General features: G+C 55.4%; 51 protein-coding genes, 2 tRNA genes and 2 pseudogenes. 36 read left to right on the forward strand and 19 right to left on the reverse strand.

The annotated features are described in order from the left end of the window. The 3 genes and pseudogenes from GA0061070_RS25315 to GA0061070_RS05930 form a co-directional block, all read left to right on the forward strand. The coding region (locus GA0061070_RS25315; protein ID WP_208598154.1) for a hypothetical protein at positions 1 to 185 on the forward strand (185 nt) is incomplete at its 5' end. 200 nt (positions 186 to 385) lie between these two features. Then, positions 386 to 580, forward strand: a pseudogene (locus GA0061070_RS25105) (hypothetical protein); the annotation flags it as partial. Continuing rightward, positions 498 to 944, forward strand: coding sequence for a hypothetical protein (locus tag GA0061070_RS05930; protein WP_090134681.1), 447 nt, complete (start codon positions 498 to 500; stop codon positions 942 to 944). The pseudogene GA0061070_RS25105 and the gene GA0061070_RS05930, both read left to right, overlap by 83 nt. Positions 945 to 1,773: 829 nt before the next feature. Here GA0061070_RS05930 and flhA read toward each other — a convergent pair. Genes flhA through hypA form a run of 6 tightly spaced genes read right to left on the reverse strand, consistent with a single transcriptional unit; the run spans position 1,774 to position 7,515 of the window. Then, entirely contained in the window at positions 1,774 to 3,849 is a 2,076-nt protein-coding gene (flhA, locus tag GA0061070_RS05935) for a formate hydrogenlyase transcriptional activator FlhA (protein WP_090134496.1), read from the reverse strand. A 51-nt stretch (positions 3,850 to 3,900) separates the two neighbouring features. Then, positions 3,901 to 4,911 carry a hydrogenase expression/formation protein HypE gene (gene hypE, locus GA0061070_RS05940; protein WP_090134498.1) on the reverse strand — a complete coding sequence of 337 codons (1,011 nt, stop codon included), beginning with the start codon at positions 4,909 to 4,911 and terminating at the stop codon, positions 3,901 to 3,903. Beyond that, positions 4,908 to 6,029, reverse strand: coding sequence for a hydrogenase formation protein HypD (gene hypD, locus GA0061070_RS05945; protein ID WP_090134500.1), 1,122 nt, complete (start codon positions 6,027 to 6,029; stop codon positions 4,908 to 4,910). The genes hypE and hypD overlap by 4 nt, the downstream gene beginning before the upstream one ends. Continuing rightward, a complete protein-coding gene (locus GA0061070_RS05950; RefSeq protein WP_090134502.1) occupies positions 6,029 to 6,301 on the reverse strand; it encodes a HypC/HybG/HupF family hydrogenase formation chaperone in 273 nt (90 codons plus the stop codon). The genes hypD and GA0061070_RS05950 overlap by 1 nt, the downstream gene beginning before the upstream one ends. Further along, positions 6,292 to 7,164: a hydrogenase nickel incorporation protein HypB gene (hypB, locus tag GA0061070_RS05955; RefSeq protein WP_090134504.1), complete on the reverse strand. Its 873-nt coding sequence runs from the start codon at positions 7,162 to 7,164 to the stop codon at positions 6,292 to 6,294. The genes GA0061070_RS05950 and hypB overlap by 10 nt, the downstream gene beginning before the upstream one ends. A gap of 3 nt (positions 7,165 to 7,167) precedes the next feature. Further along, positions 7,168 to 7,515, reverse strand: a complete 348-nt coding sequence (hypA, locus tag GA0061070_RS05960) for a hydrogenase maturation nickel metallochaperone HypA (protein ID WP_090134506.1) — start codon at positions 7,513 to 7,515, stop codon at positions 7,168 to 7,170. Between the two features lie 345 nt (positions 7,516 to 7,860). Here hypA and hycA point away from each other — a divergent pair, with 345 nt between their 5' ends. The 9 genes from hycA to hycI all read left to right on the forward strand — a co-directional run bounded on the left by hycA (position 7,861) and on the right by hycI (position 15,675). After that, on the forward strand, positions 7,861 to 8,328 hold the full coding sequence (gene hycA / locus GA0061070_RS05965) for a formate hydrogenlyase regulator HycA (protein ID WP_090134508.1): 468 nt from the start codon (positions 7,861 to 7,863) through the stop codon (positions 8,326 to 8,328). Between the two features lie 95 nt (positions 8,329 to 8,423). After that, positions 8,424 to 9,032: a 4Fe-4S dicluster domain-containing protein gene (locus tag GA0061070_RS05970; protein WP_090134510.1), complete on the forward strand. Its 609-nt coding sequence runs from the start codon at positions 8,424 to 8,426 to the stop codon at positions 9,030 to 9,032. Next, positions 9,029 to 10,843, forward strand: a complete 1,815-nt coding sequence (gene hycC / locus GA0061070_RS05975) for a formate hydrogenlyase subunit 3 (protein ID WP_090134511.1) — start codon at positions 9,029 to 9,031, stop codon at positions 10,841 to 10,843. The genes GA0061070_RS05970 and hycC overlap by 4 nt, the downstream gene beginning before the upstream one ends. A 2-nt stretch (positions 10,844 to 10,845) precedes the next feature. After that, positions 10,846 to 11,772 carry a respiratory chain complex I subunit 1 family protein gene (locus tag GA0061070_RS05980; protein ID WP_090134513.1) on the forward strand — a complete coding sequence of 309 codons (927 nt, stop codon included), beginning with the start codon at positions 10,846 to 10,848 and terminating at the stop codon, positions 11,770 to 11,772. A 12-nt stretch (positions 11,773 to 11,784) separates the two neighbouring features. Beyond that, positions 11,785 to 13,494, forward strand: coding sequence for a hydrogenase large subunit (locus GA0061070_RS05985; RefSeq protein ID WP_090134515.1), 1,710 nt, complete (start codon positions 11,785 to 11,787; stop codon positions 13,492 to 13,494). A gap of 16 nt (positions 13,495 to 13,510) precedes the next feature. Further along, positions 13,511 to 14,053 (forward strand): formate hydrogenlyase complex iron-sulfur subunit, encoded by a 543-nt coding sequence (locus GA0061070_RS05990; protein WP_090134517.1) that lies wholly within the window; start codon positions 13,511 to 13,513, stop codon positions 14,051 to 14,053. Then, a complete protein-coding gene (locus tag GA0061070_RS05995; protein ID WP_090134519.1) occupies positions 14,053 to 14,817 on the forward strand; it encodes an NADH-quinone oxidoreductase subunit B family protein in 765 nt (254 codons plus the stop codon). Before GA0061070_RS05990 ends, GA0061070_RS05995 begins: the two co-directional genes overlap by 1 nt. Beyond that, on the forward strand, positions 14,817 to 15,227 hold the full coding sequence (locus GA0061070_RS06000; RefSeq protein WP_007370516.1) for a formate hydrogenlyase maturation HycH family protein: 411 nt from the start codon (positions 14,817 to 14,819) through the stop codon (positions 15,225 to 15,227). Before GA0061070_RS05995 ends, GA0061070_RS06000 begins: the two co-directional genes overlap by 1 nt. Then, a complete protein-coding gene (gene hycI / locus GA0061070_RS06005; RefSeq protein WP_090134521.1) occupies positions 15,220 to 15,675 on the forward strand; it encodes a hydrogenase maturation peptidase HycI in 456 nt (151 codons plus the stop codon). Before GA0061070_RS06000 ends, hycI begins: the two co-directional genes overlap by 8 nt. Before the next feature lie 25 nt (positions 15,676 to 15,700). On the opposite strand, the gene GA0061070_RS06010 is transcribed toward hycI, so the two are convergent. Together GA0061070_RS06010 and GA0061070_RS06015 are read right to left on the reverse strand one after the other, a co-directional pair. After that, on the reverse strand, positions 15,701 to 16,657 hold the full coding sequence (locus GA0061070_RS06010; RefSeq protein WP_090134523.1) for a GGDEF domain-containing protein: 957 nt from the start codon (positions 16,655 to 16,657) through the stop codon (positions 15,701 to 15,703). A 58-nt stretch (positions 16,658 to 16,715) separates the two neighbouring features. Then, the gene (locus GA0061070_RS06015; protein ID WP_090134524.1) at positions 16,716 to 17,630 is read right to left on the reverse strand and encodes a LysR substrate-binding domain-containing protein; all 915 of its coding nucleotides are present in this window, start codon (positions 17,628 to 17,630) and stop codon (positions 16,716 to 16,718) included. Between the two features lie 97 nt (positions 17,631 to 17,727). Between GA0061070_RS06015 and GA0061070_RS06020 the strand changes: the two genes are divergently transcribed. Then, positions 17,728 to 18,588, forward strand: a complete 861-nt coding sequence (locus GA0061070_RS06020; protein WP_090134526.1) for an aldo/keto reductase family oxidoreductase — start codon at positions 17,728 to 17,730, stop codon at positions 18,586 to 18,588. A 78-nt stretch (positions 18,589 to 18,666) separates the two neighbouring features. Here GA0061070_RS06020 and GA0061070_RS06025 read toward each other — a convergent pair whose 3' ends face one another. Both GA0061070_RS06025 and ascF read right to left on the reverse strand, forming a co-directional pair. Further along, positions 18,667 to 20,091: a 6-phospho-beta-glucosidase gene (locus tag GA0061070_RS06025; RefSeq protein WP_090134528.1), complete on the reverse strand. Its 1,425-nt coding sequence runs from the start codon at positions 20,089 to 20,091 to the stop codon at positions 18,667 to 18,669. 21 nt (positions 20,092 to 20,112) lie between these two features. Continuing rightward, positions 20,113 to 21,555 (reverse strand): PTS cellobiose/arbutin/salicin transporter subunit IIBC, encoded by a 1,443-nt coding sequence (ascF, locus tag GA0061070_RS06030; RefSeq protein WP_090134529.1) that lies wholly within the window; start codon positions 21,553 to 21,555, stop codon positions 20,113 to 20,115. Positions 21,556 to 21,816: 261 nt separating this feature from the next. On the opposite strand from ascF, the gene GA0061070_RS06035 reads away from it, so the two are divergent. From GA0061070_RS06035 to hypF, 4 genes are all read left to right on the forward strand, one after another. Further along, entirely contained in the window at positions 21,817 to 22,830 is a 1,014-nt protein-coding gene (locus GA0061070_RS06035) for a LacI family DNA-binding transcriptional regulator (protein ID WP_090134530.1), read from the forward strand. A gap of 144 nt (positions 22,831 to 22,974) precedes the next feature. Further along, complete coding sequence (hydN, locus tag GA0061070_RS06040; RefSeq protein ID WP_090134532.1) at positions 22,975 to 23,520, forward strand: electron transport protein HydN; 546 nt, start codon at positions 22,975 to 22,977, stop codon at positions 23,518 to 23,520. Between the two features lie 36 nt (positions 23,521 to 23,556). Next, positions 23,557 to 25,707, forward strand: a complete 2,151-nt coding sequence (gene fdhF, locus GA0061070_RS06045) for a formate dehydrogenase subunit alpha (RefSeq protein WP_090134534.1) — start codon at positions 23,557 to 23,559, stop codon at positions 25,705 to 25,707. A 4-nt stretch (positions 25,708 to 25,711) separates the two neighbouring features. Then, a complete protein-coding gene (gene hypF / locus GA0061070_RS06050; RefSeq protein WP_090134536.1) occupies positions 25,712 to 27,949 on the forward strand; it encodes a carbamoyltransferase HypF in 2,238 nt (745 codons plus the stop codon). Here hypF and norW read toward each other — a convergent pair. Both norW and norV read right to left on the reverse strand, forming a co-directional pair. Beyond that, positions 27,930 to 29,063, reverse strand: a complete 1,134-nt coding sequence (gene norW / locus GA0061070_RS06055) for an NADH:flavorubredoxin reductase NorW (protein ID WP_090134538.1) — start codon at positions 29,061 to 29,063, stop codon at positions 27,930 to 27,932. The genes hypF and norW overlap by 20 nt on opposite strands. Further along, positions 29,060 to 30,511, reverse strand: a complete 1,452-nt coding sequence (gene norV, locus GA0061070_RS06060) for an anaerobic nitric oxide reductase flavorubredoxin (RefSeq protein ID WP_090134540.1) — start codon at positions 30,509 to 30,511, stop codon at positions 29,060 to 29,062. The genes norW and norV overlap by 4 nt, the downstream gene beginning before the upstream one ends. A gap of 180 nt (positions 30,512 to 30,691) precedes the next feature. Here norV and norR point away from each other — a divergent pair, with 180 nt between their 5' ends. Further along, a complete protein-coding gene (gene norR, locus GA0061070_RS06065; protein WP_090134541.1) occupies positions 30,692 to 32,206 on the forward strand; it encodes a nitric oxide reductase transcriptional regulator NorR in 1,515 nt (504 codons plus the stop codon). On the opposite strand, the gene gutQ is transcribed toward norR, so the two are convergent. The 7 genes from gutQ to srlA form a co-directional block, all read right to left on the reverse strand. Beyond that, entirely contained in the window at positions 32,203 to 33,168 is a 966-nt protein-coding gene (gene gutQ, locus GA0061070_RS06070) for an arabinose-5-phosphate isomerase GutQ (RefSeq protein ID WP_090134543.1), read from the reverse strand. The genes norR and gutQ overlap by 4 nt on opposite strands. After that, positions 33,161 to 33,934, reverse strand: a complete 774-nt coding sequence (gene srlR, locus GA0061070_RS06075; RefSeq protein WP_043952494.1) for a glucitol operon DNA-binding transcriptional repressor SrlR — start codon at positions 33,932 to 33,934, stop codon at positions 33,161 to 33,163. Before srlR ends, gutQ begins: the two co-directional genes overlap by 8 nt. A 70-nt stretch (positions 33,935 to 34,004) precedes the next feature. Then, positions 34,005 to 34,361, reverse strand: a complete 357-nt coding sequence (gene gutM / locus GA0061070_RS06080; RefSeq protein ID WP_090134545.1) for a transcriptional regulator GutM — start codon at positions 34,359 to 34,361, stop codon at positions 34,005 to 34,007. 91 nt (positions 34,362 to 34,452) lie between these two features. Continuing rightward, the gene (gene srlD, locus GA0061070_RS06085; protein ID WP_090134547.1) at positions 34,453 to 35,232 is read right to left on the reverse strand and encodes a sorbitol-6-phosphate dehydrogenase; all 780 of its coding nucleotides are present in this window, start codon (positions 35,230 to 35,232) and stop codon (positions 34,453 to 34,455) included. Positions 35,233 to 35,249: 17 nt separating this feature from the next. Then, the gene (srlB, locus tag GA0061070_RS06090; RefSeq protein WP_090134549.1) at positions 35,250 to 35,612 is read right to left on the reverse strand and encodes a PTS glucitol/sorbitol transporter subunit IIA; all 363 of its coding nucleotides are present in this window, start codon (positions 35,610 to 35,612) and stop codon (positions 35,250 to 35,252) included. Positions 35,613 to 35,621: 9 nt separating this feature from the next. Beyond that, complete coding sequence (gene srlE, locus GA0061070_RS06095) at positions 35,622 to 36,581, reverse strand: PTS glucitol/sorbitol transporter subunit IIB (protein ID WP_090134550.1); 960 nt, start codon at positions 36,579 to 36,581, stop codon at positions 35,622 to 35,624. After that, positions 36,578 to 37,138 (reverse strand): PTS glucitol/sorbitol transporter subunit IIC, encoded by a 561-nt coding sequence (gene srlA, locus GA0061070_RS06100; RefSeq protein ID WP_090134552.1) that lies wholly within the window; start codon positions 37,136 to 37,138, stop codon positions 36,578 to 36,580. Before srlA ends, srlE begins: the two co-directional genes overlap by 4 nt. Before the next feature lie 273 nt (positions 37,139 to 37,411). On the opposite strand from srlA, the gene mltB reads away from it, so the two are divergent. The 18 genes and pseudogenes from mltB (at position 37,412) to GA0061070_RS06195 (ending at position 53,437) form a co-directional block, all read left to right on the forward strand. Further along, positions 37,412 to 38,494, forward strand: a complete 1,083-nt coding sequence (gene mltB / locus GA0061070_RS06105; protein WP_090134553.1) for a lytic murein transglycosylase B — start codon at positions 37,412 to 37,414, stop codon at positions 38,492 to 38,494. A gap of 314 nt (positions 38,495 to 38,808) precedes the next feature. Beyond that, positions 38,809 to 40,362 carry a BglG family transcription antiterminator gene (locus tag GA0061070_RS06110; protein ID WP_090134555.1) on the forward strand — a complete coding sequence of 518 codons (1,554 nt, stop codon included), beginning with the start codon at positions 38,809 to 38,811 and terminating at the stop codon, positions 40,360 to 40,362. A 25-nt stretch (positions 40,363 to 40,387) separates the two neighbouring features. Next, on the forward strand, positions 40,388 to 40,858 hold the full coding sequence (locus GA0061070_RS06115) for a PTS sugar transporter subunit IIA (RefSeq protein ID WP_090134557.1): 471 nt from the start codon (positions 40,388 to 40,390) through the stop codon (positions 40,856 to 40,858). A gap of 19 nt (positions 40,859 to 40,877) precedes the next feature. Further along, positions 40,878 to 41,192: a PTS fructose transporter subunit IIB gene (locus GA0061070_RS06120; RefSeq protein WP_090134559.1), complete on the forward strand. Its 315-nt coding sequence runs from the start codon at positions 40,878 to 40,880 to the stop codon at positions 41,190 to 41,192. An 18-nt stretch (positions 41,193 to 41,210) separates the two neighbouring features. Beyond that, positions 41,211 to 42,302: a PTS fructose transporter subunit IIC gene (locus GA0061070_RS06125; RefSeq protein ID WP_090134560.1), complete on the forward strand. Its 1,092-nt coding sequence runs from the start codon at positions 41,211 to 41,213 to the stop codon at positions 42,300 to 42,302. Between the two features lie 11 nt (positions 42,303 to 42,313). Then, positions 42,314 to 43,165 (forward strand): class II fructose-bisphosphate aldolase, encoded by an 852-nt coding sequence (locus tag GA0061070_RS06130; RefSeq protein WP_090134562.1) that lies wholly within the window; start codon positions 42,314 to 42,316, stop codon positions 43,163 to 43,165. A gap of 81 nt (positions 43,166 to 43,246) precedes the next feature. After that, on the forward strand, positions 43,247 to 44,107 hold the full coding sequence (locus GA0061070_RS06135) for a ketose-bisphosphate aldolase (protein ID WP_090134563.1): 861 nt from the start codon (positions 43,247 to 43,249) through the stop codon (positions 44,105 to 44,107). Positions 44,108 to 44,168: 61 nt separating this feature from the next. Continuing rightward, positions 44,169 to 44,696: pseudogene (locus GA0061070_RS06140) on the forward strand (ROK family protein); the annotation flags it as partial. 210 nt (positions 44,697 to 44,906) lie between these two features. Then, complete coding sequence (locus GA0061070_RS06150; RefSeq protein ID WP_090134567.1) at positions 44,907 to 45,581, forward strand: metal ABC transporter ATP-binding protein; 675 nt, start codon at positions 44,907 to 44,909, stop codon at positions 45,579 to 45,581. Continuing rightward, entirely contained in the window at positions 45,578 to 46,441 is an 864-nt protein-coding gene (locus GA0061070_RS06155) for a metal ABC transporter permease (protein WP_090134569.1), read from the forward strand. The genes GA0061070_RS06150 and GA0061070_RS06155 overlap by 4 nt, the downstream gene beginning before the upstream one ends. A gap of 12 nt (positions 46,442 to 46,453) precedes the next feature. Further along, positions 46,454 to 47,332, forward strand: a complete 879-nt coding sequence (locus tag GA0061070_RS06160; RefSeq protein ID WP_090134571.1) for a metal ABC transporter substrate-binding protein — start codon at positions 46,454 to 46,456, stop codon at positions 47,330 to 47,332. A gap of 187 nt (positions 47,333 to 47,519) precedes the next feature. Beyond that, entirely contained in the window at positions 47,520 to 48,017 is a 498-nt protein-coding gene (gene pncC / locus GA0061070_RS06165; RefSeq protein WP_090134573.1) for a nicotinamide-nucleotide amidase, read from the forward strand. Between the two features lie 90 nt (positions 48,018 to 48,107). After that, positions 48,108 to 49,172 carry a recombinase RecA gene (recA, locus tag GA0061070_RS06170; protein ID WP_090134575.1) on the forward strand — a complete coding sequence of 355 codons (1,065 nt, stop codon included), beginning with the start codon at positions 48,108 to 48,110 and terminating at the stop codon, positions 49,170 to 49,172. A 68-nt stretch (positions 49,173 to 49,240) separates the two neighbouring features. Then, entirely contained in the window at positions 49,241 to 49,741 is a 501-nt protein-coding gene (recX, locus tag GA0061070_RS06175; protein ID WP_090134577.1) for a recombination regulator RecX, read from the forward strand. A 130-nt stretch (positions 49,742 to 49,871) separates the two neighbouring features. Next, positions 49,872 to 52,502 carry an alanine--tRNA ligase gene (gene alaS / locus GA0061070_RS06180; RefSeq protein ID WP_090134579.1) on the forward strand — a complete coding sequence of 877 codons (2,631 nt, stop codon included), beginning with the start codon at positions 49,872 to 49,874 and terminating at the stop codon, positions 52,500 to 52,502. 240 nt (positions 52,503 to 52,742) lie between these two features. Beyond that, positions 52,743 to 52,928 carry a carbon storage regulator CsrA gene (gene csrA, locus GA0061070_RS06185; protein WP_007370562.1) on the forward strand — a complete coding sequence of 62 codons (186 nt, stop codon included), beginning with the start codon at positions 52,743 to 52,745 and terminating at the stop codon, positions 52,926 to 52,928. Positions 52,929 to 53,263: 335 nt separating this feature from the next. Continuing rightward, a tRNA-Ser gene (locus tag GA0061070_RS06190) sits at positions 53,264 to 53,356 on the forward strand. 4 nt (positions 53,357 to 53,360) lie between these two features. Then, a tRNA-Arg gene (locus tag GA0061070_RS06195) sits at positions 53,361 to 53,437 on the forward strand. The last annotated feature ends 17 nt before the right edge of the window (positions 53,438 to 53,454 follow it).

Here is a 53,454-nt window from a genome sequence, read left to right on the forward strand (position 1 = left end):
TGGCGTCCAGCCCTTGTCATCTGCCCTCCGGTTCGCCGATTTCAGCGGGGACTCAACCCCGTCGCTTCAGCCTTTTTGTTCGTCGAAGGAAAGGCGTCGCTGTAGGAAAATGCCTGGTGGCGTTAATGCTTACTGGGCTTGCCTGGCTCGCAGGCACCCTGAATTTGGATGCCTTTATGCACTAATTTTGCGAAGCTGCTTCCGGGAATGGTAATTCCTTCATCAAGTTAGCTATAATCTCTTGCCGCCTGTACGTGTTAGTTCTATGTTCTTTCCGCGCCTGCAAAATCAGGCGTCGGGTTTAGCATCCTGATTAACCTTATCGGCGACATTTTACTGTCGAGCGTTCTGTCTCATCTCAATGGTGGGCTGAGCGGGGGCACCGCAAGGTGCGCCGGTTTCCGATAAGGCCGGTAATGCTAACTCCGTTCAGCCTGCCACCAGTGAAATTAGCATTTCCGGTGGTGGTGTTTTTATCACTTATCGGAGGCTGCCTTATGGCTACAATCTCAACCCTGACTCACGGCTTATTTACCTCGCCGTTCAGCCACTGCACGGATTTCACCGAGCTTGCGGATAACTGCGAGCGTTTTGCCGAAGCGCTGGCGGAATGCGACGATCCACAACAGAAAATGGCGCTCTGCGGCAGGCTTTCTGCCTGTCTTAACCTACTGCAACCTACGCTTCTCGATCCTGTTCCGGAATATTTAAAAGCCAGTCTGACTGTTGAGCATTTTCCTGGTCGTTTCCCGCTATTTGAGCCAGAAGCCGACCAACTATGTGGCTACTGTCAGACGCTGACACAACTGCTGATGAGCGGCACGCTCGCGCCTGAACCTGAAAGCGTCGTGCGGGATTTGCTCTACAGGCTGGTCGATTTTTTTGCCGATACAATGAAAGCACCGCGCTGGTTAAAACAGGGTGACACGATTATCGAACTCTGAAATGGTTCCCTCTGTTTTGTTCTGTTCTTACAGCGATACCGGCTTATGTATGGATAAAGGTGCTAAAGCGAGAAGTTGAGTCCCCGCTGAAATCGGCGAATCGAAGAGTGAACGACAAGGTCTGGACGCCAAGGATGGCGGCCAGAGGCGAACCGAGACACGACGTCGAGTTGAGCCGACCGCGGTCGGGCACTTGGGAGATGAGCGTAGTGCGCAGCACCGATTTCCCGCGGGGCCGCGGGGATTGATAAGGGGAGCGCGGTAGCTCCCCTTATCCCGTTCACGGGAGATAAAGCGTAAGTATCTGCCAGCCTTCTGGTGAACGGAATAATTCCACAATATTCCCAATATTCCCAACATGCCCGGCAGCGACACCGTTTCCCACAACGAACAAAAAGGCTGAAGCGAGAAGTTGAGTCCCCGCTGAAATCGGCGAACCGGAGGGCAGATGACAAGGGCTGGACGCCAGGGATGGCGGCCAGAGGCGAACCGAGACACGACGTCGAGTTGAGCCGACCGCGGTCGGGCACTTGGGAGATGAGCGTAGTGCGCAGCACCGATTTCCCGCGGGGCCGCGGGGATTGATAAGGGGAGCGCGGTAGCTCCCCTTATCCCGTTCACTGCATAATGGTTTACAGGAACTCCTGCACGCCTGGTGAACGGAACCTTTCCACGATATTCCAAAAACCCCGTTGTTCTGGTGAACGGAACCATTCCACGATCCTTCCAAAAATGCCGTTCTTCAGGTGAACGAAACCATTCCACAATATTCCCAAAACGCCGGAAACATTCCACAAATACGCATGGATATGTTGAGTGTTTTTTCAGCTTAACATAGTGCATCTTTATTAATACCTAAACGTTTCATGCGCGAAAGCAGAGTGGTGCGTTTAAGCCCCAGCCGCTGCGCTGCGCCTTTTGGCCCGGCGACCACACCATTGGTTTCGCGCAGCACGCGAACAATCAACTGATACTCATCTTCGCCTTCGCGTGCCACTTCAGCAGGCTCCGCTACCGGCTGAGACGGAACGGTGATTTCCGGCAGCGAAAGTTGCAACACATTGCCGTGCGTCAGCAGCACCGCCCGTTCGATGACATTCTCCAGCTCGCGCACATTGCCCGGCCACTCCATGGCACTCAGCACGCGTAACGTTTCCGCCGGAATACTGTCGATACAACGGCCCATTTTGCGAGCAATTTTAAAGGTGAAGGCTTTCACCAGCAGCGGAATGTCTTCCGGCCGTTCGCGCAGCGGCGGCAGATGAATCGGGAAGACATTGAGCCGGTAGTAAAGATCGCTGCGGAACTCGCGATCGGCGACCATCTGTTTCAGATCGCGGTTGGTGGCGGCGATCAGCCGCACGTCGGTCTGGATAAGCTTATTACTGCCGAGCCGCTCGAACTCCTGCTCCTGCAACACACGCAGCAGCTTCGGTTGCAGCTCCAGCGGCATATCGCCCACTTCATCGAGAAACAGCGAGCTTTTATCCGCCAGCTCGAAGCGGCCAATCCGCTGGGTGCTGGCACCGGTAAACGCGCCGCGCTCGTGACCAAAGAGATCGCTTTCCAGCAGCCCGGCGGGCATGGCGGCGCAGTTCATCTTCACCATTCGTCGGCTATTGCGAGCGCTGAGATTATGGATCGCGCGGGCAATCAGCTCCTTGCCGGTGCCGGTTTCGCCGAGGATCAGCACCGTGCTGTTGCTTTGCGCCACCATCTCAACCTGTTTCAGCACGCTGAACATCGCCTGACTGCGGCCAATGATTTCGCCAAACTCGCTATCGACATTATTTAGCTGCTCAGTCAGCGCCAGGTTTTCATCCACCAGCCGCTCTTTCAGGCGGTGAATTTCCTGGTAAGCCAGCGCGTTATCCACGGCGATGGCAATGCGTTCGGCAATCTGGCGCAGCAGCTTGAGATTTGCCTGGGTAAACACCTCTTTCTGGCACTGCGCCAGTTTCAGTACGCCAAGCAGATTTTTGCCGGACATCAGCGGCAGCAGGCACAACGTCTGGATCTGATTACCCCAGGTTTCAAACAGCATCCGCTCGTAGGGCGCGAGTTTGTCGCGCTCATGCAGATTCAACAGCAGCATCTCTTTACTGCGGAACACCCGTTCGGTCAGCGTTCCCTCTTCGTCGGCTTCCTGAATCTCATGCTTCGGATTCAGTTCATCTTTGTAGTGCGTCGAATAGATAGTCAGCTTGCCTTTGCGGCTACCGCGTAGCACCAGACTGATGGCATCGATGCCGAAATAGTAGTGGATCTCTTTTGCCACCTCGCTGACCAGCTCGTCCATGTGCAGCCGCGAGAGCACCGCATTGGTGATGGCCACCAGAACGCGGAAATCGTCCCGCTCCTGACATAATAACTGGTAATCCGGCGTCTGGTTGTCACGGCTCTGGAGTTGCTCGACGACCACGGCGACGATTTGCGCCAGCGTGTGCAAGCGTTCGCTCTCTTTATCGCTCCACGGTTGCCCATCGTGGCGAAAAAATTCGCAGCCGCCGAAAATTTGCCCCTCCGCCGCCAGCGGCAGCAAGCAGTAGTGCGCAAACGGTGGATAGAGCTGGTTCTGCTTCAGCGCAGGCCAGGTTTCCGCAAAAGTGGTCTCGCTGCAATAGAGTGCCTGCGGGTGGGAAAGAATGTGCCTGACCGGCCCACTGGCCAGCAGTAAATGATCCTCATAAATTGCATTGTTTGCAGGGGCGTTGACGGCGTAGCGGCTGGCGCTGTGGCTGTCTGCATGCCACAGTACGATCGCCGCGCTATCTGCGAGTGCCGCCTGGCGGGTCAGCCGGGCCAGCGTTTCGCTGAGTGACGCCATATCCGGCTGTTGTAACAAAACACGGGTGATATCGAACAACCCCTGTTGTCCGAGATCGCTCATCGGTGTATACGACATATTGCTCATCCAGGAACACACTCGCAGGTGTGAAAAAATAAAAACAAAAAATTAGCAAATACGCGGCAACGGTTCCGCGTGGGGTAAATCCAACAGGCGTTTAACGCCGTACAGCCCCGCCAGGCGTACGCCCTGACGTTCAACCACTTCACCAATCATTGCCGCCTCTGCACCAAGTGGGTGAGCGTGTAAACGTGACAGCGCCTGCTCTGCGGCCTCGCGCTGTACGGCAATCACCAGTTTGCCTTCGTTGGCAAAGTTCAGCGCTTCCAGCCCCAGTAACTCGCAGACGCCGCGCACCGCTGGTTTCACCGGTAACATGGATTCGTTGAGTTCGATACCGAAGCCACAGGCAGCGGCAAACTCATGCACCACCGCATTAACGCCACCGCGCGTAGCATCGCGCAGTGCTTTCACGCCGGGAAGATTGTGCAAGGTGGCGATTAACGGCGTCAGCACTGCGCAATCGCTGGACAACTCCCCGTCCAGCCCCAGCCCTTCGCGCAAATTAAGGATCGTTGCGCCATGATCGCCCAGCGTGCCGCTTGCCAGCAGTACGTCGCCCGGTTGCAGCGACTGCGCCGCCCAGTGAATCGAACGCGGAATCGCGCCAATCCCGGCGGTATTAATAAAAAGCTTATCTGCCGCGCCGCGCTGCACCACTTTGGTATCACCGGTCACAATCGCGATATCGGCTGCGCGGGCGGTGGCGGCCATGCTGTCGACAACGGTTTTCAGCGTCGCCATCGGCAGGCCTTCTTCAAGGATAAATCCGCAGGAGAGATAGCGCGGAGTCGCGCCGCTGACGGCGATGTCGTTGGCGGTGCCGCACACCGCAAGCTTGCCAATATTGCCGCCAGGAAAGAACAGCGGATCGATAACATAACTGTCGGTGGAGAACGCCAGCCTGTCGCCGCTGGCGGCCAGCGCAGTCAGATCCAGCCGCGCCTGATCTTCCTGTTCCGCCAGCCACGGGTTGGCAAACGCCTCCATAAAGAGCTGGCTGATAAGTTGCTGCATCGCCTGGCCGCCGCTGCCGTGGGCGAGTTGGACTTCATTCATACTTCACACTCCTGAGCGCGATACTGATACCAGGCCGCGCAGGCTCCTTCTGAGGAGACCATCAGCGCACCAAAGGCGCTTTGCGGATTGCAGGTGTTGCCAAACAGCGGGCACTGGTGTGGTTTGCAGCGGCCGGTCAGCACATCGCCGCAGCGGGCGCGCGGATCGTCATACACTTGCTGCACTGCCGGGCGAAAGTGTGCTTCAGCATCGAACTGCTGATAAGCCTGCGTCAGATGTACGCCGGATTCGCCGATCACCCCCAGCCCGCGCCACTCGCTGTCACCGCAGACGGCAAACACATCGGCAATCGCCGCCTGTGCCAGTCGGTTGCCTTCATCCGGTACGACGCGGCGGTACTGATTTTCCACCCGGCTTTGTGCGGCGATTTTCTGTTCCACCAGCATCACCACGCCCTGCAACAGATCCAGCGGTTCAAACCCGGCAACCACCAGCGGGCGACGAAATTCTTCGGCAATAAAAGTATACGCGTCGGTACCGATCACCATGCTGACATGGCCGGGCGCAAGAAAGGCATCAATGCCGTTGTCCGGCTGTTCCAGCAGACTGCGCAGCGTTGGGATCAGCGTAATGTGCTGGCAGAAAAACCAGAAATTGTTGATGTTGCGGGTTTTGGCCTGCTGAAGCGTAATAGCCGTCGCGGGCATGGTGGTTTCGAAACCGAGGCCGAAGAACACCACTTTGCGCTGCGGATTTTTTTCCGCCAGCGCCAGCGCATCCATCGGTGAATAGACGATACGTACATCGGCACCACGCGCTTTCGCCTGTAACAGTGACCCCTTTTTCCCCGGCACACGAATGGCGTCGCCGAAAGTGCAGAAGATCACTTCCGGATGGCTGGCTATCTCCACGCAGGTATCGATGCGCCCCATCGGTAATACACACACCGGGCAGCCCGGCCCGTGGATAAACTCGATGTTTTCCGGCAGCAGTTGATCGAGGCCGAATTTAAAGATGGCGTGTGTATGGCCGCCGCACACTTCCATAATGCGCAACGGACGCGCGGCGGTATAGCTAAGATGAGACGCCCGTTCGCGCAGATGGGCAATGAGCTGCATCACCTGTTCCGGGGCGCGATATTCGTCGACAAAACGCATTATTTCTCCTCGCCGTAGAGCAGCGCACCGACATCCGGCTCGACATCAAACATATTTTGCAGCGCCGCCAGAGTATCGAGCGCTTCGGCTTCGTTGATCACGCTCATGGCAAAACCGACATGCACCAGCACCCACTGGCCGAGACGCGGTTGGCCATGTTCATCGTGGCTACCGACCAGCGTTAAATCGACGTCGCGCTGAATGCCGCAAACGTCCACTTTGGCGTGCTGGCCATCAATGGCGCAAATTTGCCCCGGTACGCCTATGCACATCGTTGCGTCTCCAGCCAGTCGAGCCAGGCGTCCATTCCGTCGCCTTTGGTGGCGGAAACCAGCAGGATCTCAATCTGCGGGTTCACTTCACGGGCATAAGCGATGCAGCGCTCGACATCGAAATTGAGATATGGCAGCAGATCCACTTTATTCAGCAGCATCAGCGAGGCGGCGGCGAACATGTGCGGATATTTCAGCGGTTTGTCTTCCCCTTCGGTTACTGACAATACCGCTACTTTATGGCGTTCGCCCAGATCGAAGCTCGCCGGGCACACCAGGTTACCGACGTTTTCAATAAACAGAATGCCGCGATCGTCGAGCGGCAGACGCGGCGCAGCATCGGCAATCATCTGCGCATCCAGGTGGCACCCTTTGCCGGTGTTCACCTGAATCGCCGGTGTGCCGGTAGCGCGAATACGCGCGGCGTCATTGACGGTTTGCTGATCCCCTTCAATAACCGCGCAGGGTACGCGCGCATTCAGGCGCAGCAAGGTTTCTGTGAGCAGGGTGGTTTTGCCGGAGCCTGGACTGGAGACCAGGTTCAGCACCAGTTGCTGGCGGGCGGCAAAGCGGGCGCGGTTACGGGCGGCGATCTGGTTATTTTTATCCAGTACGTCAATTTCTACTTCCAGCATCCGGCGCTGGCTCATGCCCGGCGCGTGGGTGCCAGCTTCCCCATGACCGTAATGCAAATCGCCGCTACCCGATTGGGTTGGGGTGAACTCACGGGTATTGACACGGGTGATAGTTAGCGCAGGGCGCGCAGCAGGGGCGAACGGTGCGCTGCGAAACGCAGAGTGCGGGTTATGTTCGTCACCCTCGATATAAAGATTACCGTCCTGACAACCACATGTTGTACACATTGTTTACTCCTCAATTTCCAGGCGCTGAATTTGCATTCCATCGTCGGCAACGATCTGCAACTGGTCGCTGTGGCATTGTGGGCAGCGGCGAACTCGCTGGGTGAGCAGCGTGACGTACTGCCGACAAGACTCGCACCAGCACTCCGCGTGCTGTTGTTCGACGTGCAGTGTACAACCTTCCGCCAGGCTACCACGGCAAACCAGATCAAAACAAAACGTTAAAGCTTCGGTTTCGACACAGGAAAATGCGCCCACTTTTAACCAAACGCCGGTTACCCGACGCGCGCCGTTCGCTGTGGCCTGTTGTTCAATAATTTCCAGCGCCCGCTGGCACAAAGTGATCTCATGCATAATCCCTCCTTATGAGTTGCCGCGTTAGAACCTATCTCATTAGGCTATTTTATTTGCTGGTTTGGCCCTGGGCAGTGCTCAAAATCCTCACGTACTACCTGTACGCTCCGGTTTTTCCGCGCTGTCCGTGTCCAAACCACCGGCAACAATTACGCCTACTGGGATAGGTTCTTAATGCAATAAGAGTGCCATGAATGATTTTGACACTGTGACGATGTCGAACCTGTCGAGATGACACGTCGAAATTAGCAAATATCTTTATTTATTCCTTTAACAATCAATGCATTAAATTTTGGCATGGATGATGCTTTACCGCCGTTGTTTCAATTAATCAGGTAAGCAGACATGACGATTTGGGAAATTAGCGAAAAGGCAGATTACATTGCCGGGCGACACCATCTATTGCAGGAGGAGTGGCGCAGTTACTGTAACGCGCTGGTTCAGGGGATCACGCTGTCAAAAGCGCGCCTGCACCATGCCATAGGTTGCGCGCCGGATCAGCAGCTCTGTTTCGAGTTGTTCGGCCACTTTACGGTCACCGTCTCTCTGACCGGCGGCTTTAACGGTCACACCATCGAATACGCGATTGCCAATAAAGATGGCAGCGACAAGCGCTTGATTGCGCAGGCGCAGCTCACCAGCGATGGCAAAGTGGACCGTGTTATCAGCACCCATAATCGCGAAAAAGTGCTGGAGCACTATCTGGAAAAAATCGCCACGGTTTACGACAGCCTGTACGCGGCGCTGGAAAACGATACCCCCATCAATCCCTCTCTTCTTGCCAGCAGCACGCACGCGTCTGTGTTGGCCTGAGTTTGGGTGTCGAGATGTGTCGAAGTGACACGTCGTACGACTGATTTCGTCAAAAATGACCGCCCGGACTGGGTGAATCACCTGAGGATTAGCTGGTGAACCGTTTTGTAATTGCCGACCCGGCGCTTTGTATCGGCTGCCATACCTGCGAGGCGGCCTGCGCGGAGACGCACCGCACACATGGCTTGCAGTCGATGCCTCGGCTGCACGTGATGCGTAATGAACATGAATCCGCGCCGCAGCAGTGCCACCACTGTGAAGATGCGCCCTGTGCGGGCGTGTGTCCGGTAAACGCTATTAATCGCGTTGATGGCGCGGTGCAGTTAAATGAAAGCCTGTGCGTAAGCTGCAAATTGTGCGCAATTGCCTGCCCATTTGGCGCTATCGAATTTGCCGGTAGCCGTCCGCTGGATATTCCGGCCAACGTTAACTCGCCGCTCGCACCTGCCGCGCCGCCCGCGCCTGCACGCGTCAGTACGCTGCTGGACTGGGTGCCTGGCGTACGGGCTATCGCCGTGAAGTGCGATCTCTGCCATTTCGATGAACAAGGCCCGGCCTGTGTGCGGATGTGCCCGACCAGGGCGCTGCATCTGGTCAATAACCTCGACATCGCCCGCGCCAGCCGTCGCAAACGCGAGCAGACCCTGAATACGGACTACGGCGATTTGTCGCTGTTTACCCAGCTTAACCGGAGTGCAAAATGACGATCCTCTCGTTGCTCAACGGCGCGGTGGCGGTGTTTACCTGCGCTGCTGCGCTGGCGTGCCTCTTTACGCGGGCGAAAATTCTCAGTGGCTGGCTGGCCGGTCTTGGCGGCGCCATCGGCAGTATCATGGCGACCGCAGCCGGGTTGTTATCGTTGCTGGGCGCAGATGCCGTTTCCGGCAGCCTGACGCTGTTGCAGTACCCATTGCTGGTTACGCCGCTACGTGCCGTATGGGTGATTACTTTCGGTCTCTGCGGCTTGCTTATCAGCCTCTATAACATCCACTGGCACCGCCATGACGCGGTGAAAGCCAACGGGTTATTGATCAATTTACTGCTGGCCGCCGCGCTGTGCGCCGTCTGCGCCGCGAACCTGGGCGAGCTGGTAGTAATGAGTGAAATCATGGCGCTGAGCGCAGTGTTTCTTACCGGTTGCAGCGCCTCCGGCAAACTGTGGTTCGCCATGGGGCGTCTTGGCACTGTGCTGCTGGTACTGGCCTGCTGGTTTATCTGGCAGCGTTATCACACACTCGATTTTGTTCAGCTTAGCGGACAACCGCTGAGCAACGGCATCTGGCTGCTGGGGGTGATTGGCTTTGGTCTGCTGGCGGGGATAATTCCGTTGCACGCCTGGGCGCCACAGGCACACGCCAGCGCACAAGCACCAGCCGCCGCGCTCTTTTCTACCGTGGTGATGAAAGTGGGGCTGTTCGGCATTCTCAGTTTCTCCTTGCTGGGTGGCCAGCCGCCGCTGTGGTGGGGTGTTGTGCTGCTGGTATTCGGCATGATCACTGCCTTTGTCGGCGGTTTGTATGCGCTGATGGAGCACAATATTCAGCGCCTGCTGGCTTATCACACGCTGGAAAACATCGGCATCATTTTGCTCGGCCTTGGCGCGGGCGTAACCGGGCTGGCGTTGCAGCAACCGGCGCTAATGGCGCTGGGGCTGGTTGGCGGTCTGTATCACCTTTTCAATCACAGTTTGTTTAAGAGCACGCTGTTCCTTGGCGCGGGCGCACTGTGGTTTGGTACCGGCTATCGCGATATCGAAAAACTGGGCGGCATCGGCAAAAAAATGCCACTTATCTCGCTGGCGATGTTGGTCGGGCTGATGGCAATGGCAGCGCTGCCGCCGCTCAATGGTTTTGCTGGTGAATGGGTGATTTATCAATCCTTCTTCAGTCTGAGCAGTAGCGGCCACTTTATCCTGCAATTGATAGGGCCGCTGCTGGCGGTGGGCCTGGCAATAACTGGCGCGCTGGCGGTGATGTGTATGGCGAAAGTTTATGGCGTCACCTTCCTTGGCGCGCCGCGAACCCCGCAGGCGGAAAACCCGCAATCCATCCCCTGGCTGATGACCGCGAGCGTGGCCATACTGGCGCTCTGCTGCGTGGTCGGTGGTGTTGCTGCGCCGTGGCTGTTGCCGCGTCTGTATGCCGCCGTACCGCTGCCGCTGCACACCGCGAACACGGTGGTGTCGCAACCGATGATCACGCTGCTGCTGATTGCCATGCCTCTGCTACCGTTGCTGCTGATGGTGCTGTTTAAAGGCGATCGTCTGCCATCCCGCCGCCGTGGAAGTGCCTGGGTTTGTGGCTATGACCATGAAGATGTAATGGTGATCACCGCCCACGGCTTTGCCATGCCGGTAAAAGTCGCATTTGCCCCGGTGTTAAAGCTGCGCAAATGGCTGGAACCTACGCTGATTCTGCCCGGTTGGCGTACCGACGCGGCCCCATTGTTGTTTCGTCGGCTAGCGCTAATTGAGTTGGCGGTGCTGGTGGTGGTGGTGATTTCCAAAGGAGCCTGATGATGAGTTTTCTGTATGCGTTATTGCAGGCGCTGGTGCTGTTTGCTTTTGCGCCGCTGCTATCCGGTATCAGCCGTGTGGCGCGCGCCCGGCTGCACAATCGCCGTGGCCCCGGCGTGCTGCAAGAGTACCGCGACCTGTTCAAATTGCTGGGTCGCCAGAGTATTGCCCCTGCGGCGTCCGGTTGGGTGTTTCGCCTGATGCCGTTTGTGATGGCAGGTGTGATGCTGACCATTGCGACGGCTTTGCCAGTGGTCACCATTAACTCGCCGCTGCCTTTGCTGGGCGATGTGATCACCCTGATCTATCTGTTCGCCATTGCCCGTTTCTTCTTTGCCATTGCCGGGCTGGATACCGGTAGCCCGTTTACCGGCATCGGCGCCAGCCGCGAAGCGATGCTGGGTGTGCTGGTCGAACCGATTTTGCTGCTCGGTTTGTGGGTGGCAGCGCTGGTAGCGGGTTCCACCCATATCAGTCATATCACCGACACCGTTTACCACTGGCCAGGTAAGGACTCACTCCCGCTGTTTCTGGCGCTATGCGCCTGCGCGTTCGCCACCTTTATTGAGATGGGCAAACTGCCGTTTGATCTTGCGGAAGCAGAGCAGGAGTTGCAGGAAGGGCCGCTGTCGGAGTACAGCGGCAGCGGCTTTGCGTTGCTGAAGTGGGGTATCAGCTTAAAACAACTGGTGGTGCTGCAAATGTTCGTCGGCGTTTTTCTGCCGTGGGGGCAGATGAGCAGCTTTAGCGCGGCAGGTCTGCTGCTGGCGTTGGTGGTGGCGTTGGTGAAATTAATTGTCGGCGTACTGGTGATTGCCCTGTTTGAAAACAGCATGGCGCGCCTGCGCTTTGCTGCCACGTCACGCGTCACCTGGGCCGGGTTCGGCGTTGCCTTTTTAGCGTTCGTCTCCTTACTGGCGACGTATTAAGAGAGTGTATGCATGTCTGAAGAAAAAATCGGTCAACACTATCTGGCTGCCCTGCACGAGAAATTTCCCGGCGTGGTGCTGGATGAAGCGTGGCAGACCAAAGACCAAATCACCATTACCGTGAAAGTGAACTACCTGCCGGAAGTGGTGGCATTTCTCTACTATCAGCACGGAGGCTGGTTATCGGTGCTGTTTGGTAACGACGAACGCAAGCTGAATGGCCACTTTGCCGTTTACTACGTACTGTCGATGGAGCAAGGCGTCAAGTGCTGGATAACTGTGCGCGTTGAAGTCGATGCGCTGAAACCGGAGTATCCGTCCGTGACGCCGAGCGTGCCTGCGGCCGTGTGGGGCGAGCGCGAAGTGCGCGATATGTATGGCCTGGTGCCGGTCGGTTTACCGGATGAGCGCCGCCTGGTACTGCCAGATGACTGGCCGGATGAACTCTATCCGCTGCGTAAAGACAGCATGGATTATCGCCAGCGCCCCGCACCGACTACCGATGCGGAAACTTATCAATTCATCAACGAGCTCGGCGATAAGAAAAACAACGTGGTGCCGATTGGCCCGCTGCACGTTACGTCGGATGAACCGGGCCATTTCCGCCTGTTTGTCGATGGCGAGAACATTGTCGATGCTGATTACCGCATGTTTTATGTGCATCGTGGGATGGAGAAACTGGCAGAAACCCGCATGGGTTACAACGAAGTCACCTTTCTCTCGGATCGCGTGTGCGGCATCTGTGGGTTTGCCCACAGTACCGCCTACACCAGCTCGGTAGAAAACGCGATGGGCATTGTGGTGCCGGAACGCGCGCAGATGATCCGCGCCATTCTGCTGGAAGTGGAACGCCTGCACTCTCACCTGTTAAACCTCGGTCTGGCTTGCCACTTTGTCGGTTTTGATTCCGGGTTTATGCAGTTTTTCCGCGTGCGTGAAGCGTCGATGAAAATGGCGGAAATTCTCACTGGTGCGCGTAAAACCTACGGTATGAACCTGATTGGCGGCATTCGCCGCGACATGCTGAAAGACGATATGGTGCAGACGCGCGCATTGGCGCAGCAGATGCGCCGTGATGTGATGGAGCTGGTCGATGTGTTGATGAGCACGCCGAATATCGAGCAGCGCACCGTCGGCATTGGTCGTCTTGATCCGCAAATTGCCCGCGATTTCAGCAACGTCGGCCCAATGGTGCGTGCCAGCGGCCACGCCCGTGATACCCGCGCCGATCATCCGTTTGCCGGTTACGGTCTGTTGCCGATGACGGTGCACAGCGAGCAGGGCTGCGATGTAATTTCCCGCCTGAAAGTGCGCATCAACGAAGTGCTGACGGCACTGAACATGATCGATTTTGGTCTGGACAACCTACCCGGCGGCCCGCTGATGGTTGAAGGCTTTACCTATATCCCGCACCGCTTTGCTCTTGGTTTTGCCGAAGCGCCGCGCGGAGATGATATTCACTGGAGTATGACCGGCGACAACCAGAAGCTCTATCGCTGGCGCTGCCGTGCGGCTACCTACGCCAACTGGCCAACGCTGCGTCATATGCTGCGTGGCAACACCGTTTCCGATGCGCCGCTGATTATTGGCAGCCTTGATCCTTGCTACTCCTGCACCGACCGCATGACGGTCGTGGATGTGCGCAAGAAGAAAAGTAAGGTCGTGCCGTACAAAGAGCTGGAGCGTTACGGGATCGAGCGTAAAAACTCGCCGTTGAAATAGTGGGAGAACGCGAGCGATGTTTACCTTTATTAAAAAAGTGATCAAAACCGGGACGGCAACCAGTGCGTATCCGCTTGCGCCGATGCCGGTGGATAAAAACTTCCGTGGCAAACCGCAGCACAATCCGCAGCAGTGCATTGGCTGTGCGGCGTGCGTCAATGCTTGCCCGTCGAATGCGCTAACGGTAGAAACCGATCTCGCGACTGGCGAACTGGCCTGGCAGTTTAATCTCGGGCGCTGCATTTTCTGCGCCCGCTGCGAAGAAGTGTGCCCGACAGCGGCGATTACGCTCTCTCAAGAGTATGAACTGGCGGTGTGGAGCAAAGCCGATTTTCTGCAACAGTCGCGCTACGGGCTGTGCCAGTGTCGCGAGTGTGCTCGGCCTTTCGCGGTGCAGAAAGAGATCGATTACGCCATTGCGTTGCTGGCACATAACGGTGATACCCGCGCTGAGCAGCACCGCGCCAGCTTTGAGACCTGCCCGGATTGCAAACGCCAGAAATGCCTGGTGTCGTCCGAACGCGTCGAATTGACCCGCCATATGAGAGAGGCCAGCTAATGAGCCAGCTAGTAGGTCCGCGTGATGCGGACGGTATTCCGGTGCCGATGACGGTGGAGGAGTCCATCGCCAGCATGAAAGCCTCGTTGCTGAATAAAATCAAACGCTCCGCTTACGTTTATCGTGTGGATTGTGGCGGCTGCAATGGCTGTGAAATTGAGATTTTTGCTACGCTTTCGCCGCTGTTCGATGCTGAACGCTTCGGTATCAAAGTTGTGCCTTCGCCGCGCCACGCCGACATTCTGCTGTTTACTGGTGCCGTTACCCGTGCGATGCGTTCACCGGCGCTGCGCGCCTGGCAATCTGCGCCGGATCCCAAAATCTGTATCTCCTACGGCGCATGCGGTAACAGCGGTGGTATCTTCCACGACCTGTACTGTGTCTGGGGCGGCACGGATAAAATCGTTCCGGTGGATGTGTATATTCCCGGCTGCCCGCCGACGCCTGCCGCTACGCTGTACGGTTTTGCCATGGCGCTGGGGTTGCTGGAGCAGAAAATTCACGCCCGTCTGCCTGGCGAACAGGACGATCAACCAGCAGAGATCCTGCATCCGACTATGGTACAACCGCTGCGGGTAAAAGTGGATCGTACCGCGCGCCGCCTTGCAGGTTACCGCTATGGTCGCCAGATTGCCGATGATTACCTGCGTTTACGCAGCATCGGCGAGCATGAAGTGGCGCGTTGGTTAGCGCAGGAGAACGATCCGCGTCTGGCTGAAATTGTCAGCCACCTTAATCAGGTGGTGCAGGAGGCGAAAATCTGATGAGCGAGACGGTGGCCTTTAGCCAGTTGCGGCGGAAATTTGTCGATGAGAACGATGCCACGCCGCCGCAGGCGCAGCAGGTGGTCTATTACTCTCTGGCGATTGGTCACCATCTTGGTGTGATCGACTGCCTGGAAACGGCGCTTTCTTGCCCGTGGGAGGCTTATCTGGCGTGGATCGGCACGCTGGAGAGCGGCAGTGAAGCGCGGCGGAAAATGGAAGGCGTGCCGCGTTACGGCGAAATTGTTATCGACAGCACGCACGTAATGATGCTGGCTAACGCGTTTGACCGGGCGCTGGCCGGGCAGAATGAACAGCAGCAGGCCTGGAGCAGGGCGCTGCTGTCGATGTTGCACGACATCCACCAGGAAAGCGCTATCTATTTGATGGTAAGGAGATTACGTGACTGATGTACTGCTGTGCGTGGGCAACAGCATGATGGGCGACGATGGCGCAGGCCCGTTGCTGGCGCAGATGTGCGCGGAAAATCCGCAGGGAAACTGGCGCGTGATCGACGGCGGCAGCGCACCGGAAAATGACGTTGTGGCGATCCGCGAGCTGCGCCCGACGCGGTTGCTGATTGTGGATGCTACCGATATGGGGCTGAACCCCGGCGAGATCCGCATTGTCGATCCCGATGACATTGCGGAAATGTTCCTGATGACCACCCACAATATGCCGCTCAACTACCTGATCGATCAGTTGAAAGAAGATATTGGCGAGGTGATTTTTCTCGGCATTCAGCCAGATATTGTCGGTTTTTATTACCCGATGACGCCACCGGTTAACGCGGCGGTGGAGACCATTTACCAGCGGTTGGCAGGCTGGGAAGGCAACGGCGGATTCGATCCGCTGTAAGCAGCATCGGGGCTCCGGCGCTGCATTAACGACGGCGTTTTTCCGAGTACATCACCTTATCGCAATCTTCCAGCATACCGCGCAGCGTGGTGTACTTATCGCCGCCGTTTTCAATAATGCCGTGCGAGTAGTTGATGTGATAATTCTTGCCGGAAAGACGCTCGACGGCATCGATGCGTGATTGCAGATCGAAGAGAAATGCATCCGCACTGTGAGTCGGCGTGTTCGCCAGTAACACCGCAAACTCACCGCCGCCAAGCCGGGCGGCGATATCCTGATCTTTCAGGCATTTTGTCAGAGCGCTGGCGAAGGTTTTTACCACTTCGTCACCCTCTTTATTCCCCAGTAATTCATTAATCGATTTCAGGTTATCGATGGTGAAATAGAGCAGGCTGAGATCTTTTTTATGCTCTTTGAGCCAGGCAAAACGTTTCTCGCCGGAGCGGTAAAAGCCACGGCTGTTAGGCATGCCTGTCAGCAAATCGGACATTGCCATGCTGAGGATCAGAAACTCATCTTCCACAATGGCGGCGAAATCGAGCAGGGTGTTGATCTCCGCACTGGAAAACGGGCGCGGATAGGTATCGATTATGCAGATGGTTCCGGCAATTGCACCGTCTGGCAGCCGCACCGGGCAACCCGCGTAAAAGCGCACCCACGGCTCGCCAGTAACAAACGGGTTTTCGGCAAAGCGTGGATCGGCAAGGGTATCTTTGACAATAAACACGCCCTCTTCGAGGATTGCATGCGCACAGAATGACAGATTGCGCGGCGTTTCGTGGGTATCGATGCCGCTACGCGACAGCAGCCACTGACGATCGCGATCGAGCAGGCTTATCACCGCGATGGGGACATCAAAGGTGGTCTTCGCCATCCTGGTGAGTCGGTCAAAACGTTCATCATCCTTTTTATCCAAAAGGTCCATCATGTACAGTGACTTAAGCCGCTCATTTTCGTTGACTGGCATGGCCGGGAAGATCATGGGACACCCTCGATTTTTTCTGTTTTCTCAAGTGTAGACAGATCTTCCCATCATTGCGTTATATATCCGTGGCTTGCCCCTGGGCGCGGATAAAATCGATAAACGCCTGTAACGGCGCAGGAATTAAACGTCGGGAATTGTAATAGAGCCACGGGCCGCTAAATGATTGCCACCAGGGTTCCAGCAACGGCGTCAGTGCGCCATTTTCTAACGACGGGCGCAGCCACTCTTCAAACAAATAAATGATGCCGCTACCGGCAATCGCCGCCTGCACCGCCAGATCTATCGCGCTGCCGACGCTGACCACCAGTGAACCATTCACCTGAATGCGCAGGGTTTCGCCTTCGCGGGTAAATTCCCACTCCGGCATTACGCCACTGGCGTAGCGCCCGCGAATGCAGTTGTGGCTAATCAGATCGCGCGGATGCTGCGGCAGGCCGTAACGCTGCAAATAAGTCGGTGCCGCTGCGGCGGCAAACCGCTGACGGCGCGGGCCGATGGGCAACGCGATCATATCCTGTTCCAGGCTTTCATCGTAACGGATCCCCGCATCACAATTGTCGCGAAACACATCCTGCACGTTGCTTTCGGCGACGATCTCCAGCCGAATGTCCGGATATTGCGCCAGAAAAGAGGGGACGATGGCGGGCAGAACCAGCCGTGCCGCGCTGACCGGGACATTCAAACGCAGCGTGCCACTCGGCGTGGTGCGATAGCGGTTGATAGCGTCCAGCGCGGCATCCACTTCGCTCATTGCCGGTTGCAGGCGCTCCATTAGCGCTCTGCCTGCCTCGGTCAGTACCACGGTGCGGGTGGTGCGGTTAAACAGCCGTACGCCGAGTTGCTGTTCGGCGCGGCGCACCGCGTCGCTCAGGCGCGAGGGATTTGAGCCAGTCACGCGGGCGGCCTCACGGAAGCCTCCGGCATTGGCGACCGCGACAATGTCATTTAACAGAGAGAAATCCAGCTTCATTGTTCGGTTAATCGTACACGGTGTATTAATTTTGCTGGATTGTTGCACAGTCGTACAGCTCCTACAATCAGCTTACTTAATGCACAGGAGGTTTTTCATGTCTCAATCCACGCTTACATATCGTCTTGGCGATCGTCTGGTTGGTCGTCTGGGTTACGGTGCGATGCAACTGGCTGGTCCTGGCGTGTTTGGCCCACCTGCGGACGAAGCAAAGGCGCTGGCGGTATTACGCGATGCCATCGCTGCCGGGGTGAATCATATCGACACCAGTGATTTTTATGGTCCGTATGTCACTAATAAATTGATTAAACAGGCGCTGCATCCTTATCCGGACGATTTATGTATCGTCACCAAAGTCGGCGCGCGTCGTGATGATAAAGCCAACTGGCTGCCTGCATTCAGCGCCGAAGAACTGACCCGCGCGGTGGAAGATAACCTGCGTCATCTCGGGCTGGAGACGATGGAAGTAGTCAACCTGCGTTCGATGTTTGGTGTGCACGGGCCGGAAGAGGGGCCGTTGGAAGCGCCGCTTGAGACGTTGATCAAACTGAAAGAGCGTGGGCTAATCCGCCATATCGGGTTGAGCAATGTCACGGCGAAACAGGTTGCCGACGCGCAGAAAATGACACCCATTATCTGCGTACAGAATCTGTATAACGTGGCGAACCGTCACGATGATGCGCTGGTGGATAGCCTGAACGCCCAGGGTATTGCGTTCGTGCCATTCTTCCCGCTAGGTGGTTTTACGCCGTTGCAATCTGGTGAGCTGAACGAAGTAGCTCAGACGCTTAATGCAACGCCGATGCAGGTAGCGCTGGCGTGGCTGTTGCAGCGTTCGCCGAATATCCTGCTGATCCCCGGCACGTCATCGCCGCAGCATTTACAGGAAAACATGGCGAGCGCGAACCTCGTGCTGCCGCCGGAAACGTTGGCAAAACTCAACGGCATTGGCGCGTAACGTCTACGCCGGATGGGCAGCCCGATGGCGATGTGCTTATCGGGCTTGTATAATCCGCAGGCCGGTTATGTGACAGATTTAGTCAAGATTCTCACCATTGCTGGCGATCACTTTTTTATACCACCAGAACGATTTTTTCCGGCTGCGCGCCAGCGTGCCATTGCCTGTATCGTCACGATCGACATAGACAAAACCGTAGCGTTTGCTCATCTCGCCGGTGGACGCAGCCACCAGATCGATACAACCCCAGGTGGTGTAACCGATAACCGGAATGCCGTCTTCGATGGCGTCGCCCATTGCGCGAATATGCTCGCGCAAATAGCTGATGCGGTAATCGTCGGTAATTTCGCCATCGGCATTGAACTCATCTTTCGCGCCGAGGCCGTTTTCTACCAGGAACAGCGGTTTCTGGTAACGGTCGTACATCATGTTCATGGTGATGCGCAGACCCAGCGGATCGATGCCCCAACCCCATTCGCTCACTTCAATATGTGGGTTACGCAGAGATTTCACGATATTGGCAGCGCTGGTGTTGTTGGCGTTCATATCCGCCGAGGCGCAGCGTGAGGCGTAGTAGCTGAAGGAGACAAAATCGACTGTATTCTTGAGAATTTCGTCATCGCCCGCTTCTTTGGCAATGCTGACGCCTTTTTCGCGGAACACGCGCGCAGAGTAGGCCGGGTAGCTGCCTCGCGCCTGTACATCAATAAAAAACAGGTTTTCGCGATCTTTTTCCAGCGCGGTCCACACATCGGCCGGTTTGCAGGAGTAAGGGTAGAAATTACCGCCTGCCAGCATGCAGCCCACCTGGTTTTGTGGGTTCACGTCATGAGCGATTTTGGTCGCCAGCGCGCTGGCAATCAGCTCATGATGCGCGGCCTGGTACTTCACCTGATCCTGATTTTCACCCTCTTCGAACACCAGACCCGCGCCGGAGAACGGGCTGTGTAGCATGATGTTGATCTCGTTGAAGGTCAGCCAGTATTTCACCAGCCCATCGAACGCCTCAAAGCAGGTGCGCGCGTAGCGGGTGAAAAACTCCACCATCTTACGGTTGCGCCAGGAGCCGTACTCAATCACCAGATGCATCGGCACATCAAAGTGGCAAAGCGTCACCAGCGGCTCGATATTGTACTTCTTACACTCTTCAAATACCGCACGATAGAAGGCGATACCATCCGGGTTCGGCGTTAGCTCATCGCCTTTCGGGTATAAACGGCTCCACGCGATAGAGGTACGGAATACCGTAAAGCCCATCTCTGCCATCAGTGCAATATCTTCTTTATAACGATGGTAAAAATCGATCGCCTGATGGCTCGGGTAATACTCATCATCACGCAGTTGAAAGCGCTTTTCCTGGCCCAGCTTCACTGGCAGGCGGTTGACGCCGTGCGGGATCATATCGACGGTGGTCAGCCCCTTACCGCCCTCCAGATAACCCCCTTCCGACTGGTTAGCGGCAAGTGCGCCGCCCCATAAAAATCCTTGCGGAAATACTGACATGCGTAACCTCTTTTTCGTTAATCAGGCGCGTGCTTCTTCAACATTAACCGGTTGTGCTGCCTGCGGTTTGCTCGCGGTTTCCACCGGAATATCTTCAAATCCCAACAGTAAAGTCAGCACAAACGACAGCACCACGGCTAGTGCCATCACACCAAACACCCAGACGATGGACATCGGATTGGCCGGGTCGAAGAACTGCACGCTGGTAAATAAGCCCGGCGCGGCCATCGAGTGGCTGGCCAGCCCGGCAATACCGGCGACTGCGCCGCAGATAAAGCCGCTAATCAGGCTGGCGATCAGCGGACGTTTCAGGCGAAGGGCCACACCGTAAAGCGCCGGTTCGGAAATCCCCGCCAGAATGGCGGAAGCTGCTGCCGCCATTGCCGTCTGGCGCAGTTCCGGGTTTTTCGTTTTCCACGCTACGGCGAGCGAAGAGCCACCAAGCGACAGGTTCGCGCCAATTTCAGACGGCATTACCATGCCCTCTTTGCCGGTTTCGGCAATGGTCTGAATGATGGTCGGCGTAAAGACGCGATGCATCCCGGTCATGACCAGCAACGGCCACAGTGCGCCCATGATGGCGACGGAAAGCCAGCCCAGGTAACCGTGAATGGTATACACCAGCGTAGAGATAGCACTACCGATCCAGATGCCCAGCGGGCCAATCAGCACAATTGCCAGCGGCGCGGCAATCAGCACAATCAGCATCGGTTTAAGGAAGTTTTTCGTTACCGCCGGGGTGATGCGATCGACCCAGCGCTCGATATAAGACAGGCACCAGGTCATCACCAGCGCCGGGATCACCGTGTAGGTGTATTTCACTGCCGTTACTGGTACCAGCGCGAACTCAACGTGCTCGCCCTGCGCGGCTTTCGCCATCAGTTCAATAAAGCTCGGATGCACCAGCACGCCCGCAATGGCAATCGCCAGCGACATATTGGTTTTGAATTTCACTGCCGCCGAGGCCGCAACCATCAGCGGCAGGAAGAAGAAGGCACCATCGCCGATCACCGTCAAAATGGTCAGCGTGGAGGAGCCTTTCGGCAGCGCGCCGGACATCTCCAGCACCATCGCCAGCAATTTCACCATTGAGCCGCCGATGATCGCCGGGATCAGCGGCGACATGGTACCGATCAGCGCATCGAGAATGCCCGCGCCAATGCGCTTCAGCGTCAGTTTTTGCTTGCTGGGTTCTTCAACTGGTTGCATGTTTTGTGGCAGCAGATTGACCACTTCGCGGAAGGCCTGGGAGACGGTATTGCCGATAATCACCTGGCACTGTTTGTCGTTACGCACCACGCCCATTACGCCGCTGATGTTTTTCAGCGTTGGGCTGTCGATGCGCGTCTCATCTTTCACCACAAAGCGCAGGCGCGTCATGCAGTGCGTGACGGCCGTGATATTTTCCGCGCCGCCCAGCGCATCGACCACTGAGTGGGCCAGCGCCGCATAATTCTTAGCCATGGAGTTATTATCCTGTTTTATCAATAAGGTACTGGCTCACCGTCATAACTGGCGGCTGTGAAATATGACATAGGTAACCGGTTCCACAAAATCATGAATGGTATATTTGCGGTTAACAAGGACTTAAAAGCGCCATTTTTTTAAATCGTGACAACGATCACTTAGAGCAGCGAGTGGTGAAAGCGTTGTGTGGCGTAAAGAGTTCCATTAAACGCAACGCCTGAAGTACACTTCGGCTCATCATATTTTCAGGGGGAAAAGATGGCGACAATGCTGGAAGTGGCGAAGCGGGCAGGTGTGTCGAAAGCGACGGTTTCCCGCGTCCTGACGGGCAAAGGATATGTCAGTGAAGAGACGAAAGACCGCGTTTTTCAGGCCATTGCCGAGAGTGGCTATCGCCCGAATTTACTGGCCCGTAGCCTGGCGAGCAGTAAAACCCAGACGCTGGGGCTGGTGGTAACCAACACCCTTTACCACGGCGTCTATTTTAGCGAATTGCTGTTCCACGCCGCCCGAATGACCGAAGACAAAGGCCGCCAGTTATTGCTGGCCGACGGAAAACACAGTGCGGAAGAGGAGCGTCAGGCGATTCAATATCTGCTCGATTTACGCTGTGATGCGATCATTATTTATCCGCGTTTTTTGAGTGTCGATGAAATGGATGAAATTATCGACAGTCATTCGCAGCCAATAATGGTGCTCAACCGTCGTTTACGTAAAAACAGTAGCCACTGCGTTTATTCCGATCAAAAAGCCTCAAGTTTTAACGCGGTGTCACAATTAATTTCCCGTGGTCACCGTGATATTGCTTTTATTACAGGTTCGCTCGACTCTCCTACTGGTATTGAACGTTTATCTGGTTATAAAGATGCGCTAACACAGCAGGGCATTGCACTACGTAATGAATTGATTGTTGAAGGGAAGTGGACGCCAGTTAGCGGCGCGCAGAGCGTACAGACACTCTTATCCCGGAACGTTGAATTTAGTGCGCTGGTGGCCAGTAATGACGACATGGCGATTGGCGCAATTAAACAGTTACACGACAGTAAAATAAATGTACCGCAGCAGGTTTCGGTAATTGGCTTCGATGATATTGCGATGGCACCATTTATCGTTCCGGCGCTTTCCAGCGTGAAAATACCGGTCACCGAAATGATCAAAGAGACGATTAACCGCTTAATCTTTATGCTCGATGGCGGTGACTTTACTTCTCAGCAAACCTTTCCCGGCGAATTAATGTTACGTGACTCACTGATTTCCGGCCCGCACGCCTGACCTCGACATCTGTCATCGACAGAAGTGTCGATGACAGCCATCCTTAGCGAATGCTTCTTTAAATTTCCTTACATAACAATTAATTAAAAACTGGCACGTTTTATGAATATTCCGGCGGGATAAAGCACATTGCCGGAGAAGATAATGAACCGATTTATCATGGCGGACGCTGCAAAATGCATTGGCTGCCGCACCTGCGAGGTCGCCTGCGTGGTGTCTCATCAGGAAAACCAGGACTGCGCCGCGCTCACTCCTGAGAGCTTTTTACCGCGTATCCATGTCGTCAAAGGTGTGAATGTCTCGACAGCGACACTCTGTCGTCAGTGCGAAGACGCACCGTGCGCTAATGTTTGCCCGAACGGTGCCATTAGCCGTGACGAAGGGTTCGTGCATGTGATGCAGGAACGCTGCATTGGCTGTAAAACCTGTGTCGTGGCCTGCCCGTACGGCGCGATGGAAGTGGTTGTGCGTCCGGTGATTCGCCATAGCGGCGCAGGGCTGAATGTTCGGGCAGAAAAAGCCGAAGCCAACAAATGCGATTTGTGCCACCACAGCGAAAGCGGCCCTGCCTGTATACAGGCGTGTCCGACGAAAGCGCTGGTTTGTGTCGATCGCAATTTACTGGAACAAATGAGCGCGGAGAAACGTCGTCGCGCCGCACTGGATAGCGCTGCTTCTCTGGTGTTCTAAACAATCTGACTTTCACTTTTAACAGGTCTGTTACTGATGAAAAAAATCACAAGTGTATGCCCATACTGCGGCGCGGGCTGCAAACTGAAACTGGTTGTCGACGACGGAAAAATCATCCGCGCTGAAGCGGCCAACGGCCACACCAACCAGAATGAACTCTGCCTGAAAGGCTACTACGGCTGGGATTTTCTTAACGACACCAAACTGCTGACGCCGCGTCTTACTCAGCCAATGATCCGTTACGAAAAAGGCGGCAAATTGACCCCCGTTAGCTGGGATGAAGCGATCCGCTATACCGCGAAGCGCCTCAGTGAAATCAAAGCCAAATATGGCCCACGCGCCATTATGACCACCGGTTCATCTCGCGGTACAGGCAATGAAACCAACTATGTGATGCAGAAATTCGCCCGTGGTGTGCTCAACACCAATAATGTCGACTGTTGCGCCCGCGTCTGCCACGGCCCGTCGGTAGCAGGTTTGCAGGAAACCCTTGGCAACGGTGCGATGAGTAATTCTATCGGCGATATCGAAAACTCCAGTTGTCTGTTGGTCTTTGGCTATAACTGTGCCGATTCGCACCCTATCGTCGCGCGCCGGGTGATCAAAGCCAAACAGAAAGGGGCCAAAATCATTGTTTGCGATCCGCGCCGCATTGAGACCGCGCGTATCGCCGATCAGCATCTGCAACTCAAAAACGGTTGCAATATGGCGCTGGTCAACGCTTTCGGCTACGTGCTGCTGGAAGAAGATCTGTACGACAAAGATTATGTCGCCAGCTTTACCACCGGGCTGGATGCCTATCGTGAAATGGTTAAAGACTATGCGCCGGAAGCGGTAGAGCATCTGACCGGCGTTCCGGCAAAACAGGTTCGCCAGGCGATGCGCACTTACGCGGCAGCGCCATCGGCCACCATTATGTGGGGCATGGGCGTGACGCAGTTCGGCCAGGCAGTGGATGTGGTGAAAGGGCTATCCAGCCTTGCGCTGCTGACCGGGAATCTTGGGCGTGAAAATGTTGGTGTCGGCCCGGTGCGTGGCCAGAATAACGTGCAGGGCGCGTGCGATATGGGCGTGATCCCCAACCAGTTCCCTGGCTATCAGGATGTAGTGAATCCGCAGGTGCGGGCAAAATTTGCCAAAGCCTGGGGTATCGATCCGGCAGTGATGGATGACAAAGTCGGCGTCCGCATTACCGAAGTGCCTCACCTGGCGCTGGAAGGTAAGGTGAAAGCCTATTACATCATGGGCGAAGATCCGTTGCAGACCGAAGCAGATCTCGGGCTGGTGCGTAAAGGTTTCGAAGCACTCGATTTTGTGGTGGTGCAGGACATCTTTATGACTAAAACTGCCGAACAAGCCGATGTGCTGCTGCCCGCCACCTCCTGGGGCGAACACGGTGGCGTCTTTACCTGCGCCGATCGCGGCTTCCAGCGTTTCGAAAAAGCGATTGAACCGAAGTACAACGTCAAACGTGACTGGGAGATCATCAGTCTGATCGCTACCGAGATGGGGTACCCAATGCACTATGACAACAACCAGCAGATCTGGGACGAACTGCGCGAGTTGTGCCCGCTGTTCTACGGCGTCACCTATGAGAAAATGGGTGACATGGGACACGTTCAGTGGCCGTGCCCGACCCTCGATCATCCTGGTACGCCATATCTGTATCAGAACAATAAGTTCGATACCCCAGACGGCAAAGGCCATCTTTTCGCCGCGCCGTGGCGCGCGCCCGCAGAGCGCCCGGATGAGGAGTTCCCGCTGGTGCTCTGTACCGTGCGTGAAGTGGGCCACTACAGTTGCCGTTCGATGACCGGCAACTGTGCCGCATTGCAAACCCTTGCCGATGAACCGGGCTTTGTGCAGATCAACCCGGCCGACGCCGAAGCGCTGGGTGTGAAAGACCGACAACTGGTGTGGGTGGAATCACGCCGGGGCAAAGTGATCACCCGCGCGGATGTCAACGAACGCATCAACAACGGCAGCGTATATATGACTTACCAGTGGTGGATTGGCGCCTGTAACGAACTGACACAGGATAATCTGGATCCCATATCCAAAACGCCGGAAACCAAATACTGCGCCGTTCGAGTGAGTGCGATCAACGATCAGCGCTGGGCCGAGGAGTACACTCAGAGCACTTATCAACAGATGAAGAATCGTTTGCTCAACGCGGCGATGCAGTGATGCGATGACAACCAGCAACGGTGTTTGCTTACGCGTATACGGTAAAGTTCAGGGGGTAGGTTTTCGCCCCTTTGTCTGGCAACTGGCGCAGCAGCACCGTTGCAAAGGCGATGTCTGTAATGACGCACAGGGTGTCGAAGTTCGCCTGCTTGGCGATGCCGGTGATTTCGTCACCCTGTTGCAGCAACACTGCCCGCCGCTGGCGCGCATCGATCGCGTCGTCAGTTCACCGTTCCACTGGCCATCGCCGCCACAAGATTTCACCATCCGCCAGAGCGCGGGTGGTGCCATGAATACGCAAATAGTTCCTGATGCGGCGACGTGCCCCGACTGCCTTGCGGAGATGAACGATCCCCGCGAGCGCCGCTACCGTTATCCGTTTATCAACTGTACCCACTGCGGGCCGCGCTTTACCATTATTCACGCCATGCCTTACGACCGGCCTTATACGGTGATGGCGGCGTTCCCGCTCTGTGCGGCCTGCGAAGCTGAGTATCGCAGCCCCTTCGATCGCCGTTTCCATGCTCAGCCCGTCGCCTGCCCGCAGTGCGGCCCGCAGCTTGAGTGGCGCAGCGATGTCTGGCAAACCACTGGCGAAGCGGCATTGCAGGCCGCGATTTCACTGCTGAAAAGCGGCGGCGTGGTGGCGGTCAAAGGCGTGGGCGGTTTTCACCTTGCCTGCGATGCGCATAACCAGGCGGCGGTGCAGCATCTGCGCGCCTGTAAAAATCGCCCGGCGAAACCGCTGGCGGTGATGCTGCCGGATGATGCAGGGTTACCTGACAATGCGCAGCGTTTACTTGCCACACCAGCCGCGCCGATTGTGCTGGTAGCGAAATCCACCGTTGACGGTTTATGCGATGCCGTGGCGCCAGGCCTGGATGAAGTGGGCGTTATGTTACCGTCTAATCCGTTGCAGCATCTGCTGGCGCAGGGTTTGCAGCGCCCGCTGGTGATGACCTCCGGCAATCTTAGCGGCAAACCGCCCGCCCTCACGAATGAACAGGCGCTGGCCGATCTGGCGGGAATTGCCAGTGGGTTTTTACTGCACAATCGCGACATTGTGCAGCGCATGGATGACTCCGTGCTGCGGGCAAACGGCGAAATGCTGCGCCGCTCGCGCGGCTACGTGCCGGATGCGCTGAGCCTGCCGGAAGGGTTCAATGCCATACCGCCGCTGCTGTGCCTTGGCGCGGATATGAAAAACACCTTTTGCCTGCTGCGCGGTGAGGCTGCGGTGCCGGGTCAGCACTTTGGCGATCTCGCCGATGAAGGTGTGGAAACACAGTGGCGCAACGCGCTGCGCCTGATGCAATCAATTTACGACTTCACTCCGCAGCAACTGGTAATCGATGCGCATCCTGGCTATCGCACCAGTCAGTGGGCTAATTGCAGCGGATTGCCACTGCAAACGGTACTGCATCACCATGCGCATGCCGCAGCGTGTCTCGGCGAGCACCGCTGGCCGCTCGACGGCGGCGATGTGATTGCGCTGACGCTGGACGGTATTGGCATGGGGGAGGACGGTGCGCTGTGGGGCGGCGAATGCTTGCGCGTCAATTATCGCGAATGCGAGCACCTTGGCGGCTTACCGGCGGTGGCGTTACCCGGCGGCGATCTGGCTGCTCGGCAGCCGTGGCGCAACCTGCTGGCGCAGATGCTGTCGTTTGTGCCTGAGTGGCAAGATTATTCGGAAACGGCTCTCCTCCGGCAACAGAACTGGCCACTGCTGGCGCGCGCCATTGAGCGCGGCATCAACGCGCCGCAGGCCTCTTCCTGTGGACGTTTATTTGATGCAGTGGCTTGCGCGTTGGGCTGTGCGCCGCTGCAACTGAGTTATGAAGGCGAAGCTGCCTGCCAGCTTGAAGCGCTGGCGGCGTCCGTCTCTGCGGTGGATCACCCTGTCACGTTGCCGCTACGCGGAAACCAGCTTGATCTTGCCACCTTCTGGCGGCAATGGCTGGGCTGGCAGGCATCATCCGCACAGCGTGCGTGGGCATTTCACGACGCGCTGGCGCAAGGGCTGGCAAGCCTTGCCCGCGAACAGGCAGAGCGGCGCGGTATTCAGACGCTGGTATTTAGCGGCGGCGTACTGCATAACCGTCTGCTGAAGGCGCGCCTGCAAGCCAGGCTTTCTGATTTCACTTTACTCTTTCCACACCAGCTCCCGGCCGGAGATGGCGGAATTGCCTTCGGCCAGGGGCTGGTTGCCGCTGCGCGGACTATAGCGCCAGCACTTTAAGCAGTGCGAAGGCCTCTTTCATACGCTCTTCGCTAACCACGAAGGCGCGCAGTTTCTCATCGGCATCGAGCCCTTTTGCCACCATACCCTGGGGATGAGTCGTAATCTGCCAGTTCAGGTCGCGGCGGCTGGTTTCTCCGGCCAGGTGCAGCGGCATCAGCGGCGTTTTTACCTTCACCAACATTGCAGGCAGCGCCAGTTGCGCACTGTTGCCGAGCAGGTTTTTCGCAAGCGTAATGGCGCTGAGCTGGGCGGGTTGCAGGAAAGGCAGTACCTTACCGTTGATTTCGGCACAGTCGCCGAGCGCATAGATCTGCGGGTTGCTGGTTTGCAGCGCCGCATTTACCACGATCCCACGCCGGGTTTCCACTCCAGCGGCTTGTGCCAGTGACACTTCCGGCGACAGGCCCGTGGCGGCAATCACCACATCCGCCTCTATGCGGCGTTCGTCATCAAGCTGCGCACAAATGCCGTTCGCGCTGGCGGTCAGTTGCTGCAAACGGGAGGAGAGCAGCAGGCGCACGCCCAGCGACGTCAGGCTGTGTTGCAGGCGGCTGCTGACTTCCGGCGGCATTAAGGAAGGCAGGATACTGGCGGCGTTATCCAGCAGGGTGACGGTTTTCCCGGTGCGACGAAAATCCATTGCCAGCTCGCAGCCAATCAGCCCGGCACCGACAATTAGCACGCTGGCAGCATCGCGCAGCCGGCTTTCGCAGGCGCGATATTCTTGCAGGCTGTTGAGCGTCAGCATATGCTCGCACCCCGGCAGCGGCGGAACGAAGGCTTTTGCCCCTGTCGCCAGCACCAGTTTGTCGTACTGCCACTGTTTATCGACGCTTTTCACCATCTGCGCTTCAGCATCAATGGTGGTGATAACCGTATGCGGGAACAGCCGCAAAGTAAACTGCTCGGCAAATTCTCCCGCTGATTGGCGCAGCAAATCATCGGCACTTTGCGCTTCGCTGATGACATGGCTGAGATCCGGTTTGTTGTACTCGTCGATGCTGTCGCCTGCAATCAGCGTCAGCGGCACACCGCTGTCGAGTTTGCGGATATTTTTCACCAGCGTCCGGGCGGCAAAACCCGAACCAATAATCACAATGCCTGTGCTCATTTTGCCTCCGTCGCCAGTTCGTCAAACACCTCTTTGCCTAAAGAACATTCCGGGCAGAGGAAGTTATCTGGTACCTCGCGCCACGGTGTACCTGGCGCAACATCCTGCATCGGCTCGCCTTTTTCTGGATCGTAGATCCACTGGCAGACGCTGCACTGCATGCGCGGGCCGAGTTCCGCAGCGGCTGCGGCGGCACAGGCGCAGGTTTCCTGATCCGTTGTGGAGGCCGGTTTTTCCGCTTCCGGTAATGGTGACAGCGCCCACTGACGAGCGATATCGCGCCCGTGCTGGCGGCATATTTCCAGCGCGTCGATATCCGGCCGCCATTTGGCTTTCAGGCTCATCGACATCTCAAACCCGGCATCCTGCAAGCGGGTGGAAAGGCGGTCTACCGCGCCGCCGCTCCAGCCGTGGGAGCCAAAGGCGCTGGCGCGTTTGTTGCGAAAACGCAGACCGGTTACCTCTTCGACCAGTCCGGCGATTTTCGGCATCATTACGTTATTCATGGTTGAGGTACCAACCAGCACGCCTTTCGAGCGGAAAACATTGGTCAGAATGTCGTTTTTATCGCTGCGGGCGACGTTAAAAATTTTCACCGCCACGCGTGGGTCGACTTCGTTAATGCCTTGTGCAATAGCGTCGGCCATCATACGGGTGTTGTTGGACATGGTGTCGTAGAAAATAGTGATACGATCTTCCTGATAATCGGCCGCCCATTTCAGGTACAGCTCGACAATTTGTGTCGGGTTATCGCGCCACACCACGCCGTGCGAGGTGGCAATCATATCCACGGGCAGATTAAAGCCGAGAATTTCGGTGATTTTCGGCGTCACCAGACGGCTGAACGGCGTCAGGATATTCGCATAGTAGCGCTGGCACTGTTCGAACAGCTCCGACTGATCCACTTCATCATTAAACAGACGTTCGTCGCAGTAGTGCTGACCAAAAGCGTCATTACTGAACAGTACGGCGTCGCCGGTCAGGTAGGTCATCATGCTGTCCGGCCAGTGCAGCATTGGCGTTTCAACGAAGATAAGCTGTTTGCCATTGCCGATATCCAGCGTATCGCCGGTTTTCACGACATTAAAGTTCCACTCCGGGTGGTGGTGATGGCCGGTGATCGAGTCGATGGCATTCGCTGTGCAGTAGATCGGCTTATTCGGGATGTGCGACATCAGCTCGGTCAGCGCACCGGCGTGATCTTCTTCGGCATGGTTAATCACGATGTAGTCGATACATTGCAGATCGATCTCTGCACTCAGGTTCTGCACAAACTCACGGCTGAATTTGTGATCAACGGTATCGATCAGCACATTTTTGCCTTCGCGGATCAGGTAGCTGTTGTAGCTACTGCCTTTCAGCGTTTTGTATTCCGTGCCGTGGAAGTCGCGCACTTCCCAGTCACGTTGCCCAACCCAGTGAATGTTATTTTTTACATGAATAGCCATATCAAGTGTCCTGTACTTTTTCAGTTCGATGGAGGGCTATTATCAAAGGTCGTGCCAATTTTTTAATTTATTGATTTTATATGTTTTTATTGTTTTTAATGAAAAAATAGATGTCATTATGACTATTGCTTTTACAGTCAATATGACACTATGCATTGTCAAAAAGACAGTGAGGTAAGCATGAGTTTTTCGCTGAATGTGCTGGCGGGGATCGCCATTGAATTGCAGAGCGGTATCGGCCATGCGGATCGCTTCCAGCGGCTGATCGCCACGCTGCGCCAGGTGCTGGCGTGCGATGCCTCTGCGCTGCTGCGCTACGAGGCGCGTCAGTTTATTCCGCTGGCTATCGACGGGCTGGCACAGGATGTGCTCGGCAGGCGTTTTACGCTGGAAGGCCACCCAAGGCTGGAGGCGATCGCCCGTGCCGGTGATGTCGTGCGCTTCCCGGCCGACAGCGGTTTGCCCGATCCTTATGATGGTTTGATCCCCGGCCTGGAGAGCCTGAAAGTGCATGCCTGCGTCGGGCTGCCGCTGTTCGCCGGGCAGAATCTGATCGGTGCGCTGACGCTGGACGGCATGTCACCGGATCAGTTCGACACCTTCAGCGACGAAGAGCTGCGGCTGATTGCGGCGCTGGCGGCGGGGGCACTAAATAACGCACTGCTGATTGAGCAACTGGAGAGCCAGAACATGCTGCCCGGCGCGCCCGCAGCGTTTGAGCCGGTGGCGCACAGCGAAATGATCGGCTTATCACCCGGCATGGTGGCGCTAAAAAAAGAGATCGATATTGTTGCTGCGTCCGATCTTAACGTGTTGATCAGCGGCGAAACCGGCACCGGGAAAGAGCTGGTAGCTAAAGCGATTCATGAAGGTTCCGTGCGGGCAGCCAGCCCACTGGTTTATCTTAACTGCGCCGCGCTGCCGGAAAGCGTGGCCGAGAGCGAACTGTTCGGCCACGTGAAAGGCGCCTTTACCGGAGCCATCAGTAATCGCAGCGGCAAGTTTGAAATGGCAGATAACGGCACGCTGTTTCTCGATGAGATCGGTGAATTGTCCCTCTCATTGCAGGCCAAGCTGCTGCGGGTATTGCAGTATGGCGATCTGCAACGTGTCGGTGACGATCGCAGCTTGCGCGTGGATGTACGCGTGCTGGCGGCGACGAACCGCGATTTGCGTGAAGAGGTGCTGGCCGGGCGTTTTCGCGCCGATCTCTATCATCGTCTCAGTGTGTTCCCGTTATCGGTACCGCCGCTGCGAGAACGGGGCGACGATGTGGTACTGCTGGCGGGTTATTTCTGTGAACAGTGCCGTCTGCGTTTAGGCCTCGGCAGAGTGGCGCTCAGCCCCGGCGCGCGTGCGCATTTACTCAGTTACGGCTGGCCGGGCAATGTGCGCGAGCTGGAACATGCCATTCACCGCGCGGTGGTTCTGGCGCGTGGGACGCGCAACAGCGACGATGTGGTGCTGGAAGCACGACATTTTGCCCTCAGTGATGAACAGACGCCAGTGGTACAAACCGCTTCTGTGTTACCGGCAGGGCAGAATCTGCGCGATGCTACTGAGGATTTTCAGCGGGCGTTGATTGCCAGAACGCTGGAAGAGAGTGGGGGGAACTGGGCGGCATGCGCCCGGGCGCTGGAACTGGACGTCGCCAACCTGCACCGGCTGGCGAAACGTCTGGGGCTGAAGCGTTAAAGAATGCCGGCCTGATAGAAATCCTGCAAGTTGATGGCACCCACCAGAATTCCCGCGTCATCTACCACCGGGGCCGCAGCGATTTTGCGCTGCATCAGGCGCTCTTTGGCATCCACTGCGCGGCTGTTGGCCTCTAAGGTGATGCCGCCGCGCGTCATCGCTTCGCTGACAGCGGTGGTTAACGCGCCGCCTGCCACCAGCCAACGGCGCAGATCGCCGTCGGTAAAGACGCCTTTAACCTGGCGTTGCGTATTACAAACGGCAACCAGACCTAAACCAGTGCGGCTTAACTCCAGCATCGCCTCCATCACGCTGGTTGTTAGCTGCACCTGCGGGATCTGCTCCTCTTTGCGCATCAGATGATGCACTTTATTCAGCAGCCGTGCTCCGAGCGCGCCTGCCGGATGGGAGCGGGCAAAATCCTCTTCGTCAAAGCCGCGCGCCTGCATCACTGACATTGCCAGCGCATCGCCCATCATCAGCGTCGTGACGGTACTGGAGGTCGGTGCCAGGTGCATCGGGCAGGCTTCACGCTCAACGGAGATATCCAGTACTGCATCGGCGGCCAGCGCCAGCGGTGAGCGCGGTTTGCCGGTCATAGCCAGCAGGGCGACGGATTTCTCTGCCAGCCGCGGCAGGATCAGATCCAATTCTTTTGCCGAGCCGGAGTAGGAGATAAACAGCATCACGTCGCGGCTTTCAATCATACCCAGATCGCCATGCAGCGCTTCCGCCGGATGCACGAAAAAGGCCGGGGTGCCGGTGCTGGCAAAGGTGGCGGCGATTTTTTTGCCGATATGCCCCGATTTGCCGATGCCGGAAACAATCACTTTCCCCTCGCACTTCAGTACCGTTTCTGCGGCACGCACGAAAGCTTCACCGAGCCTCTCCGGCAGACGGCTTGCTTCCTGAAGCTCCAGTAACAGGGTCTGACGGCCAACATGAATTAACGACTCATTCATGATCTTCTCCGGCAATGATCACCTCGACGCCTTTTGCCTCCAGCGCTGCGCGAACGTCTGCCGGGATCCCGGCATCGGTGATCAATTTATTGACGCTTTCCAGACTGCACACCACGTTCGGGCTTTTGCGGCCAAACTTTGATGAGTCGGCCATTAAAATCACTTCCCGCGCGGCGTTACACATCGCTTTGCTGACGGTAAACACTTCGTTGAAGGTCGTGACGCCTGCATTCAGATCAATGCCGTCCGTGCCCATAAACAGCTTATCGAAGCTGAAATGGTCAAAAGCGTTTTCCGCCAGTTGGCCGTGAAACGAGGCGGATTTTTTACGGAAGGTGCCACCGGGCATCAGGATGGTCTGCTCGTTATCCAGTTCCGATAACGCATTGACGATATGCAGGCTGTTGGTCATCACCGTGATGTTATTGAAGTGGCTGAGCAGCGGCACCATCTGCAAAACGGTGCTACCTGCATCAAGAATGATCGAGTCGCCGTCATGAATATAGGTGACTGCTTTTTCGGCAATCAGTCCCTTTTGTACGGTATTGATCAGCGTTTTGTGATCAATAGGGGGATCGGCTTCGTCTTTATTTAGCACCACGCCGCCATAGGTACGGATCACCGCGCCGGAATGCTCCAGCGCGACCAAATCCTTACGTATGGTCGTCCCTGTGGTGTCGAAATATGCTGCCAGCTCTTCAACAGAACACTTTCCCTGCTTTTGCAGATGTTCAAGAATAGCCGCCTGACGCTGACGTGGTTTCATTGGCGCTGATATCCTGCGTTACATTGCGAAATGATAATTTCGAAAGCTAATAGCGTTCACAACGAAATTATCAATGTTTCATTTTAAGCGCTAATGATAGAGCATTCTGACAGGCCGGATCATGGGGAAAGATCACATCAGGCTCTAATTCCTCTCTTTTCACACCGATTAAATGGTCGATTTTTGCCGGGCGGGCGAAAACCGTAATGCCGCGCATTAGCAGGGTATCGCAAACACAGTCCTGCTTATCAAAAGCGATGGCCAGAACGACACGGGGTTTAAAGCGCCCGCCGGAACGGCCAACGCCGACACGTCCGCGCTGGCATAGCACGTCGAACGCACGGTTGAACTGGCGGATTTGCCAGCCGCCAAGCGCCAGTTGGCTAAGCCAGGCGATGGCGGCGACGGTGATCAGGGCTGAAACCATCCTATTCTCCTTTGTTGTTGCTTCTGGTCCGTGTGGTTGCCAGATGGCGGATAAGCGAAGCGCCATCCGGCAATAGAGAGTGCATGCACTGTCAGAACATCACCTGGCCGCCGGTCACGTTAATCGACTGCCCGGTGCAGTAAGACGCTTTCGGGCTGGCGTAAAACATCAGTACATTCAGCACGTCCTGGTAGTCGCAACCGCGTTTCAGCGGTACTTTGTCCGTGTAGTACTGCTCGACCTCGTCAGCCGCAATGCTCAGTTTGCTGGCGTATTGCGGAATAAGTGACTGGAACATAGGCGATTTTAATAGATTGCCCAGCATCAGCGAATGTACCGTAATACCGTATTCTGCCAGATCCAACGCCAGCGACTGGGTTAAGCCGACGCCGCCGAATTTTGCCGCGCTGTAGCCGGAATTGTGTTTGCTGCCCACTTTGCCGGACTTTGAGTTGATCTGAATAATGCGCCCCTGAACACCGTCGCGAATCATCAATTTGGCGAATTCGCGCGCACAGAGGAAATAGCCGACCAGGTTGACCTGTAATGAGCGGTCAAAATCCCCGAGCGCAAAATCGCTGATGAACGCGGCTTTGGCGATGCCGGCGCTGTAGACCAGCAGATCGGTACGGCCAAAAATTTCGTCCACACCGCGCGCCAGCGCCAGCACGCTATGCTCGCTGGTGGCATCCGCGCCAAAGCCATAGGCTATCCCTTCGCCAAACTCGCTGTTGATCTCTTGGGCGACATTCGCCGCTTTATCACTCTGAATATCCACTACCGCCACGCGGTATCCTTCTGCGGCAAGCCCACGGCACAGGAACGCCCCGAGGGTTTGTCCTCCACCAATGACTACGGCAACCTGTTTCATACTCTTCTCCTTACGACTTAAGCGACAAATTTCAAAATGCAGCCGGGGGCGATAGTGTCCGGCACCGGGCCCGCGACATGTACCGTTCCGGGGTATTCCGCCTGCGTTTGTCCATCGAAACGCAGAGTGATATGGCCCAGCTCGCGCAAATTCTGTTCGGCGACGCCGCCAACGGCTGTGACCGGATAATGGTGTTCGCCAAGCTCGAATTGTGCGCCGGGTAGCAGTGCGCCGCTGAGCGCACCGTGGTTATGGATAAAACAGAACTCGGCGATGTCGGCGGGCGCGCCTTCCCTGAAGGTAATCAGCATGTTGTCGCAGAGCGCATCCGCTGCACTGTCACCAATGCGGGTAATGGTGGTTTGATAAATAACGCTCATGACACCTCCTTACTGATAAATGAAACCGGAAACAAACCAGGCAATTAGCACCGTTGGCGCGCCGGTCAAAAAGCGACTGACCAGCACCGAGGGCACACCGACGCGAACCGTGTCCTGGCGTGCTTCCGCCAGCGACAAACCGACCGGAATGAAGTCGCAAGCCGCCTGTGCGTTAATGGCAAACAGCGCGGGCAGGGCGAGATGCGGTGGGATATTCCCCTGACCAATTTGTACGCCGATGAGTACGCCAATCACCTGCGCGATCACGGCACCTGGCCCAAGAAACGGCGACAGCAGCGGGAAAGAGCAGATCAGTGCCAGCGTCACCAGCCCCAGCGGATGGCTGGCGAGTGGTGCCAGACCGTGGGCTATTCCGTCCCCGAGGCCGGAGGCGATAATGATGCCAATCAACGCCGAGACGAAGGCCATAAACGGCAGGATGGTTTTCAGCACCGTATCGATGGTGTCGCGTCCGGCCTGAAACAGCACCGCCACTGCCGACCCCATGCCCATACCGACTTTTGCCAGCAATCCGTCGCTTTGCTCGGTGATTTTTTTGCTGCTGTCATAATCCCGTCGGGCGGCCGGTTTGGCCGTGGCCGCTTCGCCTTGCAGATGAATGTTTTCCTCTTTCACTCCAGAGACATAGATATCTTCGAGGATGTACTGCGCCAGTGGCCCGGATTTTCCCGTTGCGTGGATGTTCACTGTCGGGATGCGCCGTTTCGGGTAGATGCCGCAGCGCAGCGTGCCGCCACAGTCAATCACCGCTACGCCGATTTCCGTTTCCGGCGGTTCGCCCTCTTTAAAACCATCCACCGCCTGCCAGCCGGTAAGTTGCGCCAGCTTGTCGACGATGGCCGGACGTGTTCCGGCAGTGATATAGACGATTTTCTTCTCAACGCTGGCGTCGATTTCCAGTGGGCCGCCCCAGCCGCCAGCGCCTTTTTCAATAATAATGCGGTTCATGATATTGCTCCGGCGAGTTGGACATCCTGTTCAAGTTGAATACCCATTTTCTTCTCAAAAATGGCCGTCGTGAGATCGGTAATCCAGCCACGGAAGAAGTTGGTGACCAGGCCAACCAGTAGATAGCTCACTGCCAGCGGGCCTAACGGCAAACCGAGCGTGGTCAGGCCGTTGGCGATGCCGAGATAGACAAACAGCTCTCCGGGGTTAATGTGCGGAAACAGGCCGTTCATTGAGTGGCAACTGTAAGATGCCGCGGCGTAATAACTGGGTTTGTAGCGCTCCGGCATAAAGCGCCCGAGGCTTAATGTCATCGGGTTGCAGAAAACAAAAGTGCCGATGCACGGCAACAGCAGGTAACGGGTCAGCGGATTGCCCGCGCAGCGCTGCGCGAGCTTTTCAATTCGATGCTGACCAATAAAGTTAATCAGCGCATTCATGATTACCAGCAGGCTTATCAGCAGCGGCAGAATACCGGTCACCATGCCGGTAAAAACTTCTCCGCCTTTCTGAAACAGCCCGATGAACCATTCGGCACCATGCGTGATGGTTTCCATTGTTCTCTCCTGTAGGGTTATCGTTTTGTTGTTTAACTGTGCGCTATAATAATCATTATGAAAGGTTGAAATGTGTTATTTAGATCTCGTTATGAAAGAAAAAATGATCATTGTGAAAGATTGTGCGAGAAATGACGCTTTTAGATGAACACACACTGAGAAGAAAAAAAGTGGGGTGCGATTGTGTATGTGGGCCTGATGTCGCTTCCTTGTCGCTAGTCAGATGCTTTACCATAGTTGCTCCTGGCTGAATTCGTTTAAAATGGACATCCCATGTTGAAGCGTTATTACGCAGCGTTGCTGCCTGCGTTTGTTGTGCTCTGTGCCTGTAGCAGTAAACCCCAGCTTGCCGAAACCCCTCAAACCGTATCACCTAAGCCTTCCGGCGGTTTTCTGCTGGAGCCGCAGCATTCGGTTTTGATGACTGGCGGCGACTTCGCCAATAATCCGGCCGCTGAACAATTCATCGATATGATGGTGAGCAAGCACGGCTTTGACCGCCAGCAACTGCACGAAATTCTGTCGCAGGCGAAGCGTCTGGACTACGTGTTGCGCCTGATGGATAAACAGGCACCGACATCCGCCGGGCCTACAGGGCCAAATGGCGCCTGGCTGCGCTATCGCAAACAATTCATCACCCCGGATAACGTGCAAAACGGCGTAGCGTTCTGGAACCAGTACGAGGATGCGCTCAACCGTGCCTGGATGGTCTATGGCGTACCACCAGAAATCATTGTCGGCATTATTGGTGTGGAAACGCGCTGGGGCCGTGTAATGGGCAAAACCCGTATTCTGGATGGTCTGGCGACGCTGGCCTTTGCTTATCCGCGCCGCGCGCAATACTTTGCCAGCGAACTGGAAACTTTCCTGCTGATGGCGCGCGATGAGAGCGATGATCCGCTCGATCTGAAAGGTTCCTTTGCCGGCGCAATGGGTTACGGCCAGTTTATGCCTTCCTCCTATAAGGAGTTTGCCGTTGATTTCAATGGTGATGGCCACATCAACTTGTGGGATCCGGTCGATGCTATCGGCAGCGTAGCGAACTACTTCAAACAGCACGGCTGGGTGAAAGGCGATTTGGTGGCTGTACCGGCCAACGGCCAGGCGCAGGGGCTGGAGAATGGCTTTAAAACCAACTACAGCGTTAGACAGCTGGCGGCGGTAGGTTTAACACCGCAACAGTCGCTGGGCGATCATCAACGGGCCAGCCTGCTGAGCCTGGATATTGGTACTGGTTATGAATACTGGTACGGGTTGTCGAACTTCTACGCTATCACCCGCTATAACCATAGTACCCACTACGCGATGGCGGTCTGGCAGCTCGGCCAGGCTGTATCGCTGGCGCGCGTTCGCTGATTCCTTCCCCTCCTGCGGGCTGTCTCTTATACGCAAATCCCTGATGCGGTCGTCGGGGATTTTTTTGAACCTTTTCCCCATCCATGGGAAAACATATTTGCGAGCGCTATCACGTTAATTAGCGTGAAAAGTGTGATCTGCGCTGGAAATATCTCTTAGATTCCCCTTCTTGTCTTATTCTCTGTCCGGAAGGCAGGACATGATTTAGTATTGTCGTTATTTCAATGCCCTTTTATATTTATCATCACGGATGGCAAGTGGAGCTTATCTGTTCAGAGCTTCTTAATTATTTTTAATCTGTGTAAGGGTAAATAATGCAAATGATTACCTCGCGACAAAACAGATTATTGAAATTCCTTCTTCCACGAAGGGAATTTATTACCTTGTTAAAAATCGCTGAATACTTAAATGTTTCGGAAAAAACCATTCAACGCGATTTACGAATACTGGAGCCGTGGCTGGCAGAATGGAGTATTGGCATAAATAAACGTGCCGGTGCCGGGGTCATGTTAAGCGCAGATAATATAACGGACCTGTTGCACCTGGATCAACTGCTTGGTGCGGAAGGTGACGATACCGATGGCATGATGAACAATTCCCGGCGAGTGAAAATAGCCTCACAATTATTAAGCGAAACGCCGCATGAAACGTCCATCAGTAAATTGTCGGAACGCTATTTTATCAGCAGTGCCTCAATCGTTAACGATCTGAAAGTGATTGAATCCTGGATTGCTCCGCTGGGATTGACGTTGATTCGTAGTCAGAGCGGAACGCATATCGAAGGCAGCGAAAGTAGCGTGCGTCAGGCGATGGCATCGCTGATTAATGGCATCATTAACCATAACGAACCGGGCAGCGTGATCTATTCCCGCCTCGACCCGGGAAGTTATAACGCGCTGGTCCACTATTTTGGCGAAGAAGACGTTTTATTCGTTCAGTCATTATTACAGGAGATGGAAAACGATCTCTGCTGGTCGCTGGGCGAGCCGTATTACGTCAATATTTTTACTCATATCCTGATCATGATGTACCGCATTACGCGTGGCAATGCGCTGCCGAAAAAGGACGATAACGCCAGCGTCTTCGATGAAAACATCTTTTCCGTTGCCAGCCGCATGATTCAGCGTATCGAAACACGCATTGCCCATCCGCTGCCGGAAGACGAAGTCTGGTTTATTTATCAATACATTATCTCTTCCGGTGTGGTCATCGAAGAGCATAACGACGTCAGCGTGATTGGCCATATGCACTCCAGTGATGAGGCCCGGCTGATTACCTGGCGGCTTATCGCAACCTTCGCCGATATGGTCGATAGCGATTTTAGCCAGGATATCGCGCTGTACGACGGACTGCTGATTCACATTAAGCCATTGATTAATCGTCTCAATTACCAGATTTACATTCGTAACCCGCTGCTGGACGATATCAAAGGCGAGTTACAGGACGTCTGGCGGCTAACCCAGTGTGCGGTGAACCGGGTGTTTAGCGGTTGGGGCGAGCAGGCGGTATCGGAAGATGAAGTCGGCTATTTGACCGTGCATTTCCAGGCGGCGATGGAACGACAGATTGCCCGTAAGCGCGTACTGCTGGTCTGTTCGACGGGTGTCGGCACCTCGCATCTGTTAAAAAGCCGCATTCTGCGCGCCTTCCCGGACTGGACTATCGTTGGCGTGGTCTCTGCGGGGAGCTTGCCGTCGGTACTGACGGAAGATATTGAACTGGTTGTCTCGACGATCAATCTGCCGACCATTGCTCTGCCAGTGGTATACGTCACCGCTTTTTTTAATGACGCTGATATTAAGCGCGTGACGGAAACGGTTATTACGGAAAAATTGCATCGTGCGACGTCTCTGGTCGTCGAACATTAATATCTGAATCCATGAGGTATGTTTAATGGACATAACAAAAATCCTGAATACGAATCGCGTTATTTTAGATATGAAAGCTACAAATAAAACGGAGGCGATTGAGGAATTAACCGACATTTTACAAAAAGATGGCGCTATTAGTTGCCGGGAAACGTTTATTCAGGATGTCTGGCAACGTGAGTCAGAAGGGTCGACCGGCTTCGAAAATCATATTGCAATACCCCATGGTAAATCCTCGGCGGTAGTTAATACCACCCTGGCGATTGGACGCACACACCACGATATTCCCTGGGAAACTCTGGATGGCAGTAATGTGCGCTGTATTATTTTATTTGCTGTACGGCTTGAAGATCAAAATACGACGCATATTCGCCTACTTTCTCAGGTGGCAGGTGCACTGGCGGATGAAGAAATTATCGAGCAATTACTTGAAGAGAGCAGTCCACAAAAAATTATTGACTTGTTTAGTCAATATGCTGAATCCGATGTTTGCTAAATAAAAAGTGGAGCATGTTATGAATATTGTTTGTGTCGCTGCCTGTACGGCAGGAATTGCACATACGTATATTGCCCGCGAGAAGTTAACTAAAGGTGCGAAAGTGCTTGGGCATAATATTAAAGTTGAAACTCAGGGCACTATCGGTACTGAAAATGAGTTACTGGCGGAAGATATTTCCGCAGCCGACGTCGTTATTCTTGCGGTCGATGTCAAAATAAAAGGAGAAGAGCGCTTCATTAATAAACGCATCGTGCGAGTTAAAACCGAAATTGTCATTAAATCACCCATTCAGTTTCTTGAAAAGGTTGAGAAATCATTAGCTAATGCGTGATCCTTATCTGGAGGTCACATGAGTGAAAATAAAGTTCCTGTTTCGCAGGAAATAAAAAGACATCTTTTGACGGGCATCTCGTGGATGATTCCGTTAATTGTGGCAGCGGGCATTTGTATTGCCCTCGGCCAGGTACTCGGCGGCACAAACGTTGGAGAAAAAACGGGCACCATCCCCTGGATGCTCAATCAGATTGGCGGCTGGGGAATGGGGTTGATTGTACCCCTGATCAGCGCCGCCATTGCTTACTCTATTGCTGACCGTCCCGGATTCGCGCCGGGCCTGATTGTTGGCTTTGTTTGCGGGCAGATTCATACCGGGTTTATTGGCGGGATGCTGGGTGGTTTCCTGGTGGGTTACACCGTCCTGCTGCTTAAACACTATATTCGCCTGCCGAAATCGATGAAGGGCCTGATGCCCATCATGGTGCTGCCAGTGCTGAGCACCATTATCGGCGGCCTGCTGATGATGACTCTGATCGGCAAACCCATTGCCTGGTTGCAGGAAGCGTTGATTCATATGCTGGAGTCGATGCAGGGCGGTTCACGTTTCCTGATGGGGGCCATCCTCGGTGCAATGGCGACGTTCGACTTCGGCGGCCCGGTGAACAAAACCATGTCGCTGTTCGCCGATGGGCTGCTGGTGAGTGGTGTGTACGGGCCGGAAGCGGTGAAGTTTGTCGGCTCGATTATTCCGCCGTTCGGCATCACCCTCTCGTTCCTGCTGACACGCCACAAATACACCCGCGCTGAACGTGAAGCGCTGAAAGCCGCCTTCCCGATGGGGATCTGCATGATTACCGAAGGGGTTATCCCGATTGCGGCGCGTGACCTGCTGCGCGTGGTCGGCTCCTGTGTGGTGGCTTCGGCGATTGCAGGTGGCCTGATCATGGTGTGGGGCGTGGAAAGCCCGGTGCCGCACGGTGGCATGTTCGTGGTCCCGCTGTTTACCCATCCGCTGCTGTTCTGCCTGGCGCTGGGGATCGGCACGGTTGTCTGCGGCGTGATGCTATCGCTGTGGAAGAAACCGGTGACAGAACGTGACGAAGAGTTTGACGAGCTCAGCGATAAAAAACTGAAAGACGAAGAGATCACCTTCACCCTGGAATAAACGGAGACCCTATGTTTGCCGATATGAAAAGCATGGTGACCAAAGCCTGGTGTGAACACTATGCGTTGCTCGCTATCAACTGTATGAACCTGGAAAGCGCCCGCGCGGCGGTTCGGGTTGCCGAGAAACACCGCGCACCGATCATCCTGAACCTGTATCAGGAGCATCTTGCCCATTTCCCGGCACCGGTTGCCGTGGCGGTGGTAAAAGCGTTGGCCGAGGAGGCCACGGTGCCGGTCACACTGGCGCTGGACCACGGGAAAGATCCCGTGCGCATTCGCCAGGCGTTTCGTGCCGGGTTTAGCGGGCTGATGATTGATGCGTCCGCCTTCCCGCTGGAAGAGAACGTCCGTCAGACCCGCGCGGTGGTTGAGCTGGCAGCCAGCGCCGGTCTGTGTGTGGAGGGGGAGTTAGGCCATTTGGCCGATGCACCGCGCTATGACCACGCCACTAATGCGGATCTGATGACCCAGGCCGCCGACGTAGAGCCGTTTATCCAGCAGACCGGGATTGACCTTCTGGCAGTGTCAGTCGGAACCGCGCACGGCATGTACGCCCCTGGTATCACGCCAGCCATCGATTTTCAGCGCCTGGAAGAGGTGGCCCGCAAATCGACGGTGCCCCTGGCATTGCACGGCGGCAGCGGAACCCCGTTTGACCAGATGCAGCAATGTCCGTCCTTTGGCGTAGCCAAGATCAACGTCGGCGCTGCGGTGTTCGAAGCCGGGAAAGCCGCGCTGCTGCATACCCTGTGTCATGACAATTCTTGCGAACTGGTGGATGCGCTGATGGCCATGGAGCAGGCCAGCGAGGAAGCCATTATCCCGTATCTACAGGCCAGCGGCGCTATCGGCAAAGCCTGATTCATTTTTCTGTAACGCCTTCTATGCCTCTGCAACGACGCACCGGCAGGGCTTGCTACACCCTGAAACTGGAGAATTAACATGTTAATTTCGATGAAAGAGTTACTGAAACCCACCCGCAAACACGGTTTCGCCATTGGTGCGTTCAACGTGGCGGACAGTTGCTTTATTCGTGCGGTGGTGGAAGAAGCGGAAGCCACCAACACGCCTGCCATTATCTCTATCCACCCCAGCGAACACGATTTTGTTGGGGATAGCTTTTTCGGCTATGTCCGCGATATCACCATGCGTAGCCCGGTGCCGTTCACCCTGCACCTGGATCACGGTGCATCGGTCGAGCATGTGCTTCGGGCAATCCAGTGCGGGTTCACCTCGGTGATGATCGACGGCTCGCTGCTGCCCTATGAGGAGAATGTGGCGCTGACCAAAGAAGTGGTGCGTCTGGCGCATGCAGTGGGCGTTTCGGTGGAAGGGGAACTGGGCACCATCGGCCAGACGGGCACGTCTGTGGAAGGCGGCGTATCGGAAGTGACCTATACCGACCCGGCACAGGCAGAGGATTTTATTGCCCGCACCGGGGCAGATACTCTGGCGGTGGCGATCGGGACGGCACACGGTATCTACCCGAAAGGGATGCAGCCGAAGCTGCAAATGAAAATTCTGCGCGACATTGCCGGGCGTCTGGATATTCCGCTGGTGCTACACGGCGGCTCAGCCAACCCGGATGTAGAAATCGCCGAGTCCGTGACCCTGGGGGTGGGCAAAATCAATATCTCCAGCGACATGAAGTATGCCTACTTCCAGAAAGTGCGTGAGATCCTCGCCAGAGAAACCTGGTGGGATCCGAACGTGATCTATCCGGATGCGATCACCGCTGCGCGAGATGTGATCCGCCACAAAATGAAGCTGTTTGGATCAACCGGTAAAGCGTCACTTTACTAAGGCCATTGAGGCGGGTTTGCCCGCCTCTTTCGCAATCTTCTTTCGCAATAAGGAAAGAGATATGTACTACCTGGGGCTGGATATCGGCGGCACGAACATTGCGGCGGTGGTGATGGATGCACAGGGACAGGAAATAGCCCGTTACCGTTGCCCGACGCAGAAAGCGAGTTATCCGCAGTTTGTGGAATCGGTGGTTGCCTTTATTGACCAGATTAGCCATGACATACAACTGCCGATGATGACGGGGATTGCCCTGCCGGGCAGCGTCTCGCCGCTGAGCGGTCTGATTAAGAACTCTAATATCCAGGTGATTAATGGTCGCGCGTTGCAGACGGATCTCCAGCAGTTGCTGGGGCAGACAATGGTGATGGCAAACGACGGCAACTGTTTCGCTTTGTCGGAAGCCTGTGACGGTGCGGGGCAGCAGCATGAAGTCGTGTTCGGTATCACGCCAGGTACCGGTTGCGGTGGCGGGATAGCCATTCACCGCCAGCCGTTTGTTGGCGCGTGGGGGAATGCCGCCGAGTGCGGACATATCACCCTGCGAAGCCTCTTGATCAGAAGAACTGATCAAAAGATAGCCTGCTGGAGGAGAATCTGAAACATTTCGACGCACTCCCGTTTTGCCCCCTGTATTTACATCATCACTGCGAATGTTTATTGTTATGTTATAACATATTTGAGGCGTGTCGATGATCCCCGTAACTCTGTTTTCCCTGTCTGGTGCGACCCGGTTGCTGCTGGCCGTCGCGTTATTGCTGATGCTTTGGCTCCTGACTGATTGGGCGGTCACGTTGCCATGATTGAACTTGACCATTTAGTGGCGGGATATGAGCGACTGGCAATTACCCCTGCGCTTTGCGGCACGCTGGAGCGCGGAAGTATGACCGCTATTGTCGGTGCTAACGGCTGCGGCAAATCGACATTACTCAAAACGCTGGCAGGATTTTTACCTCCGGTGAGCGGCGTACTGCGCTGGCAACCGTCACGCCCGACAATTGGCTGGCTGGCGCAGCGTCACGCGCTGGAATCGCAGTTTCCGCTCACCGTTCAGGATGTGGTTTGCATGGGCTGTTGGCCGCGTATTTCTCTGTTTCGCGGCATAAATCGTGATGCGCGTAAGCGGGCTGCGCAAGGGCTGGAACGCGTGGGCTTAACGGCTATGGCGCGTGAAACCATTGATACACTCTCCGGCGGGCAATTCCAGCGCATGTTATTTGCCCGCGTCTGGGTACAAAATGCGCCGCTGGTCATGCTGGATGAACCCTTCACCGGCATTGATGAAATTACCTCGCAGATATTGATGGAACAACTCGTTGATATGCATCGCGAAGGGCAGACCATTTTGGCCGTGCTGCATGATAGTGAACGCGTGGCGCGTTACTTTCCGCAAACCCTACGCCTTGGCGAAAAGGCCGCGCAGTGGGGCGCATCCGACCAGTCTCAGAGGACGGTCGAGGTGTGCAGCGCATGATTTGGCATCTCTTTTTCCAGCCGTTTATTGAATTTGGTTTTATGCGCCGCGCGCTGGTGGTTTGCCTGGCGCTTTCGGTTAGTACCACGGCGCTGGGCGTCTTTTTGCTGCTGCGTCGTATGAGCCTGATGGGTGATGCGCTTTCGCACGCTATTCTGCCGGGTGTGGCTGTCGGTTACTTGCTGAACGGTATGTCGTTGCTGGCGATGAGTATTGGTGGCTTTATTGCGGGCATCACCGTGGCGCTGGTCGCTGGCTGGGTCAGCCGCCGTACGCCGCTGAAAGAGGACGCCAGTTTTGCCGGCTTTTATCTTGGCTCACTGGCGCTGGGTGTCACGCTGGTGTCGTTACGTGGCTCGAACGTCGATCTTTTACACCTGCTATTTGGTTCGATTCTGGCGGTGGATAGTAATGCGGCGCTGTTTGTCGCAGGTGTCGCCAGCCTGACGCTGATCGTGCTGGCGGTGGGTTATCGCGGGCTGGTCAGCGAAGCGTTCGACAGTGCGTTTTTGCAGGTGAATGCATCCCGCTTGCCAGGGTTGCTGCATGGGCTGTTTCTGGCGTTGCTGGTATTAAACCTGGTGGCCGGGTTTCAGGTTCTCGGCACGTTGATGGCGGTGGGCGTCATGATGTTGCCCGCAGTGGCGGCGCGCTGTTGGGTGCGCACGCTACCTGCGTTGCTGCTGCTGGCGGCGGTGACCGGCGCGCTCTGCGCCTGGTTAGGCTTAAGCTTATCGTGGATGGCGGGTCTGCCTGCTGGCCCGGCTATCGTTCTGACCGCCAGCGCAATGTTCTTTTTTTCCATTTTATTTGGCACGCGCAGCGGGCTGGCTCAAAGCCTGCGTGCGCTTTTAACGTAGCAAGGGGAAATGATGAAACGTACAGGAGTGATGCTGGCGCTTGCGTTGGGATTGATGGCGCAGGGTGCGATGGCAAAAACGTTAAATGTGGTCACCAGTTTTTCGATTCTGGGCGACATTACACAAGAAGTGGGCGGTGAGCATGTAAAGGTGACGACGCTGGTCGGGCCGGATGGCGATCCGCACACCTTTGAACCCTCGGCGAAAGACAGCGCGTTGCTGAATAAAGCCGATGTAGTGGTGGTGAATGGTTTAGGGCTGGAAGGTTGGCTCGACAGGCTGGTGAAGGCCTCCGGTTTTAAAGGCCAACTGGTTGTGGCTTCAACTGGCGTATCCACGCATACGCTGGAAGAGGATGGTAAAACCGTGACCGATCCCCATGCCTGGAACAGCGCCGCCAACGGCGTGCTGTATGCACAAAATATTCTGGCCGCGTTGGTGAAAGCCGATCCGGAAGATGAGGCCGCGCTCAATGCTTCCGGCCAGCGCTATATCGCCGAGTTAAAACAAATGAATAGCTGGGCGAAAGAGCGCTTTAGCGCTATCCCGCAGGCGAAACGTAAAGTGCTGACCAGCCATGATGCTTTCGGCTATTTCGCCCGTGCCTACAACGTTGAGTTTATGGCACCGCAGGGGATCTCCTCGGAGAGCGAAGCCAGCGCAGCACAGGTGGCCTCGCTGATTAAGCAGATCAAAGCTGATGGCGTTCACGTCTGGTTTATGGAGAACCAGCTCGATCCGCGCCTGGTAAAACAGATCGCCAGTGCGACCGGCGCGCAGCCGGGTGGTGAACTCTATCCGGAAGCGCTGAGTGTGAAAGGCGGCGTGGCGGATACATATCAGAAAGCGTTTCGCCATAACGTTGACACCATCGCGAACAGCATGAAATAACCCCTGTCGCCGGATAAGCGGCAACCACCATCCGGCGAATTGCCCGGCGGCCGGGCCTGTGCTTCGTGCCGCCATTTTCTCTACCGCGCTTTTTTCGGAAGCCTCCTCGTAAATTTATTAACCCATCCCCACATTTGCCCGGAAAGTGGTATCTTTTCCGCCACGATTTTTGTGCACGGGAGCCATCATGACGGACACTGAATTAATGCAACTGAGCGAGCGTATCGGGCAGGCGTTAAAAGCGCGCGGTGCAACGCTAACGACCGCGGAATCCTGCACTGGTGGCTGGGTTGCAAAGGTCATCACCGACATTGCCGGCAGTTCCGCCTGGTTTGAACGTGGGTTTGTTACCTACAGTAATGAAGCAAAAGCGCAAATGATTGGCGTGCAGCCCGACACGCTGGATGCGCATGGTGCGGTGAGTGAGCCGGTGGTGGTGGAAATGGCGATTGGCGCGCTGAAAGCCGCGCGTGCCGATTATGCTATTTCGATCAGCGGCATCGCCGGGCCGGATGGCGGCAGTGAGGAGAAACCGGTCGGCACCGTTTGGTTTGGCATTGCCAGCGTCAGTGGGGAAGGGATTACGCGGCGCGAATGCTTTCCTGGAGACCGTGAATCGGTACGCAGGCAAGCGACGGCATATGCGCTGCAAACCCTCTGGCAACATTTTCTACAAAATACTTGATACTGTATGACTATACAGTATAATTGCGACAACAGAACAGTAATTCACCGCGGGGCGTAACGCGCTTCACTCTGCATGACAGGAGTAATAATGGCTATCGACGAAAACAAACAAAAGGCGCTTGCAGCTGCACTGGGTCAGATCGAAAAGCAATTCGGTAAAGGCTCCATCATGCGTCTGGGTGAAGACCGCTCCATGGATGTGGAAACTATCTCCACTGGTTCGCTCTCGCTGGACATCGCGCTGGGTGCGGGCGGTCTGCCGATGGGGCGTATCGTCGAAATCTACGGGCCGGAATCATCTGGTAAAACCACGCTGACATTACAGGTGATTGCCGCAGCGCAGCGCGAAGGTAAAACCTGTGCGTTTATCGATGCGGAGCACGCACTGGATCCTATCTATGCTCGTAAGCTGGGCGTAGATATCGACAACCTGCTGTGCTCTCAGCCGGACACCGGTGAGCAGGCGCTGGAGATCTGTGATGCGCTGGCACGCTCTGGCGCAGTTGACGTGCTGGTTGTCGACTCCGTTGCGGCATTGACGCCGAAAGCGGAAATCGAAGGTGAAATCGGCGACTCTCACATGGGCCTCGCGGCACGTATGATGAGCCAGGCGATGCGTAAGCTGGCCGGTAACCTGAAACAGTCCAACACGCTGCTGATCTTTATCAACCAGATCCGTATGAAAATCGGTGTGATGTTTGGCAACCCGGAAACCACCACCGGCGGTAACGCGCTGAAGTTCTACGCTTCTGTGCGTCTGGATATCCGTCGCATCGGCGCGGTAAAAGAGGGTGACAACGTTATCGGCAGCGAAACCCGCGTAAAAGTGGTGAAAAACAAAATTGCTGCACCGTTCAAACAGGCTGAATTCCAGATCCTTTACGGTGAAGGTATCAACTTCTACGGCGAGCTGGTTGACCTCGGCGTGAAAGAGAAGCTGATCGAGAAAGCGGGTGCCTGGTACAGCTACAACGGTGAAAAAATTGGACAGGGTAAAGCGAATGCAACAACCTGGCTGAAAGAGAACCCGGCAACGGCGAAAGAGATTGAGAAAAAAGTGCGCGAGATTCTGCTCAGTAATCAGAATTCCGCTGCGGAATTCTCGGTGGATGGCAACGGCGAAGACGTTGAAGAAACCAACGAAGATTTCTGATAATCTGAACCGCAATCGAGGGCTGCTGATGCAGCCCTTTTGCTTTTCTGCGACCACAGGAATGAGTCATGTCTGATGATACTCCCCGCCGCTCTGCGCTTCCCCGTTTGCGCGATCGGGCGATGCGAATTCTGGCGATGCGCGATCACAGCGAAAATGAGTTTCGCCGTAAGTTGACGGCGCCGGTAATGGGGACAAATGGCCCGGAAGAACTCGACTGTACGGAAGAAGAGGTGGGGCAGATTGTTGAGTGGTGTCTTGAGCACCATTTTCTCGATGATGCCCGTTTTGTGCGTCAGTTTATCGCCAGCCGGGCGCGCAAAGGCTATGGGCCTGTTCGTATTCGTCAGGAGCTGAATCAAAAAGGGATCGTGCGGGAAATGGTGGAACAGGCGATGCGCGAATGCGATATCGATTGGGTCGCCAGCGCCCGGGATCAGGCGCTGCGCAAGTATGGAGAACCACTGCCGACGGAGTTTGTCGAGAAAGTAAAAGTGCAACGCTTTTTGCTCTATCGTGGCTTTTTGCAGGAAGATATTCAGGAGATATGGCGAAATTTTGCCGACTGAGCGCATACGGGATTTTACTTCGCACTAAAGAAAACTTATCTTATTCCCACTTTTTCCAGTAACTAGCGCGTCTGCTATGTCATGGCGGCAGCTGGTTACCACATTTCGTTAGCTTGATTTCAGGATAATTATGAGCAAGAGCACCGCTGAGATCCGTCAGGCGTTTCTCGATTTTTTCCATAGCAAAGGACATCAGGTAGTTGCCAGCAGCTCCCTGGTGCCAAATAACGATCCGACTTTGCTGTTTACCAACGCAGGGATGAACCAGTTCAAGGATGTGTTCCTTGGGCTCGACAAACGTAATTATTCCCGCGCTACCACGGCACAGCGTTGTGTCCGTGCCGGTGGTAAACACAATGATTTGGAAAACGTCGGTTACACTGCACGTCATCACACTTTTTTTGAAATGCTGGGCAACTTCAGCTTCGGCGATTACTTCAAACATGATGCTATTCAGTACGCATGGGAACTGCTGACCGGTGAAAACTGGTTCAACCTGCCGAAAGAGCGTCTGTGGGTGACGGTGTACGAAACGGATGATGAAGCCTACGAAATTTGGGAAAAAGAAGTCGGTATCCCGCGTGAGCGTATTATTCGCATCGGTGATAACAAAGGTGCAGCTTACGCCTCTGACAACTTCTGGCAGATGGGCGACACCGGTCCGTGCGGTCCGTGTACCGAGATTTTCTATGATCACGGCGATCACATCTGGGGCGGCCCTCCGGGAAGTCCGGAAGAAGATGGCGACCGTTACATTGAGATCTGGAACATCGTCTTTATGCAGTTTAACCGCCAGGCCGATGGCACCATGGAGCCGCTGCCGAAACCGTCAGTGGACACAGGTATGGGCCTGGAGCGTGTGGCAGCCGTACTGCAACATGTGAACTCCAACTATGAAATCGATCTGTTCGTTAAGCTTATTGAAGCCGTAGCGAAAGTGACCGGCGCGACGGATTTGAGCAACAAATCCCTGCGCGTTATTGCGGACCACATTCGCTCCTGTGCGTTCCTTATTGCTGACGGCGTGATCCCATCGAACGAAAACCGCGGCTACGTGCTGCGTCGTATCATCCGTCGTGCTATCCGCCACGGTAATATGCTGGGCGCGAAGGACACCTTCTTCTATAAACTGGTGGCGCCGCTGATCGCCGTGATGGGCTCTGCCGGTGAAGATCTGCAACGCCAGCAAGCGCAGGTTGAACAGGTTCTGAAAACCGAAGAAGAGCAGTTTGCCCGTACTCTGGAGCGCGGTCTGGCACTGCTGGACGAAGAGCTGGCAAAACTGAAAGGGGATACGCTTGACGGCGAAACGGTCTTCCGTCTGTACGATACCTACGGTTTCCCGATGGATCTGACTGCGGACGTTTGCCGCGAGCGTAACCTGAAAATTGATGAAGCCGGTTTTGAAGCCGCCATGGAAGAGCAGCGCCGCCGCGCCCGCGAATCCAGCGGATTTGGTGCGGACTACAACGCGATGATCCGCGTTGATAGCGCCTCGGAATTTAAAGGCTACGATCACCTTGAACTGAACGGCAAAGTGACTGCGCTGTTTGTCGACGGCAAACCGGTAAACACGATTGCTGCGGGCCAGGAAGCGGTTGTCGTGCTTGATGAAACGCCATTTTATGCCGAATCCGGCGGTCAGGTTGGCGATAAAGGCGAACTGAAAGGCAACGGTTTTGCGTTTGCCGTGCAGGATACGCAGAAATATGGTCAGGCGATTGGCCACATCGGTAAGCTGGCGACCGGGACTCTGAAAGTGGGTGACGGCGTGAAAGCGGAAGTCGATGAAGCGCGTCGCGCGCGCATCCGCCTGAACCACTCTGCAACACACCTGATGCACGCTGCGTTGCGTAGCGTTCTTGGCACTCACGTCGCGCAGAAAGGCTCGCTGGTGAATGACAAAGCGCTGCGCTTTGACTTCTCTCATTTTGAAGCGATGAAACCATCTGAGATCCGCGCGGTGGAAGATCTGGTGAACGCGCAGATTCGCCGTAACTTGCCGATCGAAACCAACATCATGGATCTGGAAGCCGCAAAAGCGAATGGTGCGATGGCGCTGTTTGGCGAGAAATACGATGAGCGCGTGCGTGTACTGAGCATGGGCGATTTCTCTACCGAACTGTGCGGTGGTACGCACGCTTCCCGCACCGGTGATATCGGTCTGTTCCGCATTGTGTCTGAATCCGGTACTGCCGCTGGTGTGCGTCGTATCGAAGCGATTACTGGTGAAGGTGCGATTGCCAGCCTGCATGCGCAGAGCGACCAACTGCACGATATCGCACAGTTGCTGAAAGGCGATAGTCAGAATCTCGGTGACAAAGTACGTACTGTTATTGATCGTACGCGTCAGTTGGAAAAAGAGTTGCAGCAGCTTAAAGAGCAGGCGGCAGCGCAGGAGAGCGCGAACCTGTTCGGCAAAGCGACTGACCTTAACGGTGTGAAACTGCTGGTCAGCGAACTGGCAGGCGTCGAGCCGAAGATGCTGCGTACCATGGTGGATGATCTGAAGAACCAGTTAGGTGCTTCTGTTATTGTTCTCGCCACTGTGGCTGAAGGGAAAGTTTCTCTGATTGCGGGAGTCTCGAAGGATGTGACTGACCGTGTGAAAGCAGGGGATCTGGTTGGTATGGTTGCCCTGCAGGTTGGGGGCAAAGGGGGCGGACGTCCGGACATGGCGCAAGCCGGTGGTACCGATGCGGCTGCGCTTCCTGCTGCTCTTGCCAGTGTTAAAGACTGGGTAAGCGCAAAACTGTCATAATTACAAAGCGAATGCACAGGCCATAATCTTACTGATTATGGCCTTGTTGCCACTACGCTATTGATAACAAGAAAGTCAGGTTGAAGTTGTGTATATCGGCTAAACTTACGTTTAACAGAATGTGATGCCGTGACTGCTTACACTTTACGTGTTTGTCATCGCTTACTTTTTGGCGTTATATGATGGATAATGCCGGGATACAGAGAGACCCGACTCTTTTAATCTTTCAAGGAGCAAAGAATGCTGATTCTGACTCGTCGAGTTGGTGAAACCCTCATGATTGGGGATGAGGTCACTGTGACTGTCTTAGGGGTTAAGGGTAACCAGGTGCGCATTGGCGTTAATGCCCCGAAAGAAGTATCTGTTCACCGTGAAGAGATCTACCAGCGTATCCAGGCTGAAAAATCACAGCAGTCCAACTACTGATGCTATTGTGCGTCTCGCAGTTGTACGGCGAGACGCAACACCTCCTTTAGATGTTCTCCTCTCCAGGTTTCCTTTTTATTTCAGTCCCGCATTTTTGGGTATCAGGCTCCTGTTTTTGTGGCAGGCTTGTTTCTGCTTTCTCCAGCGAAGCGGCGAAAATTCTGCTGAGAAAACATCCTTTTTGGCCTTTTTACAGGCTAATTGACTGCGAAGTGTGCAAACAATTCAGGGGCTGGAAAAATTGTTTGACTTATAAGTCCCAGAAAGTAATATGTGCGCCACGCAGCGACGATGAGCTCTCAACAAGTTCTTCAAAGCACTCGAAAGAGGCGTGTGGTGAGGTGGCCGAGAGGCTGAAGGCGCTCCCCTGCTAAGGGAGTATGCGGTCAAAAGCTGCATCCGGGGTTCGAATCCCCGCCTCACCGCCATTTTGCATCCGTAGCTCAGCTGGATAGAGTACTCGGCTACGAACCGAGCGGTCGGAGGTTCGAATCCTCCCGGATGCACCATATTTTGAGGAAGTGAC

The organism is Kosakonia oryziphila (assembly GCF_900094795.1).
Taxonomy (GTDB): Bacteria; Pseudomonadota; Gammaproteobacteria; order Enterobacterales; family Enterobacteriaceae; genus Kosakonia; species Kosakonia oryziphila.

Coding starts and splice junctions, on each gene's coding strand:
- GA0061070_RS05930 (WP_090134681.1), top strand. CDS start 498: ATGGCTACAATCTCAACCCTGACTCACGGCTTATTTACCTCGCCGTTC.
- flhA (WP_090134496.1), bottom strand. CDS start 3,849: ATGTCGTATACACCGATGAGCGATCTCGGACAACAGGGGTTGTTCGAT.
- hypE (WP_090134498.1), bottom strand. CDS start 4,911: ATGAATGAAGTCCAACTCGCCCACGGCAGCGGCGGCCAGGCGATGCAG.
- hypD (WP_090134500.1), bottom strand. CDS start 6,029: ATGCGTTTTGTCGACGAATATCGCGCCCCGGAACAGGTGATGCAGCTC.
- GA0061070_RS05950 (WP_090134502.1), bottom strand. CDS start 6,301: ATGTGCATAGGCGTACCGGGGCAAATTTGCGCCATTGATGGCCAGCAC.
- hypB (WP_090134504.1), bottom strand. CDS start 7,164: ATGTGTACAACATGTGGTTGTCAGGACGGTAATCTTTATATCGAGGGT.
- hypA (WP_090134506.1), bottom strand. CDS start 7,515: ATGCATGAGATCACTTTGTGCCAGCGGGCGCTGGAAATTATTGAACAA.
- hycA (WP_090134508.1), top strand. CDS start 7,861: ATGACGATTTGGGAAATTAGCGAAAAGGCAGATTACATTGCCGGGCGA.
- hycC (WP_090134511.1), top strand. CDS start 9,029: ATGACGATCCTCTCGTTGCTCAACGGCGCGGTGGCGGTGTTTACCTGC.
- GA0061070_RS05980 (WP_090134513.1), top strand. CDS start 10,846: ATGAGTTTTCTGTATGCGTTATTGCAGGCGCTGGTGCTGTTTGCTTTT.
- GA0061070_RS05985 (WP_090134515.1), top strand. CDS start 11,785: ATGTCTGAAGAAAAAATCGGTCAACACTATCTGGCTGCCCTGCACGAG.
- GA0061070_RS05990 (WP_090134517.1), top strand. CDS start 13,511: ATGTTTACCTTTATTAAAAAAGTGATCAAAACCGGGACGGCAACCAGT.
- GA0061070_RS05995 (WP_090134519.1), top strand. CDS start 14,053: ATGAGCCAGCTAGTAGGTCCGCGTGATGCGGACGGTATTCCGGTGCCG.
- GA0061070_RS06000 (WP_007370516.1), top strand. CDS start 14,817: ATGAGCGAGACGGTGGCCTTTAGCCAGTTGCGGCGGAAATTTGTCGAT.
- GA0061070_RS06010 (WP_090134523.1), bottom strand. CDS start 16,657: ATGATCTTCCCGGCCATGCCAGTCAACGAAAATGAGCGGCTTAAGTCA.
- GA0061070_RS06015 (WP_090134524.1), bottom strand. CDS start 17,630: ATGAAGCTGGATTTCTCTCTGTTAAATGACATTGTCGCGGTCGCCAAT.
- GA0061070_RS06020 (WP_090134526.1), top strand. CDS start 17,728: ATGTCTCAATCCACGCTTACATATCGTCTTGGCGATCGTCTGGTTGGT.
- GA0061070_RS06025 (WP_090134528.1), bottom strand. CDS start 20,091: ATGTCAGTATTTCCGCAAGGATTTTTATGGGGCGGCGCACTTGCCGCT.
- ascF (WP_090134529.1), bottom strand. CDS start 21,555: ATGGCTAAGAATTATGCGGCGCTGGCCCACTCAGTGGTCGATGCGCTG.
- GA0061070_RS06035 (WP_090134530.1), top strand. CDS start 21,817: ATGGCGACAATGCTGGAAGTGGCGAAGCGGGCAGGTGTGTCGAAAGCG.
- hydN (WP_090134532.1), top strand. CDS start 22,975: ATGAACCGATTTATCATGGCGGACGCTGCAAAATGCATTGGCTGCCGC.
- fdhF (WP_090134534.1), top strand. CDS start 23,557: ATGAAAAAAATCACAAGTGTATGCCCATACTGCGGCGCGGGCTGCAAA.
- hypF (WP_090134536.1), top strand. CDS start 25,712: ATGACAACCAGCAACGGTGTTTGCTTACGCGTATACGGTAAAGTTCAG.
- norW (WP_090134538.1), bottom strand. CDS start 29,063: ATGAGCACAGGCATTGTGATTATTGGTTCGGGTTTTGCCGCCCGGACG.
- norV (WP_090134540.1), bottom strand. CDS start 30,511: ATGGCTATTCATGTAAAAAATAACATTCACTGGGTTGGGCAACGTGAC.
- norR (WP_090134541.1), top strand. CDS start 30,692: ATGAGTTTTTCGCTGAATGTGCTGGCGGGGATCGCCATTGAATTGCAG.
- gutQ (WP_090134543.1), bottom strand. CDS start 33,168: ATGAATGAGTCGTTAATTCATGTTGGCCGTCAGACCCTGTTACTGGAG.
- srlR (WP_043952494.1), bottom strand. CDS start 33,934: ATGAAACCACGTCAGCGTCAGGCGGCTATTCTTGAACATCTGCAAAAG.
- gutM (WP_090134545.1), bottom strand. CDS start 34,361: ATGGTTTCAGCCCTGATCACCGTCGCCGCCATCGCCTGGCTTAGCCAA.
- srlD (WP_090134547.1), bottom strand. CDS start 35,232: ATGAAACAGGTTGCCGTAGTCATTGGTGGAGGACAAACCCTCGGGGCG.
- srlB (WP_090134549.1), bottom strand. CDS start 35,612: ATGAGCGTTATTTATCAAACCACCATTACCCGCATTGGTGACAGTGCA.
- srlE (WP_090134550.1), bottom strand. CDS start 36,581: ATGAACCGCATTATTATTGAAAAAGGCGCTGGCGGCTGGGGCGGCCCA.
- srlA (WP_090134552.1), bottom strand. CDS start 37,138: ATGGAAACCATCACGCATGGTGCCGAATGGTTCATCGGGCTGTTTCAG.
- mltB (WP_090134553.1), top strand. CDS start 37,412: ATGTTGAAGCGTTATTACGCAGCGTTGCTGCCTGCGTTTGTTGTGCTC.
- GA0061070_RS06110 (WP_090134555.1), top strand. CDS start 38,809: ATGCAAATGATTACCTCGCGACAAAACAGATTATTGAAATTCCTTCTT.
- GA0061070_RS06115 (WP_090134557.1), top strand. CDS start 40,388: ATGGACATAACAAAAATCCTGAATACGAATCGCGTTATTTTAGATATG.
- GA0061070_RS06120 (WP_090134559.1), top strand. CDS start 40,878: ATGAATATTGTTTGTGTCGCTGCCTGTACGGCAGGAATTGCACATACG.
- GA0061070_RS06125 (WP_090134560.1), top strand. CDS start 41,211: ATGAGTGAAAATAAAGTTCCTGTTTCGCAGGAAATAAAAAGACATCTT.
- GA0061070_RS06130 (WP_090134562.1), top strand. CDS start 42,314: ATGTTTGCCGATATGAAAAGCATGGTGACCAAAGCCTGGTGTGAACAC.
- GA0061070_RS06135 (WP_090134563.1), top strand. CDS start 43,247: ATGTTAATTTCGATGAAAGAGTTACTGAAACCCACCCGCAAACACGGT.
- GA0061070_RS06150 (WP_090134567.1), top strand. CDS start 44,907: ATGATTGAACTTGACCATTTAGTGGCGGGATATGAGCGACTGGCAATT.
- GA0061070_RS06155 (WP_090134569.1), top strand. CDS start 45,578: ATGATTTGGCATCTCTTTTTCCAGCCGTTTATTGAATTTGGTTTTATG.
- GA0061070_RS06160 (WP_090134571.1), top strand. CDS start 46,454: ATGAAACGTACAGGAGTGATGCTGGCGCTTGCGTTGGGATTGATGGCG.
- pncC (WP_090134573.1), top strand. CDS start 47,520: ATGACGGACACTGAATTAATGCAACTGAGCGAGCGTATCGGGCAGGCG.
- recA (WP_090134575.1), top strand. CDS start 48,108: ATGGCTATCGACGAAAACAAACAAAAGGCGCTTGCAGCTGCACTGGGT.
- recX (WP_090134577.1), top strand. CDS start 49,241: ATGTCTGATGATACTCCCCGCCGCTCTGCGCTTCCCCGTTTGCGCGAT.
- alaS (WP_090134579.1), top strand. CDS start 49,872: ATGAGCAAGAGCACCGCTGAGATCCGTCAGGCGTTTCTCGATTTTTTC.
- csrA (WP_007370562.1), top strand. CDS start 52,743: ATGCTGATTCTGACTCGTCGAGTTGGTGAAACCCTCATGATTGGGGAT.